This is a genomic window from Pigmentiphaga sp. NML080357 (genome assembly GCF_002188465.1).
In the GTDB taxonomy this organism is placed as follows: Bacteria; Pseudomonadota; Gammaproteobacteria; order Burkholderiales; family Burkholderiaceae_B; genus Pigmentiphaga.
In genome coordinates, this window is record NZ_NINW01000003.1 from 166774 (window position 1) to 222081 (window position 55308).

A 55308-nucleotide genomic window follows, 5' to 3' on the forward strand; every position below is an offset into this window, starting at 1 on the left:
TCCGAGAAGATCTCGCGCATTTCATCGGTGCTCCACAGGTGCTGGAGCGATTGAATATCGAATACGGATGACGGCATTGCTGTTGTCCTGGCGTCAGGTGGATGAGGAGGAGCGCGGCAGGAGGCGCCCTGGATTGAAGAGGGAAGCCGGATCCAGCGCATGCTTGATACGCTGCATCAGCGACACGGCCAAGGCCGGTTTGTATTGCAGGAAGGCGGCCTGCTTGAGCCGCCCTATGCCGTGCTCGGCGGAGATAGAACCCTGCAGCTCCGCGACGATGGCATGCACACGGGCATGCACCTCTTCCTCGACGGCGCGGAAGGCCTCGTCGCTCATGCCGGCCGGCCGGCTCTGGTTGTAGTGCAGGTTGCCGTCCCCCACGTGCCCGAAGCACACGAGGCGTATGCCCGGCACCGCCGCGGCGAGCGCCGCGTCGGCCCGGGCGATGAAGTCGGGAATGCGGGAGACGGATACCGAGATGTCGTGCTTGATCGAGTACCCCTGCAGGCGCTGCGCTTCCGGCACGTGGTCCCGCAGCGCCCACAGCTCCTCGGCCTGCCGGCCGGACGCGGCCAGGACGGCGTCGGTCACCAGACCGCCTTCCATCGCCGCCTCCAAGGCCGCCTCGACCGCGGAAGTCGGATCCATGGCGCTGGACGTCTCGGAGACTTCCATCAGGACCGCCCATGGATACCCGCCCGCCAACGGATCCCGCATCCCTTCAAGCGGGTGGGCCAGCACCTGGTCCAACGCCTCGCGGTTGATCAATTCAAACGCGGTCACGCGCTCCCCGACCGAGCCGGTCAGGCTCGCCAGCAGGCCGACGGCCGCCTGGGGATCCGGCACGCTGGCCCATGCGGTGACCACCTTGCGCGGCGGGGAAAAGAGCTTGAAAGTGGCCGCCGTGACGATACCCAGCGTGCCCTCTGCGCCGATGAACAACTGCTTGAGGTCGTAGCCGGTATTGTCCTTGCGCAGGGACGTCAGCAGGTCCAGCACGGAACCGTCCGCCAGCACGACCTCCAGGCCAAGGGTGAGATCGCGCGTGTTGCCGTAGCGCACGACCTGCTCTCCACCCGCGTTGGTCGACACCACGCCGCCGATAGTGGCCGTTCCCTGCGAGGCCAGCGCCAGCGGGAACAGCCTTCCCTGGGCGGCGGCGACCTCCTGGGCGGCCTGTACCGTGCAACCGGCCTCCAGCGTCATGCTGTTGTCCAGCGGGTCGACCCGGCGCACCCGGTTCATGCGGTCGAGGCTGAGCACGACCTCGGTTCCCGAGTCGTCGGGCGTCGATCCCCCGACCAACCCGGTGTTTCCGCCCTGCGGCACCACTGCCGCGCCATGCGCGGCGCAGGCGGCCACTACCCGTGCGACTTCCCGGGTATCGGCCGGCCGCACGACGGCGCGCGCGGCGCCAGGGTACCGGCCCCGCCAGTCGCCGCAATAGCGGGCGACGTCCCCGGCGGCGGTCAGCACATAGGGCTCGCCTACAATGGCCGCGAGCGCGGCGGCCAAGGAATCGGAATGCAGGGACATGAAAGCTGCCAAAGGATCGAGGTCCGAAACCACGAAGACGGGACGTCCGGATGGACGGAGAGGAAGAGTCGAGCCGTCTTTCGTTTTATTGAATAAAATAAATTTTATTGAACAAAACTCTAAGAGGCTTCGAGGCACGTGTCAAGCCAGTCTTCCCCTACTCCCCCCGCCGGCGTCCTGGAACGCGGCATCACCATCCTGGAAAGCTTCGACGCCGACCGGCTGCGGCTGTCGCTGCGCGAGCTGGCCGAACACACGGGACTGGACAAGGCCACGCTGCTCCGGCTGGCGGGCGTCCTGACCAAATCCCGCCTGCTGCACCGGTTCGACAACGGCGACTACGCGCTCGGCCCGGCCCTGTTGCACATGGGCATGCTCTATCGCAGCACCTTCGACCTGGGGGCGCGCATCCAGCCCGTGCTGCGCAACGTCATGCAGGAAACCGGCGAGACAGTCGCCCTCTACGTGCGCGTCGGCGACGACCGTATCTGCCTGTACCGCGAAAATTCATCGCGGGAGGTGCGCCACCATGTCGAAGTCGGCACCCGGCTGCCCCTGGACCAGGGGGGGTCGTCCTCGCATGTCCTGCGCGCCTATACCGGCGGGACGACGCCGCTGGCGGAGGAAATCCGCGCCCAGGGCTATGCCATGACCCGGGCCGAACGCGTTCCCGAGATGACCTCGGTGGCGCTGCCCGTTTTCGACGCGGACAGCAGCTTTATCGGCGCCGTCGTCGTACTGGGCCTAGCCTCCCGCTTCAATCCCAAGGCGCAGGCTGCGGCCGTGGAGGCAGTCAGGCGCGAGCTGGCCCTGCAAGGATTCGCCTGTCGCCCTCCGGAAGGCTGGAGACCCCCCGGCAACTGACGCCGCGCTGGAGCCGGCACCGCGCCGCAGGCGCTAGGCAGCCGCCTCCGCGCGAATCTGCGCGGCGCCGAACAAACACGGTGGCGGCAACGCCGGCTCGCCATCGCACGCGGGGTCGACAAAAGCTTCGCACCAGGCGGCGATCGACCTGGCCGCCTCGTCATCCATCGCGGGCGCGAACGCCCGCATGCGGGCCAACATCTGGTTCCAGTCGAACGGATCCTCCGGATCGCCACGGCGCAAGTCGCGCCGGGCGCATAGCCGGCTGCCGTCGGCCATGACCAACGTCACCGTACTGGGACGTCGATGGGGGAATTCGCGCTGGAAATCTTCGTCCGTCCTGATGCGGATGCGGCCAGCCAGGTCGCGCAACGCCGGATCATCCAACCGGGGCGCTTCCATGTCCTCGATGGTCAGCCGGCCTCTGAGCAGCAGCACCGCGAGCACATATCGCAGGCTGAAGCAGGTCTCGGCCGGCCGGGCGGGCCAATCGACGCCGGCGATCTTCAGCGCATGGGGAAAGATTGCGACCTCGACCTCGCGGATGGCGCCGATGTCGGGCCGGTTGGCTGCCAGCAGTTCCTGCGCGGCATCCAGGGGCGTGAACAATTGCGCGCAGCATGGCCAGGCCTTGATGGTGGCGGTATGCAAGCGCAACGGGCCGTCGAGCCCCGCATCCAGGGCGTCCAGCGGTCCATCGCCGGCCAGGTTGGCGTACAGCGCCCGCTTGCCCGTGACGAAAGACCGGGCTCCCGGCAGGCCCGCGCGCGCCGCCAAGGCGGCCGTCATGCCGTTGCGCACGGCAAATGCCGGGTGCAGGGACTTGGATTCCTGGGCATCGTCCTCCATCAGCTGCCACAGGCCCTGGGCTTGCGTCGCTCCCAGCCCCAGGGCATGGTGCAGCGCAGCCTCCGGCAAGCCCAGCGCCATGGCCGAGGCCGCGGCGGCCCCGAGCGTGCCGGCCGTAGCGGTGGCGTGAAAGTTTGCGGCGTGGCGGGTACCCAAGGCTTCCCCCACGCGCAGGGCAACCTCGTAACCGGCAAGAATGGCGTCGGCCATGCAGCGACGCGTGAGCTGCCCCTCCGAAGCAAGCGCCATGACCGGCGACACGGTCACCACGCCAGGATGCAGCATGGCCGCCCGGTGGGCGTCGTCGATCTCGCGGATATGCGCAATCGCCGCGTTGGCGAAAGCGGCTGCCGGAAGCGGCAGCATGACGCCTCCGAAAACCGGTGCTCCCCCCGCGCCAGGGTAGCAATCCCCGGCCAACGTCCTGAAGCATCCGGCCAGCGGCATCGGGGCCGCCGACCAGCCGGCGGTGAACCAGTCAAGCAGTGCCTGGGCCAGGCGCTCGCGGGTGGGCGCGTCCAGCGGGGATGCGCGAAGGCTGGCCACGCGGCGGACCAGCCGGGACTCGGGCAAGGCAGGCATATCTCGTCATTTTATTGAATGAAATGAATTTCATTTTAGACGAGAAAAACCCCGGCATCCATCCAGGACGCGCCCTCAGTGCAGCCGATCCCGCAACCGCTTGAATCCGAACGGCTTCACGCCATCCAGGTTCAGGATGGGCTCGGAGCTCGCGCGAACGCGGCGGCGTGTCGGGAGCTCCGGCAGGCCCTGCTCGACTTCGGCCGGCGCTTCGCCGCGCCATACGCCCACGGCGGCTCCGACCACCTCGGCGATATCCTGGCCCCGGTTGAACTGGGCGCGCAGCCACTTGCAGTCGCCGCCATGCTTGAAGGTCTCCTCGCGCAGCGCTTCAAGCATGTCGGCCGTGCCGAGTTCGCGGGCCGCGGGCTGCAGCTTGTCGAAGGTCATGCGCAGGTGGTCGCTGAGCCGGATGCGGCCATGTTCGGGATCGACGTAGTTGCCGTGCAGGCCGAACCGGGTGGCCTGGAAGCGGTTGGTCCGGTAGGCCATCCAGGCCTGCCGGCCAGGCATGGGCTCGTTGGCCAGCGCCACGCCCAGCGCCTGCGCGAAGGCCGCCAGCTGGCACGCCTTCTCGACGGTGAGCGGCGTGTCGCAGACGCGGATTTCGACGGTGCCGAATTCGGGCTTGGGCCGGACGTCCCAGTACAGGTCCTTGATGCTTTCGATCAGGCCGGAGGTCTGCAGCTGGGCGAAGTAGGCTTCGAAGCCGTGCCAGTCCACCACCTCCGGCGGCAGGTGGCCGCACATGGGGAAGGCGTTCAAGGCGTTGAGACGGCTGCATGCGAACTGGGTATCGACGCCTTCGAAGTAGGGCGACGAGGCGGCCAGCGCGATGAAGTGCGGCACGTAAGGCGACAGCTTCTGGGTCAGCGCGATGGCGGCATTGCCGCTGGGCACCCCCAGGTGGATGTGCTGGCCGAACACGGTGAACTGGCGGGCCAGGTAGCCGTACATCTCGGACAGGTACTGGAAGCGCGGCGAATCGAAAATGGTGCGATCGTGCCAGCGCATGAAGGGATGCGTCCCGCCCCCGGCCACGCGCACGCCCACGGCGTCGGCGGCCTCGACCAGCAGGTCGCGCATGCCTCGCATCTCTTCCAGGAGGCGGGCGGGCTCGGTGTGCACCGAGGAGTTGAGTTCGATCATGGACCGGGTGATCTCGGGTTTGACCCGGTCGGCATAGGGATGATTGGCGATTTGCGCCAGCAGCTCTTCGGCTGCGCCCTTCAAGTCGAAGGTCTGGGGATCGACGATTTGCAGTTCGAGCTCGATGCCCAGCGTGTTTGGCGGGGATGCCGTGAATGCGATGGACTGCATCGGGGTCTCCTTGGAAAGGTGGCCGGGGTGAGTCATCTACCCGGAAGGGGCGACGCCGGACGCACGGGGTGCGTCGTAGGCCAGCATCACGTAGTGGTTGGCCGAGTTTAGCCGCAAGTTTGTGGCGGATTCCCGAAAATTGACCGATTTTAAGTGTTTCCCCTAAGCAGACGCCGAATTTGGCGACGGCCAGAAGTAAGTATCCACCAACAAATCAGCAATGACGGGGGAAAGCGAGTGAAAACCGCCCGGGATGCCCGACAGGCCTGGAAGTCGGGCAATGGAAGCGTAGCAGGCCGGGATGACAGGATCGTGAGAGGATCCTGCGCCTGGCTAGCGCGATGACGGGGCATTATAGCCCCAGCCTTGGAGAGTGTGTGCTTACAATTGAAAACCGGCGCAAAGCGCCGGCACGAGACTAGTGCAAGGTCAGCGGATGGTGCATGTAGGCGTCGAACTGGCTCAGGAATTCGTCCACGTCCTCCATGGAGGGCTCGGTGGCGATCAGCTCCCTCACCTGGGTGCGGAATTGTTCGGCCGATTCGCCGGCGATATAAACCTCGCGGCGCGACTGCTTGTCGACGATTTCGAATCCCCCGCCCGCGCTGGAGGCCCCATCGAGCTGGGCGAACTCCACGACGACATAGTTGGGGCTGTTGTAGATCATTTCCATGGTCTGGCTCCTGAAGACAGGGGTCTGACCGACCACCTGGTCATTAAATTGGTGCCTGTTTTTGGAAATCAAGAGGGCCGACCGGATTGGTTCCGACTATCGGCTACTCGGTGCTCGATGCCCCGGGCTGGCCCTCGTACAGCTTCACCGCTCCTGCAAAACCTGGTCCGTTCAATTGCTTGCGCAGCTCGGCCAAGTGCCCGGCCGCGCTTACCTCTATCCACAGCCTTGCCGGCCGGATCTGCCTGAGCAACCGCGCCACGGTAACCCGCAGCGGCAATTGCCCTACGCAACAAACGCACCCGGGGGCAAGCTGTACCATTTCGACCCCCGGAGGGGCCGACAAAGTTCCCGGACCGCCTTCGACGATCACCGCCTGCACTCCTTCGTTGACGTGAGCTTGGGCTTCCTCCAACGCCAAGCTTACCCCTTTTCGTAAGTGAGTACCCACAATCAACATGACGGGGACAGGATTCATTTACGCCAGAATGCCCGGGTGAACAGGACCAGTACAGCAAACAACTCCAAACGGCCGATGAGCATGGCGACGGTGCAGATCCATGTCTGCGCGTCGGTGAGGACGGCGAAGGTTCCCGCCGGACCGACGACGCCCAATCCCGGGCCGGTGTTGCTCAGGCTGGCCAGCACCGCGGTGAACGCGGCGACGGGCTCGAGGCCGGTATAGAGCATGCCCATGGTCAGGGCCATGAGCGAGGCCCAATACAGCAGCATGAAGGCCATGACCGAGAACACGACCCGGTTGGGCACCGGCAGGCCGTTGATGTGGACAGGATTGATCGCGCGCGGATGCAGGATGTGGATGAACTCGCGCCGCGCCTGCTTGACCAGGATCACGACGCGGATCATCTTGATGCCGCCCCCGGTGGAGCCGGCGCACGTCACGAAGCACGACAGCACCAGCATCCACACCGGGGCGAAAATGGGCCAGGTCGAGTAATCGGTACTGACGAAGCCGGTAGTAGTGGCCACCGACACGGTATTGAACAGGGCATAGCGCAGTGCCGTCCAGACCGAATCGTAGGTGCCCCGCAAGACCAGCAGCGTGGTAACGAGCGCCACCGAAATCGCGAGCACGGCGAGATAGGCCTTCGCTTCGGTGCTGCGCGCATAGGGCGCGAGGCTCCGGCGCCGGAACGCCTGGAAATGCAGGGTGAAGCTGATGCCGGCGATGACCATGAACACGATCGCGACCAGCTCCACGGCCGGCGACTCGAAGGCGGAGAAGCTCGCGTCGCGCGTCGAGAAACCGCCCAGGCCGATGGTCGAGGCCATATGGCAATACGCTTCGTACCAGTCCAGCCCGGCGGCCCGGTAGGCCAGGGCGCACAGCAGCGACATCAACATGTAGATCGCGTACAGGCCCTTGGCGGTGCCGGTGATGCGCGGGGTGAGCTTCTCGTCCTTCATGGGCCCGGGCGTCTCGGCCCGGAAGATCTGGCTGCCGCCGGCTCCCAGCATGGGCAGGATGGCCACCGCCAGCACCAGGATGCCCATGCCGCCGATCCAGACCAGCGTGCAACGCCAGACGTTGATCGATGGCGGCAGCTTGTCGAGCCCGGCCAGGACGGTGGCGCCGGTGGTCGTCAGGCCGGACATGGCTTCGAAGTAGGCGTCGGTAATCGACAGCGGCATGCCGGCCTGGTGGTAATAGAAGAGGAGCGGCAGGGTGGCGATCATCGCCAGCACGCTCCACACCAGGGATACCAGCAGGAAGCCGTCGCGCGGCGTCAGCTCGCGCCGCTGGCTGCGCGTCGCGAGGCTCAGCGCCAGGCCGGCCACCAGGCCGGTGGCCATGGCGCGGATGAAGGCGTCCTTGGCGCCGTCGTCGAAAATGAACGAGGTGGCCAGGGGAATCGCCATCGTCATCGAGAACAGGGCGATGACGAGGCCGAGGACGTGCAAGACCGGGAGCAGTTTGCGCATGACGCGAAGGCCGGGATCAGAAGAAGGTCGCCGAGACCTGGAAAAGCTTTTCCACCTGCGCGATCAGCCGCTGGTGCGCCACGAACACGATGACGTGGTCGTCGGACTCGATGACGGTATCGTGGTGGGCCATCAATACTTCGTCCTGCCTGACGACGGCGCCTATGGTGGCCCCGGCCGGCAGGTTGATGTCCTCGATGCGGCGGCCGACTACCTGGGAAGACTTGGCATCGCCATGGGCAATGGCCTCCAGGGCCTCGGTGACGCCGTGGCGCAGGCGGTGGACGGCGACCACGTCGCCCCGGCGCACGTAGCGCAGCAGCTCGCCTATCGTGGCCTCCGACGGGGAAATGGCAATGTCGATCCGCCCGCCCTCCATCAGCTCGCCGTAGCTCTTGCGGCTGATCAGCGCGATGACGCGGCGCGCCCCCATCCGCTTGGCGAGCAGCGACGACATGATGTTGTCCTCGTCGTCGCTGGTCAGCGCCAGGAACAGGTCCATCTCGGCCACGTTCTCGTCCTCGAGCAGGTCTTCGTCGGTGGCGTCGGCGTTCAGGATCAGGGCGCGGCTGGGAAGCTGGGTGGCGAGGAATTCGCAGCGCTTGCGGTTGTGCTCGATGACCTTGACGTCGCAGTGATCGCTGATGCTGCGGGCCAGCCGCAGGCCGATGTTGCCGCCGCCGGCGATCATCACCCGCTTGACCCGCTTGTCGCTCTCGCGCAGCTCGCGGATGATGTGGCGCACGTGGCGGGTGTTGGCAAGGAACAGGACCTCGTCGCCCGGCTCGATGCGGGTATCGCCTTCGGGTACGACCAGCCGGTTGTTGCGGAATATCGCAATGATGCGAACATCGGCGCCGGGTAGGCGGTCGCGCAGGCTTTCGATGGGCTGCTCGGCCAGCGGGCTGCCGGCGGCGGCCCGCACGGTAACGGCGCACACACGGCCGTCGGCGAACTCGACCACCTGCAGGGCTTCGGGAATTTCGACCAGCTTCTCGATGTAGCTGGTCACGCTGCGCTCGGGACAGATCAGGTGATCGACGTCGAAACCGTCCTCGCCCATCAGTTCTTCGTGGTCCAGGAATTCCGACGAGCGCACCCGGGCGATGCAGCGCGGCACGTTGAAGACCTGCTTGGCCAGCTTGCATGCCACCAGGTTGCTTTCGTCGGCGGTGGCGCACGAGATAAACAAATCGGCGTCCGCTGCTCCGGCCTCCTGCAACGTGGAGATGTGCGTGCCGTTGCCCATCAGCCCCCTCAGGTCCAGGCGGTCCTGCAGCAGCGCCAGCCGGGCGCCATCGGTATCGATGACGGTGATGTCGTTGTGCTCCGACACCAGGTTCTCGGCGACGCTGGTCCCCACCTGCCCGGCGCCGAGTATCAGAATCTTCATGTCAGTTACCTAATAGAGGCCCACCCCTCGCGGCTTACGCCGCGCCCCTCAAGGGGCGGCGCTGGCGGACCGGCAAAGCCGGATCCGCGGCGCCCTGGGTCTGGCGAGGATTTCTCAAGTTGTCACACCGCTGCTACCGCTGGCAGCCAGCGAAGCACAGGCGCGGCAACCCAAGAAAGCGGTACTAGATCCAGGATGCGGTGGATCCGGCTCCGCCGGTCCACCCGCATCGCCCCCTTGAGGGGGCGCCCGAAGGGCGTAGGGGGTGGGCCTTCCTTCCGGTCCACCCGCATCGCCCACCGGGGGGCGCGCGTCAGCGCGTAGGGGGGGTCATACATTCCTTTTGCGCGACAGCTCTATCCCCAGTTGCTTGAGCTTGCGGTACAGGTGGGTACGCTCCAGCCCGGTCTTGTCCGCCACGCGGGTCATGCTTCCGCCTTCGCGCGCCAGGTGATGCTCGAAATAGACCCGCTCGAAGGCGTCGCGCGCTTCCCGCAACGGCAGGTCCAGCGACAGGGAAAGGAGCGGCGAACGGGGCTGGTTGTCGTGCACGGACAGCGCGCCGCCGGGGCCTCGCTCGGCGGCGGGCGCGAGGCCGGGTGTGGGCGCGCGCATGCCGTCGCCCGTCGCCAGGGGCGGCAGCGGGTAGCCAGGCGCGACCGGGCGGGCGGCCGCCGGAGGCGCCGAGGCCGGCTTGACGCCAGCGCGGCCGCGTTCGAGCGCGCCCGCGATGGTCTTGAGCAGGCGCGTCATGGTGATGGGCTTTTCCAGGAAATCGATCGCGCCTATGCGGGTCGCCTCGACCGCCGTATCGATGGTCGCGTGACCGCTCATCATGATGACGGGCATGTCGAGCAGGTCCTGCGACGCCCACTCCTTGAGCAGCGTCACGCCATCGGTGTCGGGCATCCAGATATCGAGCAGCACCACGTCGGGACGATGGGCGGCGCGCAGCGCGCGTGCCGCCGCGGCGTTTTCGGCCAGATCGACCGTGTGCCCTTCGTCATAAAGAATTTCCGACAGGAGTTCGCGGATGCCGACCTCGTCGTCAACCACCAAAATTCTGGCCATATCTTTAGAAACCTCTGTTACGCGGACTGCGCCCCCGCAGCCTCGGAAAAACGCGCGGCGTCATGTGCAGCGTCGGTACCCCCGGCGAGCCGAGTGAATAGTATAGAGACCATTGCCCCTCCTTCGGGCCGATTCGCAAGATCAATTCTGCCCCCATGCTCTTCGATGATCTTCTTGACGATGGCCAGGCCCAGCCCCGTGCCGCGCGCCTTGGTGGTGATGTAGGGCTCGAAGGCGCGCTGCAGGATGCGGGAAGCGAAACCGGTGCCGGTGTCTGTCACCATGAATTTGATCGACGCGTGCTCGCGGCCGTCCGGCAGGCGCGTATTGATCAACCGGGTGCTGACCGAGATGCGGTCGTCCGGTCCCGGTTCCACCGCCGCGCCCGATTGCCGTGCCGCTTCCTTGGCCTTTTCCTCGATGGCGTCGCGCGCGTTGGCGATCAGGTTGTGGATGACCTGGCGCAGCTGCGTCGCGTCGCCGCGCACGCGCGGCAGTTCCGCCTCGAGCTCGACCGCCAGCGCGATGCTGCCCGTGCCGGCTTTCAATACCCCGCCCGCAGGGTCCCATCCGTACAGGGTCAGGACCTCCGCCACCAAGTCATTCAGGTCGAGCAGCTGGTGCTGCGCCTGGGGCGTGCGGGCGTATTCGCGGAAATCGTCCACCATGCGCTGCATCGAGCTGACCTGGTTGATGATGGTGGTGGTCGAACGTTTCAGCATTTCGGCATCGACGGGGGCGAGCTTGTCGGCGAGCTTGATGGCGATGCGTTCGGCCGACAGCTGGATGGGCGTCAAGGGGTTCTTGATCTCGTGCGCCAGCCGCCGCGCCACCTCGCCCCACGCGACGGCGCGGTTGGCCGATATGACCTCGGTAATATCGTCGAACACCACCACGTAGCCCCCGCTCGCTCCCGCCACCGGCAGATGTGATCCCCGCGCCAGCAGGGTAATCGTATTGTCGTCGGCGGTGGGATCCGAATTGTTACCTTCGCCGCCGGCCGCGCCTGGCGCGGCATCGACAGGCTGCGGCCGGACGATCTCGAACTGCTGCTGCCAGTACTGGCGACCGGTGCCCGCGGCGGCATGCTCGGCAAAGGCCGTCCGTATGGTCTGAGCGAAAGCCGTCAGGCCGTCGACGGTTTCCAGGGGGCGGCCGGCCACCGCCCGCAGGTCGACCCGCAGGATCTGCTGGGCGCCGCGATTGACAGTCGCCACGCGAAACGCCTCGTCGAACACCAGCACGCCCGACGACAGGTTGGACAGGATGCTTTCCAGATAGACGTTGCTGCGTTCGAGCTGGCGCCGGTTGCTTTCGACCATGCGGCGCGCCTCGTCGAGCTGGCGCGTCATGGCGTTGAACGAGCGGGTCAGTTGCCCGAGTTCGTCGCTCTGCGGCGGCTCGGGAATAGGCCGGTAGTCGCCCACCCCCACGGCCTGGGTGCCCTCGGCCAACCGCAACAGCGGCCGCACCATCCGCGACGATAGCGAGAAAGCCGCCGCGATCGCCGCGAACACCGCCAGGAGCAGCGCCAGGGTGAGCGTGATGCCGTACAACTTGCGCAGGCCCACGCGCGACAGCGACAGCTCCTGGTAGTCGCGGTAGCCGCTCTGGACCTCCTCGGCGTTGCTGGCGATCTGTTCCGGAACCGACTGCAGCAATTGCAGGTAGCGCGATTCGGCGGGCAGCACGCCGGGCAGCTCGAAGCCTCCCATCGGGGCGATCGGAACGATGACGCGCAGCCGCAGCGCGCCGTCGTTGGGCGTATCGCGAGTCGTGCCCAGCGGGCCCTGCACACCTTCCACAGTGGTGGGACTGGCGGCGCTGTTGGCCTCGGCCGCGGCGTAGGAGCGCGATATCTTCAGCTGCCGCAGGACCTGCGGAGGTGGCGTCTCGGGCACCAGCGACCCGTAGGTATTGGTGGACCAGGCGATGACCCGGCCGCTGGCGGTGAAGACCATGGCATCCTGCACCCCCACCTGCTCGCGCAGCCGAGTCAGCGACAGGCCGACGTTCGACTCCTGGGTGTCGCCCAGTTCGATCGACATGGTGCGCGCCTTGGCGTTCATTTCCTGCAGTTGCGAGTCCAGGGCGGCCCGGCCCAGGCTCAGGCCCGATTCGAGCGCGGTATCGACCCGCACGTTGAACCAGGACTCGATGGAGCGCGACAGGAACTGCACCGACAGCATGTAGATCAGCACGCCCGGCACCACGCCCACCAGCGCGAACGCCAGCGCGAAACGCGACGTCAGCTTGGCGCCGAACTGCCCGCGCCGCAACTGGCTTCGCAGGCGGACGGTCAGGACGATTACCCAGACGAACAGCACCAGCGCGACGACGGCATTCAGCCCGAGCAGCAGGCCGTACTGCTGCTCCAGGCGCGACGAGTTGCCGGTGGACCAGGCCAGCAGGAACAGCAGCAGCAGCGCGCTGACGCCGGCCACGCCCAGCAGGACGCGCAGGAACCGGTTCATGAGCCGCACGCGACGGGTTCGCATCATTGAGACTCCGTGGGCGGTGTCAGGCCCAGTCCGGCGCGGTTCCCTTGGGACGCGCCCGGCAAGCTCAGGCCATGGCCGCCGTTGGCGCCGTTCGTGCCGTTGGCGCCGGCCCCGTTGATGCCGCCGGGATGGTTGCCATTGGCGCCATTGGACGGCGCCGGGACGGGCGCCGGCGCCGGCTGCGCGGGGAGAGGCGAGGAGGGCACGGCGGCGGGGAGGGGCACGGACGAGGCCGAGCCTGGCGGCGGCACGGGAGGCGGCGGCAGGCCGGGTTGTGCGGCGGACGGCGGCGCCGAGCTCGCCGGAGGGGGCGCATCCTTGCCGATGCGCACGTCGAACTCGGTCCACGGCGTGGCGAGGGACCACTCGCTGCTATTGAGCGCGTTGACCTGGAATGGCTTGGATAGCTGGGAAATGTCGAAGCGCACCCTGAGCCGGCCCTCGTAGCGGTCGTCGGCGCGCAGCGCGTCGCGCTCGCCGATGCGCCAGTTGCGCACATGGCGCACCACGGACAGGGCCTCGACCAGCGAGCCCACCGGCAGCGCCAGGTTGCCCGAGTGCACGCGCCATTGCCGGGTGAGGGGGTTGTAGACGATGCGCCAGGTCTGGGTCGAGGACAGCACGACCTCGTCGAACCAGTACCAGCGGGGGCGCCGGATCTCCACTTCCACCGAGAAATACAGCGGCAGCCCGCGCGAGACGGCGTCTTCGAGCTGGCTGTTCAGATCCAGGGACACGTCGGCGCTCAAGAGCAGGTCGCGGCCGCGCTCGGTCAGCGTCACCGACTGGACGGCGGGCTCGGATGCCGCGACCGTGCTGCCCCACAGCAGCACCAGGATGACGACCGGCAGGATGAGGACGCGATGAAGTCGAAGAATGATCAAACCTTGGCAAACAACGCGTAGAAAAAACCATCGTGCTGCTCGGCCGGCCGATCAGGCTCCGCCTGCGTTAGCAATTGCCCCGGTGCAGGCAGCCGCTTCGCGTCGGGGTGCCGCAACTGGAAAGCTTCGGCTTGCTTGACCCCCTCCGCGGGAAAAATCGAGCAGGTTGCGTAGAGCAATTTACCACCGGGCGCCACCACCTGCCACAGGGCATCGGCAATCCGCGCCTGCAAGGCCGCGGTATTGGCGATGTCGCCCTCGCGCCGCAGCCAGCGGATGTCCGGATGGCGCCGCACGATGCCCGAAGCCGTGCATGGCACGTCGGCCAGCACCGCGTCGAAGGGCCGGCCGTCCCACCAACCGGCGAGGTCGGCCACGTCGGCGGCCTGCGTGCGCGCCGACAGCCCCAGCCGCGCCAGGTTGGCGTCGACCCGCGCCAGCCGCCCGGCGTCGACGTCCAGCGCAAGCAGGTCGAGGTCGGCCAGTTCAAGCAGATGCGCGGTCTTGCCGCCCGGCGCGGCGCACGCGTCGAGCACCCGCATGCCGTCCCGCACCTGCAACAGCGGCGCGGCCAACTGCGCCGCGGCATCCTGCACCGACCACCAGCCCTCGGCAAAACCCGGCAGTTGCTGGACGGGGCGCGCCTGCGCCAGGGCCACGCCCGCCTCGCCCACCGGCCAGGCCTCGGCCCCGGAGGCGCGCAACGCCTGCAGCACCGCCTCCCGGCCGGCGCGCCGCCGATTCACGCGCAACACCATGGCGGCGGGCAGGTTGGCCGCGCGCAGCAGCGCCTGCCACTGGTCCGGGTAATCGATGCGCAGCCGGCGCACCCACCACTCGGGATGGTTCCAGACCGCTTCCGGCCGCCGGGCGGCGGCGCCCAGTACGCTGTCGCGCTCGCGCAGGAAACGTCTCAGGCTGCCGTTGACCAGGCCCTTGAAGGGCGCGAGCGAACGCTGTCCCGCCGCCGCCCGCACCGCCTGGTCCACCACCGTATGCGCGGCATAGCTCACTCCCGCCGCCGCGGCCTCGTCCTCGTCGGCCACCAGCAGCGAGAAAGCGGTCAGCAGCAGGGCGTCCAGCAGCGGATCGGCCGGCTTGCGCGGAATCAGGGCCTGCTTGGCCGCCCGCGCCCGGCCGAGTTGGCGCATGGCGTGGAACGACACCGCCTGGGCCGCGGGCCGCAACGGCGCGGGCAGGCGGGCCAGCGCCTCGGTAAGCGAGACTCCCGCCAGCACGCCCTGCACCGCGCCGGCGGCGGCGAGCAGTACCTCGGACAAAGGCGCCGACAACGGGGTGGATGCAGGTTGCGCCATCAGGCCGTCCCGGGGTTCCATCCCCGCACGAAGACATCCGCCGGCTGGCGCTTGCCGCCCGCCTTCTGCAGTTCGGTCAGGCGAAGGACGCCCCGGCCGGTGGCGACGTCGACGCCGGCCGCGCCGGCGCGGACCACGGTGCCCGGCGCGGCGGTCGCCGCTTCGTCCAGGGCCCGCGCGCGCCATGCCTTGACCGGATCGGCCAGCCCCGGCAGACGCACGGTGGCGCCCGGCACCGGGTTGAACGCCAGGACGCGCCGCGCCAGCTCGTCGGCGGGACGCGTGCAGTCGAGGGCGGCTTCGGCCTTGTCGAGCTTGGCGGCATAGGTGACGCCGTCCTCGGGTTGCGGCGAGGCGCGCAGGTCGCCCGTCTCCAGGCGCGCGAGCGCCTGCACGATCAATTCGCCGCCCAGGACGGCCAGCCGGTCGTGAAGCTCGCCGGCCGTCTGGTCCGGCTCGATGGGCAGGGCGCCCTTGAGCAGCATGTCGCCCGTGTCCAGGCCGGCGTCCATCTGCATGATGGTGATCCCGGTCTCGGCGTCTCCGGCCTCGATGGCGCGCTGGATCGGCGCCGCCCCGCGCCAGCGCGGCAACAGGCTGGCATGGATGTTCAGGCAGCCCAGGCGGGGGATGTCGAGCACCGACCGGGGCAGGATCAGCCCGTAGGCGGCGACGATCATCGCGTCGGCCTCCGCCGCGCGCAACGCCCCGTGCGCCTCGGCGGCTTCCTCCGGATATTTGCCGTCCAGCCGAAGGCTGCGCGGCTGCATCACCGGCACTCCCGCAGCCAGCGCCTCGGTCTTGACCGGACTGGGCGTGAGCTTGAGCCCCCGCCCCGCCGGCCGGTCGGGCTGGGTCAACACCAGGACGATTTCATGTCCCGCGGCAAGCAGCGCCTTCAAGGCGACTCTGGCGAATTCCGGCGTACCGGCAAAAACTAAACGCATCTGATGTCCAAGGGAAACCCATCTCCCGGACGGCCAGCGGACAGGCGAGCCGGATCCGCGCGCCCCGGGTAGACTGCCGCCTATGAGGAATAGACCCGTTCACAGACCGGTTGGCCGTGCCGCGGGGTTGGAAGTCTATGGGTTATTCGAGACGGGAATGATACCGTGCTCGAGAAGCGACTTTTCGGCGCACCGGCGCGCGCCCGGGATACCAGCAAACGCCGCCCTCCGCCAGCCTGGTAGTACCCCAGGATGCGGTGGATCCGGCTCCGCCGGTCCACCCGCATCGCCCCCTGGGGGCGCGCGTGAGCGCGTAGGGGGGGCCTCTATGCCGCCTGCAGCTTGCGCAGCTTGGTCTTGATCCGGCTCTGCTTGAGCGGGGAAAGGTATTCGACGAATACCTTGCCGTCCAGATGGTCGAGCTCGTGCTGTACGCAGACGGCCAGCAGGCCCTCGGCGTCGAATTCGTAGCGCTCGCCGTGCTCGTTCGTAGCTTCGACCTTGATGCGGGACGAGCGCTTGACCTCGTCGTAGATGCCGGGAACCGACAGGCAGCCTTCCTCGTAGACCTGGGTTTCTTCGCTCTTCCAGGTGATGACGGGATTGATGAGGACGAGCAGGTCGTCGCTCTGCTCGGAAACGTCGATCACCACGATGCGCTCGTGGATGTCGACCTGGGTGGCCGCCAGCCCGATACCCGGCGCCGCGTACATGGTTTCGGCCATGTCGCGGACGATGCGGCGGATGCGGTCGTCGACCACGGCCACCGGCTTGGCCTTCTTGTGCAGGCGCGCGTCGGGATAATGGAGGATGGGTAGCAATGCCATGATCGTGTTGCCGTGGCCCCGCGGATCGGGGCGTCTTCATTGGGTAGATGGGGCCGATGGGCCGGGATCCAAGGGGCAAGATACCACAGGTTCGAGCCCGGCCGCGGCGGCCGCAAAGGATGAGTCCGCCCGCTCCTGCGCTATATAAATAATAGGGCCGTGAAACGTGGTCGTCCATGTCCACCCCCCGCTCCCGGGCGGCCACCGGTCGTGGTTACATATGACGACGGCGCCTCCTCCGCGGCGCGGCATTCCTCTCTCGCCTGCATGCCTCTCGCCCACTCCCACGAAGAACTCTCCGCATGGCTGCGGCTAACGCTCGAGCCAGGCATCGGCCCGGCCACGGCCCGGGACCTGCTCGAAGTCTTCGGCCTGCCCCAGCAGCTCTATGCCCAGCCCCGCCAGGCGCTGGCGGAGCGGCTGCCCGCGCCGCTGGCCGACCAGCTGGCCCGCCCCCCATCGCACGAGCAGTGGGCGACCATCGAGCGAACCCTGCGCTGGTGCGAAGCGCCGGATCACCACGTGCTGACCCTGGCCGATGCCGGCTACCCCCCTCCGCTGCTCGACATCCACGATCCGCCCCCCGTGTTGTACGTGGTCGGCGAACCGGTCTGGCTGGCACATCCGGCCATAGCCATGGTCGGCGCACGCAACGCCACGGCCGACGGCCTGGCCAACGCGCGGGCTTTCGCCCGCCACCTGGCACGCCAAGGGTGGTGCATCGTCAGCGGAATGGCCCTGGGCATAGACACCGCCGCCCACGAAGGCGCGCTGGAAGCCGGGGGCGCCGGCACGGTGGCGATCGTCGGCACGGGCGCCGACGTGGTCTATCCCGCTCGCAACAGGAACCTGGCCGCCCGCATTGCCGCGGCCGGCGCCCTGGTGTCCGAGTTTCCGCTCGGCACCCTGGCGTTGCCGCACCAGTTTCCTCGCCGCAACCGGCTGGTGGCAGGGCTGGCCCGCGGAACCCTGGTGGCGGAAGCCGCGGCCCGTAGTGGCTCGCTGATTACCGCCCGGCTGGCGGCCGAGATCGGGCGCGAGGTCTTCGCGATACCGGGCTCCATCCATTCCCCGCTGTCGCGGGGGTGCCACGCGCTGATCCGGCAAGGCGCCAAGCTGGTTGAATCCGCCCAGGACATCCTGGATGAGCTGCATGGCATTCCCGCCGCCCACCGGCCCGAGGCCGGGTCCCCTCCCGATCCTCCCCGCGACGCCTTGGTCGCCGCCATGGGATACGGTCCCATCCCGCTGGACGCCTTGGCCCTGCGCACCGGACTCGCGATTCCCGACCTCCAGGCGAGGCTGCTCGACCTTGAACTGCAAGGCCGGGTTGCGCGACTCGACGGCGGCCGCTACCAGGTTCTGTACCGTCAGCACAACGCATGAGCGGCAAATGCTGCGCCATTTGCCTGGGGAGGCAATTCAGCGTACAGTGGATCCAGCCTCACACGCTGACTTATGTTTGAAATTCTCGTCTACCTCTTCGAGAACTACTACACGCCGGAAGCGTGCCCGGACCCGGAAACGCTGGCGCGCAAGCTTGCCGCCGCCGGCTTCGAAGACGATGAAATCGACGACGCCCTGACCTGGCTGTCCGGGCTTGCCGAATCCACTCATCGTTGCGTCGATCTCGCCCTCGTTCCCAGCAACGGCTGTCGTATCTACGCCGATGCCGAATATCGCCAGCTCGGATCGGAAGCCGTCGGCTTCATCGCCTTCCTGGAGTCGGCGGGCGTGCTGTCGTCCCCATTGCGCGAGATCGTGATCGATCGCGCCTTCGCGCTGGGCGAGTCGCCGGTTCCCCTGGACAAGCTCAAGATCATCGTGCTGATGGTGCTCTGGAGCCAGGAAACCGAGATCGACAACCTGATCCTGGAAGAGCTGCTTGAAGACGGCAGCGCCCGGCAACTGCATTGACCCCCCCCTACGCGCTGGTCCGCGCTCGCTGGCTGCAGCGGCAGTGACGGTGTGACAATTAAAGAGAATTCTTACTGAACGCGAGTGCTGTGGACTCGGCCTGTCCGTTTCCCCCGTCCCGCCGGGATCGGGACTTGCGCAATTTTTTCTGCTCCGGCCGTTCCCGCGGCAAAAAAATGCGCCGGCGGGGGGCGCTCCGAGGCGAAAAGCGCGTTTGAGGGGCTGCGCGGCGGCCGGCGCAAGGCGTTTTTTGCCCATCGCGGCGCAGGCTCGACTTGCATAGCACAAAAATCCCCCCGTATTATCCGGCGCTTTGACGCACTATTTATATGCGTCGGCTCCGTTCAACTGGAAGTCAATGGGCAAAACTCTGATCATCGCCGAGAAACCCTCGGTTGCGCTGGACATCTCCCGCGCGCTGGGCGGGTTCAAGCGCGAAGGCGACTATTTCGAAAGCGACGACTACGTGCTGGCGTCCAGCGTCGGGCACCTGCTCACCCTCGTGGCGCCCAACGACCCGGTCAAGGGCAAGTGGAGTTTCACGCACCTGCCCGTGATTCCGCCCGAGTTCGAGCTGGGACCCGCCGATAAGCGCTCCGAGGAGCGTCTGCGGCTGCTGGTGCGCCTGATCAAGCGCAAGGACGTGGATGCGCTCATCAACGCCTGTGACGCGGGGCGCGAGGGCGAGCTGATCTTCCGCTACATCGTCCAGTACGCCAAGACCAACAAGCCGATCCGGCGCCTCTGGCTGCAGTCCATGACCCAGCAGGCCATCCGCGAGGCCTTCGCCGACCTGCGCAGCGACACCGCCCTGCGTCCGCTGGAGGCCGCCGCGCGCTCGCGCGCCGAGGCCGACTGGCTGGTGGGTATCAACGGCACGCGCGCCATGACCGCCTTCAACAGCAAGGATGGCGGGTTCTTCAAGACCACCGTGGGCCGGGTCCAGACGCCGACCCTGGCCATCGTTTCCGAGCGCGAAGAGCGCATCCGCGAGTTCGTGCCGCGCGATTACTGGGAAGTGCGGGCGCAGTTCGTCGCGGCGGCCGGCCTGTACGAGGGCCGCTGGTTCGATCCCAAGCACGTCAAGGATCCGCTGGACCCGGAAAAGCGCGACTCGCGCCTCTGGACCAAGGCCGCGGCCGAATCGGTCGTGGCAGCCTGCCGCGACCGCCTGGGATCGGTCACCGAGGAATCCAAGCCCTCCACGCAGTTGTCGGGCCTGCTGTACGACCTGACCACGCTGCAGCGCGAAGCCAACTCGCGCTTCGGTTTCTCGGCCAAGACCACGCTGGCGCTGGCCCAGACCCTGTACGAACGCCACAAGGCGCTGACCTACCCGCGTACGGACTCGCGCTACCTGCCCGAAGACTACCTGGCCACGGTACGCCAGACCATGCAGACGCTGGCGAGCAACCGGCCGTCCTATGCCCCGTTCGCGACGCAGATCCTCAACAGCAACTGGGTCAAGCCCAATCGCCGGGTCTTCGACAACAAGAAGGTGTCGGACCACTTCGCCATCATCCCCACGCTGCAGGCCCCGCGCGAACTGAGCGAGGCCGAGGCCAAGCTGTACGACATGGTGGTCAAGCGCTTCCTGGCGGTGTTCTTCCCCGCTGCCGAGTTCCTCGTCACGACCCGCATCACCGAGGTCGCCGGCCATCATTTCAAGACCGAAGGCAAGGTCCTGGTGAACCCGGGCTGGATGGCCATCTATGGCCGCGACGCCCAGGGCGAGGATGCCAATCTCGTGCCGGTGGCTCCCGGCGAGCAGGTCCGTACGGAGGAAGTCGAAGCCGTGGGGCTGGTGACCAAGCCGCCTGCGCGCTATACGGAAGCGACGCTGCTCTCGGCCATGGAAGGCGCCGGCAAGCTGGTGGACGACGAGGAATTGCGCGAGGCCATGTCGGCCCGCGGCCTCGGCACGCCGGCCACCCGGGCCGGCATCATCGAAGGGCTGATCAACGAGGGCTATCTGCGCCGCGAAGGCCGCGAACTGGTCCCGACCGCCAAGGCGCGCCAGCTGATGACACTGCTGTCGGGCCTGGACGTGGACGAACTGACCTCGCCCGAACTGACCGGCGAATGGGAACACAAGCTGGCCCAGATCGAGCAAGGCCAGCTGGCGCGCGAGGCCTTCATGCGCGAGATCGCGCAAATGACGCAGGTCATCGTCAAGCGCGCCAAGGAATACGACCGGGACACGGTGCCGGGCGACTACGCCACGCTCACCACGCCCTGCCCCAAGTGCGGCAGCGTGGTCAAGGAAAACTACCGGCGCTATGCCTGCACGGCTTGCGACTTCTCCATCAGCAAGCATCCCGGCGGACGCACTTTCGAGCTGCAGGAAGTCGAGGAACTGCTGGCCAAGCGCGAGATCGGGCCGCTCAACGGCTTCATCAGCAAGATGGGCCGCCCCTTCTCGGCCATCCTGCGCATCACCGACGACTACAAGCTGGAATTCGACTTCGGCCAGGCCGACGACGAGAACGCCGAGGCCGTGGACTTTTCCGGGCAGACGCCGGTGGGGCCTTGCCCGAAATGCGGTGCCCATGTGTTCGAGCACGGCATGAGTTATGTGTGCGAGAAGGCGGTGGGCCCGCAGCGCACGTGCGACTTCCGTTCAGGCAAGGTCATCCTGCAGCAGGAGATCACCGCCGAGCAGATGGGCAAGCTGTTGGCCGAAGGCCGCACCGATCTCCTGCAGAACTTCGTGTCCAGCCGTACCAACCGCAAGTTCAAGGCCTTTCTCGTGCGGCAGGACGGCGGCAAGATCGGCTTCGAATTCGAACCGCGGCCGGCCAAGGCCGGCAAGGCGGGCGACGCTGCGCCGGCGCCCAGGAAAACGGCTGCCAAGACCGCGGCCGCGGATGGCGAGTCGGCCGTCCCGGCGAAGAAATCGCCCGCCAGGAAAGCGGCCAAGAAGGCTACGGCCAAGACCGCCGCCAAGAAAGCCCCCGCGAAAAAAGCCGCCAAGAAGGCAGCCGCGAAGACCTCCAGTTAAAGCCTTCCTCATGACCGCGAAAAAGAAATCGCCCACCCGGGCGCGCAAGACTCCTGTTGCCGAATCGTCCGCTCCCGAGCGGGTGGACGTCGATCCGGCTCCGGCCGGCAAGCCCTGGTACATCGTGCGGCGCTCGCGCGTCCACGGCACCGGCGTGTTCGCCGCCCGCAAGATCCCCGCCGGCACCCGCATCCTGGAATACGCCGGCGAGCGCATCACGGCGGCCGAGGCCGACCGGCGCCATCCGGTCAATCCGGAAGACCCGTATCACACCTTCTTCTTCTCGCTGGAAAGCGGCAAGGTCATCGACGGTGGCAGCCAAGGCAACGACGCCCGCTGGATCAACCATTGCTGCGAGCCCAACTGCGAAGCCGAGGAAACCGACGACGGCCACGTCTTCATCGTTTCCCTGCGGCCCATCGATCGCGGCGAAGAGCTCAACTACGACTATGGGCTGGTGATCGACGAACGGATCACGCCCACGCTCAAGAAGAACTACCGCTGCCTGTGCGGCGCGCCGTCGTGCCGCGGCACCATGCTGGCGCTCAAGCGGCGGCGCAAGGCGACCTGAGGGCCGCCCCCGCGGCGGGAAACCGGGCGGCGGCCGCGGTCCGGAATCAGTTGTAGTCGCCGACCCGCATCGCCTGCGGGCTCTCGCCGCCGCTGCGGGACACCACCGAACCGTTCACGACCCGCACCGGGTCGCCGCTGCGCCACGGATAGGGCGAAGCGCTGTGGAAAGTGCGCAGGCTGCCGTCGTCCATCCGCACCGTCATCTGGTACTGCGTCGTGGTGCGGGCGCGCTTCTCGATCTCGTTGCCGGCGAACGCACCGCCGATGGCGCCCAGCACGGTGAACGCGGTACGGCCGCTGCCGCCGCCGATCTGGTTGCCTACCACGCCGCCCACGACGCCGCCGCCTACCGCGCCCAGCCCGGTTCCCTGGCCCGCGACCTGCACGGCGCGCACGCTTTGCACCGTGCCGCAGTTGCCACAAGTGGCCGCGACGGGACGCGCGGGCTCGCGATAGACCGGCTCCGACTCGCGGACCGTACGGCTGGTCCGCCGCTCCGGGACGGCGCGTTCCGCGGAAGCCTGTTTGTCACGGACCGGCTCATGGGCCGAAGCCTTGCCGAAGTCGCGCCCGCCCGCCGAGGCCGGCCGGTCGGCGTCGGCCAGTTCCTGCGTCTGGGCGGGCTTGGCCAGCGGCGAGGGGAGCAATCCGGTCAGGACGCCCACGCCGACCGCCGACAGGACGATGATGCTGATCGCCGCCGCGGTCACCAGGGGATGCAGCGCAGCCGCACCCCGCATGGCGGGGAAGGCGCGCGCAAGCCTCTCGCGGGCGAGAGAAACGGGGCGGGAAGAAGTACCGGAAGGCATGGTGGTGCTCCATACGTAAGATTCACGTAAGGTACATCCAAGTCGCTTTCCAGGTTGTTTCGCGGCGGCGCGCGTCCTCGCGCTTTGTGTATCGGAATTGACCGAATGTTTCCGCCGCATGGGATCAAAGTCTGCCAGAATGAATCCATGGAGATCACCCTGACCGAACTCGAAGACGCCATCAATTTCTGGCGCGCGCACAAGCCGTCCACAGGGGAAGAACATACGCTCTGCAACGAGGCCGCCGCGCTGGCCGGCCCCTATGCCGCCATGATCATGAACCACCGGCGCGCGGTGGACGTGGCGGGCCTGCCCGAGCCGGCCCGGGCCGCCATCGAAGCCTGGCGGCAAGCGCGGCAGGCAGCCGATCCGGTCAAAGGCTGAGCCGGGCGGTCTCGGCGGCGCGGGCCGGCTCGGCCGGGAACGGTACCGGCAGCGCGAATGCGCCCAGGCTGGCGCGCATCGCCAGCGCCGCTTCCAGCGTGAACACGCCGTCGGCGATCATCTCCCGCACTTCCTGCGGCGTGGCCGTGCGCAGCGCCGCCACCTCGCCGTCCTGGTTCTCGGGCACGACCTCCGGCCCCAGCACGATGTCGACCACGGTCACGTGTTCGATCTGGTAGCCCTCGGGCAGTATCCGCCGGACCGAGAACTGCCCGCTGCGCCGCCCCTCCTGAAGATGGTGGGGCAGCAGGCCCGCTTCTTCCCAGCTTTCGCGGAGCAAGGCGCTCTCGGGCGTTTCGCCCGCGCTGATGAGCCCGCCCACGAGCGTATCCCACATGCCGGGATCGGTACTCTTGGAAAAGGAGCGCTGGGCGATCCACAACTGTCCGCTGTCGGTCCACGCATTCAGGTGGACGGCGTGGGTGGCAATGCCCAGCGGGCGAACCGCCGCGCGCTCGATCACGCCCAGGACGGTGCCATCGTCGGCGACCACGTCGAGCAATTCATTGCGCCAGCCGTTGAGCCGGCCGGCGTCGAACAAGGCGTGCGCAATGCGGGACAGCAGGTCGTTGACGGCCGCCGTGCGCCCGGCGGCATCCCCGGACGCGCCCAGGGCGGGCAGCAAGTGCACCACACCGGGGTCGATCCGGATTTCCCCGGCGAACGGGGCGAGCCATTGCAGCACGTCGTGCGCCACCCAGCCGCAATCGCGGCCGGCAATGCGCAGCCGAGGGGAATCGGGAGGCGGATCGACCTGTGCGCGGGCCAATATCGAGTCGAATACGTTCATCCAAGTGAATACCCAATACTGCAAGCCCCCATTGTGCCGGAAGTCCGGGCGGGGCGTTCGTCCGGGCCTGGTAAGAGAAGGTGAACCGGGCTACCTCGGGTAAGATGCGGGCGCTCGCATGTCCCAGCCATGAATAGGAAGACCATGTCGGACCATCCTCAAATATGTATCGTCGGCGCCGGCGCCATAGGCGGACTCTTCGCCGGGCGCCTGGCTCATGCGGGCCACGCCGTATCCGTACTGGCCCGCGGCCGCACCCTCGAAGCGCTGCGCCGGGAGGGCATGCGGCTCGAGTCGCAGGGCCGGACCGTCGCGCCGGCGGTCCGGGCGAGCGACGATGCGGCGGAGCTCGGCCGGCAGGACATTGTCGTCATCACCGTCAAGGCGCCCGCGCTGCCGGAGGTGGCGCGCGGCATTGCGCCGATGATCGGCTCCGACACCGTCATCATCCCGGCTCTCAACGGCATTCCGTGGTGGTTCTTCCTGGGCGGCGGCCAGCCCCTGGCGGGAACGCGGCTGCGCAGCGTCGATCCGGACGGCGCCATCGAAGCCCACTTGCCGGTGGAGCAGGTACTGGGCGCCGTGGTCTTCGCCTCGGCATCCACGCCCGAACCGGGATTGACCCGCCACGCCTCCGGCAACCGCGTCGTGTTCGGCGAACCGCGCGGCGGGACGACCGCGCGTGCGCAAGCCGTGGCGGCGCTGTTCGCCGGCGCGGGCTTCGATGCGTCGGCAAGCGCCAATGTGCGGGCCGACATCTGGACCAAGCTGCTGGGCAACGCCTGCTTCAATCCCGCAAGCCTGCTGACGGGCGCCCATACCGACACCATGATCGACGACCCGCGCCTGCACGCCACGTTCGTGGCCATGATGGACGAGGCGCTGGCGCTGGGTGCCCGCCTGGGACTGCCGGCGCAGGTGGAATCCCGCGAGCGCATTGCCTTCACCCGCGGCCTGGGCCACATCAAGACCTCGATGCTGCAGGACGTGGAAGCCGGGCGCCCGGTCGAGATCGACAGCATCCTGGGCGCGCTGGTGGAGGCGGCCGCCGCGGCGCAATATGCCGCGCCCACGCTGGGCACCGTATATGCCTTGGCGCGCATGCGTGCGCAAACGCTGGGCTTGTATCCCGGATGACCGGCTACTCTCCCCAAACTTTTCTATAGGCGAAAAACGCCAAAACTCCGCTTGAACCGCGGCCGCCCCCGCAGCATCCTGCCAGCCTTGCGTAAGCACGGAGAGCCGGCGGACGGCGGCATGCGATGTCCATTTCCAGCGAAATCATCAGGAGCGTCACCTCGTCGCTGTACGAGTGGTCCCTGAAAAAAGTCCCGGACGACACCAAGCGCGCGCTGGCGCAAGCGCAGCGCCGCGAAACGGTCCAGCTCGGCCGGCAGACCCTGCGCATCATGGTCGAGAGCGCCGAGGCGGCCGAAAGCGAGAACCACCTGGTCTGCTCGGACGTGGGCGTCCCGACCTACATGATCCGCGTGGGCACCGGCGTCACGTTCTCGGGCAACGTGCGCCAGGCCATCGTCGATGGCTTCGCCGACCTGGTCGCGCGCGCCGATCCGCCGATCCTGAAGATGGTCACCAACCCCTTGACGCTGCAACGCAGCTACGAGGGAAAGAACATGCCCCTGGTGACCTTCGACATGATCGACGGCGCCGATTACATGGAGATCGTCTGTGCGCCGAAGGCGATGGGCACGGGACGCTGGGAAGCCATCGAGACCTTCGTTTACCCATCGCTAGAGACCATCGAGAAGTACGTGCTCGACACCGTGCTCAAGGCCGGGTCGCAGCCCTGTCCGCCCATCGTGGTCGGGGTCGGCATAGGCGGCACCTTCGATTACGCTGCCAAGATGGCCAAGGAATGCGTGTTGCGCCCCTTCGGCCGGACCAACCCCGAACCGGTGCTGGCCGCCATGGAGCAGCGCCTGCTCAAGGCCATCAACGACACCGGCTTCGGCCCCATGGGTACCGGCGGAGACACCACCGCCATGGCCGTGCACATCGACTACTCGGCGAGCCACGGGTTCATGCCGGTCGCAGTGGCCTTCAACTGCTGGATCAACCGGCGTACCTGTGCCCGCATCTACCAGGACGGCACGGTCGAGCGCGTGGAATAGCCGCGCGCGAAGGAGTTATCGTGAACACCCATCGCCTGACCCTGCCCGCGAGCGCGGAGGACATCGCCGCCATCCAGGCCGGCGACCTCGTCTATCTGAGCGGCGACATCGTCGTCACCATCGGCCTGCCGACGCACCAGCGCATGATCGACTATGCCGAGCAAGGCAAGCCGCTGCCGGTGGACCTGCACGGGGGCGCCTTCCTGCACCTGAGCTCGTATAACCGCGAAAGCGACACGCCCTCGGGCTACGAGGCGCTGTACATGAATCCGACCACGAGCACGCGCTACGACGCCCTCATGCCCCCGTTGATCCGCGCCTATGGCTTGCGCATCGTCGGCGGCAAGGGCGGACTGGGCGAGGACAGCGTGGCGGCCATGCGCGAGACCGGCTGCATCTACCTCTCTTTCCTAGGCGGCGGCTGCACGCTGCTTGCACGGGCCATCCAGGAAGTGGTGTCCGTGCATTGGGAAGACTACATCTCTCAGTTTCGCCTGGTGACCTTGCGCGTCAAGGACCTGGGCCCCGCCACCGTCGGTATCGATGCCCACGGCAACAGCCTGTACCGCCAATTGCGCGACGACGTACAGCGACGCCTGCCGGGCATCCTCGACGAACTGGACCAACACCGCGAGCAGGCCATGCGCTGACCGCGGCATCTTTTTCGAATCAAAGATTGGAGACCCCATGAAGAAACATCCTCGCATCCTCGCCTGCGCCGCCGCCATCCTGGCGCTTTCGGCCACGGCCGCCTGCGCCAAGGACGATGCCTCGTCCTGGCCGAGCAAGCCCGTGCGTCTGATCGTGCCGTTCCCGGCGGGCGGCAGCACCGACGTCGTGGCGCGCCTGATCGCCGAGAGGCTCGGCCAAAAGCTCGGCCAGCAATTCGTCGTGGACAACCGTCCGGGCGCGGCGGGCAACATCGGCACCGACCAGGTCGCCAAGGCGGCGCCGGACGGCTACACGCTCACGCTGACCACCTCCGGCCCGCTGGCCAACAACAAGTACCTGTACAAGTCCATGCCGTACGACCCGGCCAAGGACCTCACGCCCATCGTGCTGGTGGGCGAGATCCCGCTGGTGGTCGTCTCGACCGACAAGACGCCCGCGAAAAACCTGAAGGAATTCATCGCGCTGGCCAAGGCCGCCCCCGGCAAGTACTCCATCGGCAATCCCGGCAACGGCACCATCGGCCACCTGGCCTATGAGCTGCTTCGCCACAACACCAAGACCGATTTCCTCGGCGTGCCGTACAAGGGCGACACCCCGGCCATGACCGACCTGCTGGGCGGCTCGATCCAGGCCATCGTCGCGCCCATCACGGCGTTCATCCCGCAGATCCAGGGCGGCAAGATGAACGGCCTGGCGGTCACGTCCAAGAAACGCTTCCCCGGCACGCCCGACGTTCCCACCGCCATCGAGCAGGGCTTCGACGTCGAGGCCTCGGTGTGGTTCGCCGTGGCGGGCCCGGCCGGCATGCCGCGTCCCATCGTGGACAAGCTCAATCGCGAGATCAACGTGGTGCTGAACTCGCCCGAAGGGCGCGCCAAGCTCGAGCAGTTCGGCGCGGTAGTGGGCGGCGGCACGCCGGAACAGCTCGATTCGCTGATGAAGGTGGAGAGCGCCAAGTGGAAGCGGATCATTGAGGAGGCGAATATTCGCCTGGATTAGGAGGGAGCCCCCCTACGCCCTTATGGGCGCCCTCTCAAGGGGGCGCGGCCACAGGCCGCGTGGGGTGGGCTTCCCCTCCAGCGCCGCCCCCTTGAGGGGGAGCGCGCAGCGCCAGGGGGTGGGCTTCCCTGGGATACATTTCGGAGTGACAGGATGAGTGGGTTTGTAACGTTGAAGACCGAGGGCATGAGCACCGAGGAGGCCTATCGGCTGATCGTGGGCTGCGTGGCGCCTCGGCCGGTGGCGTGGATTACGACGCAGGACGAATCGGGGCGGGTGAATGCGGCGCCGTTCAGTTCGTACAACTACGTCGCCCATAGTCCGCCGATGCTGGCGGTCAACATCGGGTCGCGCAAGGGCGAGTTGAAGGACACCGCCCGCAACATCAAGGAAACCGGCGAGTTCGTGGTCAACGTGGCGACCGAGGCGACGCTGGAGCTGATGCATGCGACGGGTGCCGACTACCCGCCGGAGATCGGCGAGCCGCAGGCGCTGGGCATCGAGCTGGCGCCCAGCACCATCGTGCGTCCGCCTCGCATCCCGGCCACGCCCATCCAGATGGAATGCCGGCTCGAGCACGTGCTGCCGCTGGGGCGCGGGCTGAACACGCTCTATATCGGCGAGGTCGTGGCCTTCCACCTGTCCGAGAGCATCTATAACGGCCGCCACGTCGATGCCATCGCCATGCGCCCGATTGCCCGGCTCGGCGGTCCGTATTACGCGGGGTTGGGCGAGATCTTCCACCGCCCCATGCTTCAGACCCCGCCGGGGGAGCCCACCCCCTAGCGGACGCAGGCCGCTCCCCCGAGGGGGCGGCGCTGGCGGGCCGCTTCTGCAAGGTTGTGGGATCTGTGTTTGTGATGAGGAATAACTGATGACACGCTCATCTTCTGATACGAGCCGGTCGATACAGGCCGGGACATTCATCAAGACCGTGTCGCCGCATGTGGTCGAGATACTTGGGACGACGGCGCTGGACTTCGGCGTGATCGATGCCGAGCACGCGCCGTTCGATCGCGCTTCGCTCGACCTGATGATGCTGGCGGGGCGGGCGGCGCGGCTGCCGTTGTACGTGCGGGTGGCCGACTATGAAGCGGCGACGATCCTGTCCACGCTGGACCTGGGCGCGGCGGGCATCGTGGTGCCGCACGTCGACACCGCCGAGCAGGCGGCGCTGATCGTTTCCCGCGCCCGCTACAAGGGCGGCGAGCGGGGTTTTTCCAGTTCGCCGCGCGCGGCGGGCTACGGCACCATGACCTATAAGCAGGCCCAGGAGTCGGGCGACCAGACGCTGGTCATGTGCCAGATCGAAAGCGTCGCGGGCCTGGCCAATGTCGAAAGCATCGCCGCCGTCCCGGGCGTGGGCGGCCTGTTCGTGGGCCGGGCCGACCTGGCGCTGTCGATGGGCGAGGAAGGTTCGCGCAGTCCGGCGGTGCTGGAGGCGACCGCGCGCATCGTGCGGGCCGCGCTGGACGCGGGCAAGATCGCCGCGATGTTCGTGGCCAATGCCGCCGAGCGCGACGAGTTCGCCACCCAGGGAGTGACCTGGTTCGTGATCGGGTCCGATCAATCCCTGCTGCGCCAAGGCGCGCAATCGGTCGCCGTGGCCGGCAACCAGGCGCACGGCTGAGGCCCCATTCAAGCACTCTTGCAAAGGTGAAGCCATGACAGCTCAACTACCGCGGCCGGCTACCTACGCCGCGCTCTATGAAACCGATCCGCAACAGCAAGCCCCCGGCGCACGCACGTGGCTGACGCGCGGCGCGAACTTCGTCATCGCCGTCTCGCAGGTCGAGCCCGGCGCCGTGCTCTCGCGCGACGGCAACCCCGACGAATACTTCGTTTTCGTGCATAAGGGAGGCGCCCGCATCGAGGCCGGCGCGGAACGCGTCGACGCCCGGGCCGAGACCGTGACCATCGTGCCGCCCGGCGCAAGCCGCGTCGAAGCCACCGCCGCCGGCACCATCGTGCGCGTGTTTTCCAACCGTGCCGCCGACCTGGTGGCGGCGTCGTCCAACAACGCCGTCTATGCCGACGGCGCGCCCGAGGTCGCGCCGCTGGTGCCGTGGCCCGATCCCCCCGCGGGCTTCAAGCTGCGCCACTACGTGTTGGCCGACTACGTGCGGCCCGATACCAACATGCGCATCTTCCGCAGCACCAACCTGATGGTGAACTTCCTCGCCAAGCGCCCCGTGCCGCGCGACGTGCACAAGCTCAGCCCGCATACGCACGCGGACTTCGAACAGGCCTCGCTGGCGGTAGAAGGCACTTACGTGCACCACCTGCGCTGGCCGTGGACGCCGGACATGGACATGTGGAAGGAAGACGAACACGTGGAAATCGGCAGCCCCTCGGTTACGGTCATTCCCGCCAAGGTCCTGCACACCAGCCGCAACGTCAGCCAAGGCGACTGCTGGCTGATCGACATCTTCGGCCCGCCGCGCATGGACTTCTCCAACAAGCCGGGACTGGTCTGCAACGCGGACGAATATCCGATGCCCGCGCCCGCCGCCGCGGCGGCATAACGCACGGACCGTCCCTGGAGCCCCGGCCGGCGCTTGGCGAGCCCGGCCGGCCGCCCGGGCCCTTCAGGACATCCCCCTAAAGCCTGGCCAGGTCCTCGGATATGCCCCGGGAGACTTCCTGCAGCTGGGCCAGGTAACGCTCGACCACCTGTTCGTTGGTCAAGGTCGAGGCAAACCACGTCATGCCGAACGAGGCCACCACGTGCTTGCCGTCGAATACCGGCACGGCCAGCGTGCCGGAAACCGGACGCACGGCGGGATCGCGCAGCGCGTAGCCCTGTGCCCGCGTCTGCGCGATCATTCGCTGGACGGCCTCGGTGTCCTTCGCCGGCTCATCCTCGGGATTCTTCGACTGCCGCAGCAACGCGAGAATGGTCTCGCGTTCGTCTTCCTCGCAAAACGCCAGGTAGGCGCGCCCGATGGCGCGGCTGACCAGGCTCAGCCGCATGTTGATGGTGGAATGCAGCAGCGACAGGGGCGAATGGGGAATGGTGCTGTAGCGCACCACCATGGCGTCGGTGTCGAACACGGCGATGGCCAAGGGCCATTTGATCGCTTCGGTCAACGCGTCCAGCCTGGGCCGGGCGGCCTCGACGATGCGCGGCTCGCTGTGATAGCCCGACGACAGCGTATTGACCAGCGAGGTGAGGTAGTAGGCCCCGTACTGCGGAGCATGCCGCACCAGGCCCTTGGAAGCCAGCGATTCGAGCAGCCGGATGAGGGAAGGCTTGGGAATGCCCGTCTGCTTGTGCAGCACGTTCAGCGTCGATACCGGCTGGCGGTTCAAGGCCTGCAGCAACTCGATGGTCCGGACCACCGCCTGGACGGGTGGAAAGGAAGGCACGTGGACCTCCGTACGGAAAGGGCGTCGGCGATTATCGCACCGCCCGGCGCGCGCATCTCGCCGGCCGGACAGGAACCGCCAGGCAGCCGCATACCGCCGCCTGGCCGGCTCCTTCCAGACCTTATCGCCGCGCGCCGCCCTTCACGAACACACGCTTGCCGGTATCGTGCCAGACCGCGCGCTTTTCGGCCTCGTTCAACAGCACCGACGCATCGATCATGCGCTGGACCATTTCCTTGTAGGTGCCCGACGACGTCCCGATGTCCGAGCCCCACATGATGTGGTCGGCGCCGAACATGTCGACTGCCCGCCGCAGCACCTTCTCGGCCGGCACGTTGGCTTCGCGGTATTCGTCCAGGTTGATCGAGGTGAACTTGAAGAAAATGTTCTTCTCGTGCGCCAGCTTCTCGAAGCGCTCATCCAGGCCGAAGTGCTCGCCCTCGGTGGCTTCGGGCTCGAGCAGGTGGTCCAGCACGATGCGCACGTTGGGATAGCGGCGCGCCAGCTCGATGATGGCGGGCACCGACGGGCCGCCGCCGCCCACCGCCAGCACTTCCAGGTCGATGACCAGCCCGAACTCCTCGGCCACCTCCCAGGTCTTGAGGGCCTGGGGAGAGTTCAACCACGGCATGCTGCCGTCGGCCTCGCGGCTGCCGAACAGGCGCACGCCGGCCAGGCCGTTCTTCTCGATGTAGCTGCGCACCAGGCCCGGCGTGGCGGCATCCTCGGCATCCAGGATCACCACCGCCGAGAAGATTTCGGGATAAGCGTCCGACGAATCCAGGATGTAGCTGTTGTCGTAGCGGTAAATCATGCGCTTTTGCACCGCCACCGCGCCGTCCACGTTCTCTTCTTTCATCCAGACCAGCATGCGGCTGACGTCGGGCACCTCGTTGATCGGGTTCGGCCCATGCTTGCCGCCGGGCTTGCCGATGACGCCGGGCGGGCGCGGAGGCGCGCTGGAAGGACGGGTCATGGGATTGCGCGGATAGCGCACCTGGTCGTCGGCCACCAGATGGGCATGCGAATCGAACAACAGAGGCCGGTTGCCGGCCGCCGACGGGGCTTGCTTGTCTTGGGTCATGGTCCAACTCTTCGTGTTAGCGGAGACGGCGACGGGGCCGGACGAGGCGGGCGCCCGGACGAGAAGCCGGCGGTAACCGGCGCCTCTTCGCTGTCTCCTGGGCTGCGGCGCGCCGTGCCCGCCGGCGGCAGGTGCCGGCGGAAAGCCAACGACGCGCGGGCGTTGCTTTTTGCAGCACGGACTTTATCGCCCCAGGCGGCTCGCCGCACTCGATATTCTCGAACTTTTCGCTAGTAGAAAACTAACCGGCAGGGAAAACCCGCGTGCGGCATGGTCGACAGCCACCGCTTGCGTGTCGTGAGAATATTATCGATAATTAATCTCATTACGACGACCAACGCGGCGCGACGCGCCGCCAGCGAGTCCTGCCATGTACGTTTGCGTTTGCAACGCCATTACCGAACGACAGATACGCAGCAGCGTGGAATCCGGTTCCACCACGCTCGCCGATCTGCAGTTCGACCTCGGCGTCGCCACCTGCTGCGGCTCGTGTGCCGAAACCGCCTGCCAATACCTGCCGGCCGGCGCCAGCGGCTGCGAACACGCCTACGAAGCCTCCATCGCCGCCAGCGGCCACCCCGCCGCCGGCTCCGCGTCTCCTCGCGCCACCACCCGCCGCTTCCCGGTCCACGTCATCGCCAAGGCGGCATAGGGGTCCCCCCTACGCGCTTACGCGCGCCCCCCCAGGGGGCGATGCGGGTGGACCGGCGGAGCCGGATCCACCGCATCCTGGGTCTAGTACCGTTATCTTGGGCTGGGCGCTGGTGCTTCGCTGGCTACGGCGGTAGCAGCGGCCAAAGGCCGCTTAGGGGTGAGCTTCCCTGACTGGCGTTCCGCTTCGTCTCTTCCCCTGCCTCTATCCCGCGAGCATTGCCCGACAGCCGATGCCGCGGGCGGAGCCCGTGGCGAAAACCGTTCTCATATCGGTTTCGCTTGTCACTTTTCTAGCCCATTACCAACAGACGTGCGGTCTGCTGACTATACGGCTAACAATGCTAACCTTGCCGAGTCCATGAATTCTGCAGGGGAAAAGCATGAAAGGCGACAAGACCGTCATCCAGTATCTCAACAAGCAGCTCACCAACGAGCTCACCGCCATCAACCAGTACTTCCTGCATGCCCGCATGCTCAAGCACTGGGGCCTCAACAAGATGGGCAAGCACGAGTACGACGAGTCCATCGAAGAAATGAAGCATGCCGACAGGCTCATCCAGCGCATCTTCATGCTCGACGGCCTGCCCAACCTGCAAGACCTGCACAAGCTGCTCATCGGCGAGAACGTCCCCGAGATCCTCGATTGCGACCTCAAGCTCGAACTCAGCTCGCAGGTCACCCTCAAGGAAGCCATCGCCCACTGTGAAAGCGTGCGCGACTACGTCTCGCGCGACCTGCTCCAGGACATCCTGGACGACACCGAAGAGCACATCGACCATCTCGAGACGCAAATCGGACTCGTCGACCAGGTCGGCATCCAGAACTACCTGCAATCGCAAATGGAAGAGCAGGGCGACTGACGTCCTGCCTGCCGGAAAGCTTCAAGCCCCGCGAGCCGGGGCTTTCTTTTTGCCCGCGGAATGAACGCTCCGGGTCCTTTCCCGTCGGCGGAACGCAATTTGCTGCGCCTGGCGTCCCACAGACGACATAGACAGGAGGCCGCCATGGCCATCGCCGGAGGCAGTAACCCCATTTCCAAGCACGTCGACGACATACTCAAGGACGAAAACCGCAAGATGCCCGCGGCGGAGCTGCCGCGCGAGGAGAAAGACGCGCCCGCCGCGGGCGGCGGCGACGAATTGAACGTGGATGAACTGGACGACGAAGCGGAGGGGGAGCGCACCGGCTCCGGGGACGACCGGGAATGAGGGCGCGGCGGAGCCGCCCGGTCAGTTATTGCCCGTGGCCGGGCATTCCGGTATCCGGCCCCACCGGTTATCGGTATTGCAGTACTTCCACCGGGCCTGTTCGTTGCACAGAACCCGGCTGACCATGCCCTGCGAGGCGCAGCGCGCCAGCTCCGTCCGCAGCGCCTGCACCCAGGGCTCCTGGGCGGGATTGCCCCGCGGGACCTCCGCGGTGCCATTGGCACCGGCCACCACGGTCGCCACTTGCGACGAAGGCTGCTGCACGATCATGCGGGGCGTCTCCGGCGCCTCCCCCGGCCCAGGAGGCGTCAACGCCTGCAAGTCGGGAGCGATGGTGGAAATCAACGTATCGGGCTGCGGCTCGCTGGCCGCCGACACCATCGGCACGGGATCGTTCGGCCGCACGGGGCGGGAGGGCACCCCGCGCGAGCCGTCCACGCGCGGCTGGGGTGGCTCGGGCAGGTAGGTCTGCTGGTCCACGGCGGCCACCGGCGCCTCGCCCGGCCGTCCTTGCGCCACGGGTACGGGCGCCTCGGCGGCGCGCTCGACCGGCGCGTTCCAGGACAGCCAGAGCCCGAACGACACCCCCACCAGAACGACCATCGCCACGACGGCCAGGCCCATCAGAATGCGGTTACGCATATGTACACCTCGTTCGATGTGGACCGGGCCGCTTCGGCCCGGTCCGCATGCTTCGTGGGAAGCCGATCAGGCAAAGGCCGAATCGCCTACCCGCGTCTGGAACACCTGCCCCCCGTGCTCGCGCAGCGCATGGAACTGCACGTTGGGATAGAGTTCCTGCGCCACCCGCAATTGCGCCGACGATCCGATCAGGAAGGCCGGGGCCTCCACCACGTCGTACGCGATATGCTGCATGTTGGCGTCCATGAATTTCTTCAGGTCCTTCGGGTTCTCGGCCGTGACCCAGCGCGCCATGGAATAGCGCGACGGCATCATGCGGGCGGTGACCCCGTATTCGGTCTTGAGCCGGTGCGCCACGACCTCGAACTGCAGCTGGCCGACGGCGCCCAGCAGCAGCGGCCCCCCGGCCACCGGACGGAAAACCTGGATGGCCCCTTCCTCGCCCAGTTGGGTCAGGCCCGTGCGCAACTGCTTCGTGCGCAGCGGATCGGCCACCTCCACCGCCTGGAACAGCTCGGGCGCGAAGAACGGCAAGCCCGTGAACTGCAGCACCTCGCCTTCGGTCAGCACGTCGCCCAGTTGCAGCACGCCGTGATTGGGAATGCCGATGACGTCGCCGGCATAGGCTTCGTCCAGCAATTCGCGCCGCTGCGACAGGAACGACACCACGTTGTTGGGCCGGGTCTCCTTGCCCGTGCGGCATACCTTCAGGCGCATGCCGCGCTCGAAGCGGCCCGAGCACACCCGCACGAAGGCCACGCGGTCGCGATGGGCCGGATCCATGTTGGCCTGTACCTTGAAGACCACGCCGGTGAACTTCGGTTCGTCCGGCTGCACTTCGCGCTCCAGCGCATGGCGCGCCCCCGGCGGAGGCGCCTGCTCGACCAGCGCATCGAGCACTTCCTGGACACCGAAGTTGTTGATGGCCGAGCCGAAAAACACCGGCGTCTGCCTGCCCGCCAGGAACTCGGCCTCGTCGAACGGAGGCGCCGCGCCGGCGATCAGGTCGATCTCGCCGCGCGCCTGCTCGAAGGCCGCGCCGAAACGGCGGGCGATCTCCGGATTGTCCAGGCCGTCGATGACCTCGTCATGCTGCTCGCTCAGACGGTCGCTGCCCGCCTTGAACACCCGCATGCGGTTGCGGCGGATGTCGAACACGCCGCCGAACGACTTGCCCATCCCGACCGGCCAGGCGAAGGGAACCGCATCCATGCCCAGATGCGACTCGATCTCGGAGAGGAGGTCGAGCGGCTCGCGTACTTCGCGGTCCATCTTGTTGACGAAGGTGATGATGGGCGTATTGCGGGCCCGGCAGACCTGCAGGAGGCGAATGGTCTGCGGCTCGACGCCGTTGGCCGCGTCGATCACCATCAGGGCGGCGTCGACGGCCGTCAGCACCCGGTAGGTGTCTTCGGAGAAGTCCTGGTGCCCCGGCGTGTCGAGCAGGTTGATGACCGTATCCCGGTATTCGACCTGCATGACCGACGAGGCCACCGAAATGCCGCGCTGCTTTTCGATCTCCATCCAGTCGGAGGAGGCATGGCGCGACGCCTTGCGCGCCTTGACGCTGCCGGCGATCTGGATCGCGCCGGCGAACAGCAGCAGCTTTTCGGTCAGCGTGGTCTTGCCCGCGTCAGGGTGGGAAATGATGGCGAAGGTGCGTCGCCGGGCGACTTCGGTGGATATGGTCATTATGCGGAATTTTAACCGGAGACGAGAGCGGCCGCTCGCAGCCCCGCGGCGGGACGCAACAATTTCCGTACCCGCGAGCGGTGGCGGCCCGCCGCGCCCGACCGTCCGGGGCGGCCGGCGCGGCGCTTAGTCTTATTTGATACGAATTCTTGAATTTAATCCCATATGGGATTAAGCTGGTTCCTGCATGCACGACACAGGAAAGCACCATGGCCATTGCTGCTTCCAAGACCCCTGAACTCACCAGCCAGGCGGCGACCGACGCCGCCCTGCGTACGTTTTTCCGCATCGCGCAGGCCTGGCAGCTGAGCGCCGACGAATCGGCCACGCTGCTGGGCGTGCCGCGCTCCACCATGTTCCGCTGGAAAAACGGGCGGGCGCCTGCGCCCCTGCCGCGCGACACGCTAGAGCGCCTGTCCCTGGTGTTCGGTATCTACAAGGCGCTGCAAGTGCTGCTGCCGGTGCCCGAGCGCGCCGACGCCTGGCTGCGCCGCCCGAACGACGCGCCGCTGTTCGGCGGCCGCCCGGCCCTGGAACGCATGCTTACCGGCATGACGAGCGATCTCTACGTGGTGCGCACCTATCTCGACGCCCAGCGAGGAGGCTGGACATGACGCTTGCGGCCGTCTCCGACGTGCACTGGACACCCTGCCACCGGCTGGTTCCGAGCCGCTTCCCGCCGGCCGGCCTGTACGACCGGGTGGCGGACCCGGCCGACCTGGAGGTGGTCTTCGCCATCGAGAACCTCACCAATCCCCGCGTCCGCGACGAAGCCGGCAACCTGCGCCTGGTGCCCTCTGAAGACCGCATCTCGGGCCCCGGAACCACGCCCATCATGGCCGCCTTCACGCACTTGAATCCGGCCGGCAGCCGCTTCTCTGACGGCACCTGGGGGGTCTATTACGCCGGCGAAAGCCTCGAGACCGCGGTGGCGGAAACCATGTACCACCGCTCGGTTTTCCTGGCCGCCACGCAGGAACCCGCCATCGAAATCGACATGCGGCACTACCTGGCCGACCTCGCGGCGCCGCTGCACGACTTGCGCGGCCTGCAGCCGGCCTTGCCCGACATCTACGATCCCGACGACTACGCCGCGGGCCAGGCCTTCGCCCGGCGGCTGCGCCAGGAAGGCAGCTGGGGGGTCGCCTACGACAGCGTGCGGCGGCCCGGGGGCCAATGCGCCGCGGTATTCCGTCCGCGGGCGCTCAGCCGCTGCCGCCAGTCGCAGCACATCGCTTTCGTGTGGGATGGCGCCCGCATGAGCGGCTGGTACTCCAAATCGGCATTGCGCCACGTCTGAGCCGCACGGGCGCCGACCCTCTCCCCGAAGCACGCATCCCCGACACGGGGATGTTTGCTTTCTCCATGCGCATGTTCTGAATCTGCATGCAGCGTTTCGCCCGCCGGTCTTAGGATGAAGGCGGCCTGCGCGCCTGCCGCCCCCATCCAAGCACCCATCATGGGTTTTCCCTAGGAGGATCGGCCGACTTATAGAGAAATCGATTATTGGCCCAATTTCGATTTTCGTATACGGTTACGTGAATCGCGGGGCGCTGATATCGTCACAATTGGTATCAGGCGCGGCACACCCATGGCCTGGGCCGCAACGCAGTACTGACATCGTGCCGGAGCCTTCGCTTCGGCGCCGCAGACCTCATTCCTATCGGAGGAATACGACAATGAAAATACGCATGTGGGGTTGTGTACTGGGAATGGCGCTGAGCGGCGTGGCCGCGGCGCAGACCCCGTTGAAGATAGGCTTCGTCGGCGAAATGTCCGGCCAGCAGGCCGAATACGGCCTGCAGATGAGCAACGGCGCCAAGCTCTTCCTGCACGAGCACGGCGACGTGGTGGCGGGGCGCAAGATCCAGCTCATCATCAAGGACGTCGGTGGCCCGAACCCCGAGGTGGCCAAGCGCGTGGCGCAGGAACTCATCACTCGCGACAAGGTGGAATTCCTGGCCGGCTTCGGCTTCACGCCCAACGCGCTGGCCGTGGCGCCGCTGGCCACCGAGGCCAAGATCCCCATGGTGGTCATGAACGCGGCCACCTCGTCCATCACCGAGCGCTCGCCCTACGTGGTGCGCACCTCGATGACGCTGCCGCAGAACGCCTACGCCATCGCCGACTGGGCGCTGAAGAACAATATCAAGACGGTGTATTCGCTGTACGCCGACTACGGCCCCGGCCAGGACGCCAACGCGCAGTTCCGCAAGACCTTCACCGGCGGCGGCGGCAAGATCGTGGCCGAAGTGGCGGTGCCCCTGAAGAACCCGGAGTTCGGCCCCTACATGCAGCGCATCAAGGACGCCAAGCCCGATGCCGCCTTCCTGTGGTTCCCCTCGGGCGAGCTGTCGGTGCTGATGCTGCGCGCCTACCGCGAACGCGGGCTGGAGCAGGCCGGCATCAAGGCGCTGGGCACGGGCGACGGCACGGACGACATGTTCCTGGACAGCATGGGCGACGTGGCGCTGGGGCTGACCACCTCGTTCCACTATTCCGCCGCCCACGACTCGGCCAAGAACAAGGCCTTCATCAAGGGCTACGAATCGCTGTTCGGCACGTCCATCCGCCCCAACTTCATGGCCGTGGGCGGCTATGACGGCATGGCGCTCATCTACGAGACCATCAAGAAGCTGAACGGCAAGATCGACGGCACGAAGGCGGTCGAGGCCATGAAGGGCGCCAAGTGGGAAAGCCCGCGCGGGCCCGTCATGATCGATCCGGAAACGCGCGACATCGTGCAGAACATCTACATCCGCAAGGTGGAACGCCGCGGCAACCACCTCTACAACGTCGAGTTCTCGCACCTGGCCAACGTGAAGGATCCCGGCAAGGCCAAGTAAGCCACGGGGCGCTCCGCGCGGCGCCCGTGCCCGGCCTGGCCGGGCCGGGCGGCGCGCATAAGTTTTTTAGGCCGGAGAAAAAGCATCCCATGCTGGTCCGGCCGGACCGGGGCGCCGAAAATAGCACCACAGTCGTCACCTGGAAGGATACATGGGCATCGTAATCTTCGACGGCCTGGCCTACGGTATGTTGCTGTTTCTGATTGGGGTCGGCTTGTCGATCACGCTGGGTCTGATGAATTTCGTCAACCTCGCGCACGGCGCCTTCGCCATGGTGGGCGGCTACGTTGCCGCCCTGGCCATGAGCCGTCTCCAAGTACCGTTCGTCGCCAGCCTGGCATTGGCGTTCATCGCGGCAGCCCTCGTGGGCGCGCTGCTGGAATTTGCTTTCTTCCGCAGGCTGTACCGGGCGCACCCGCTCGACCACGTCCTGCTCTCCATCGGCATCGTGTTCGTCTTCGTCGCCGGCGGCACCTATCTGTTCGGCCCCACCATGCAGCCCTTCACCGCGCCCGAGTGGCTGCGCGGCCAGGTCTCGCTGCTGGGCATGGACGTGGGCGCATACCGGCTCTTCCTCATCCTGGTCGGCTTTGCCGTGCTGGCGGGCCTCTTGCTGCTGATCAATAAGACGCGCTACGGCGCCATGGTGCGCGCCGCGGTGGACAACCAGCGCGTGGCCGCGGGCCTGGGCGTGCGGGTCGACCGGCTGTTCTTCCTGACCTTTTCGTTCGGCTGCGGCCTGGCCGGGCTGGGCGGCGCGCTGGGGCTGGGCATGCTGGGCCTGGATCCGTCCTTCCCGCTCAAGTACATGATCTATTTCCTGATCGTGGTCTGCGTGGGCGGCGCCGGCACCATCGTCGGCCCCTTCGTGGCCGCCGTGCTGGTGGGCATCGTCGACGTGGGCGGGAAATACTACATGCCCGAGCTCGGCGCCTTCCTGATCTATGTGTTCATGGTGGTGGTGCTCCTGGTTCGCCCCCACGGCCTGATCCCCAAGCGGGGTTTGACATGACGAAAATCAATCTGAATCCGCGGCAGGTCGTGGCGCTGGAGGTGGTGTTCTGGCTGCTGCTGGCCTCGACCTACTTCCTGCTGCCCGAGAAGCTGGTGCTCATCACGCAGATCCTGATCACGGGATTGTTCGCGATCGCGCTCGACATCGCGCTGGGCTACGCGGGCATCCTCACGGTGGGCCATGCCGCCTTCTTCGGCATCGGGGCGTACCTGGCCGGCCTGCTGTCCAAGTACGGCTGGGGGGAACCCTTCTCCGGCCTGCTGCTGGCGCTGGCGGCATGCGCCGTGCTGGGTTATTTGCTCAGTTTCCTCATCGTGCGCGGCAGCGACCTCACCCGGCTGATGATCACCATCGGCGTGTGCGTGCTGTTCTTCGAGCTGGCCAACCGGCTCACGCCCATCACCGGCGGCGCCGACGGCCTGCAAGGGGTCGACATGTGGCCGGTGTTCGGACAGTTCCGCTTCGACCTGTGGGGCAAGACGGCCTTCCTCTATACCCTGGGCATCGTGCTGCTGCTGTTCCTGGCGGTACGGCTGATGCTGCGCTCGCCGTTCGGGCTGGTGCTGCGCGGCATCCACGACAACCGGCGGCGCATGCTGGCCATCGGCTCGCCCGTGGACTCGCGACTGCGGCTGGCCTATTGCTTCTCGGCCGCCATCGCCGGCGTGGCCGGCGCGCTGCTGGCGCAGACCACGCAATTCGTCGGTCTCGAAATGCTGAGTTTCAACCGCTCGGCCGAAATCCTCATCATCCTCATCCTCGGCGGCACCGGGCGCCTGTATGGCGGGTTGATCGGCGCGCTGCTGTACATGACCGTGCACGACTTCTTCTCCGATTTCGATCCCAAGTTCTGGATGTTCTGGCTGGGCATCTTCCTCATCGTGGTCGTGATGATCGGCCGCGGCGGCGTGCTGGGCGTGCTCTCCAAGGTCTTCAAGATCCGGGAGCACCAGCAATGAGCACGGCCACCCTCGTCACGCCCGCGCTGCGCACGCAGAAACTGACCAAGCGCTTCGGCGCGTTCACCGCCGTCAACGACGTCACGCTCGACATCGCGCCCGGCTCGCGGCAGGCCTTGATCGGCCCCAACGGCGCCGGCAAGACCACGCTGATCAACCTGCTCACGGGCATCCTGCGTCCGTCCGAAGGCCGCATTGCCCTGGACGACGACGACATCACCCACTTGTCCGCCGACAAGCGGGTGCATCGCGGACTGGTTCGCACCTTTCAGATCAACACGCTGTTCCCGCGGCTCACGCCGCTGCAGGCCGCCTCGCTGGCCATTGCCGAGCGCGAGGCGATGGGCAAGGTTTGGTGGCGCACCCTGCGCAGCTGCTCGTGGGTGGCGGACGAAGCCCATGCGCTGCTCAAGCAGTTCAATCTCGGCCAGTACGTCCACGTCGATACGGCCGAGCTGCCCTACGGCAAGCAGCGTCTGCTCGAGATCGTGCTCGCGCTGGCGGCCAAGCCCAGCATTCTCCTGCTGGACGAGCCGGCCGCCGGCGTGCCCGAGGACGAAAGCGGCGAACTGTTCGAAGTCATCGCCGGGCTGCCCCGCGAAATGACGGTGCTCTTCATCGAGCACGACATGGACCTGGTGTTCCGCTTCGCACAGCGCATCTCGGTACTGGTGGCCGGCGCCGTGCTGGTCGAGGGCACGCCCGCCGAAATCGCCGCCGATCCGCAGGTGCGGGCGGCCTACTTGGGGAATTCGCGTGTCTGATTTCCTGCAAATCGAGAACCTCACGGCCGGCTACAACGACGCGGTCGTGCTGAACAACCTGACGGTCGCCGTCGAACGCGGCCAGAGCCTGGCCATCCTGGGCCGCAATGGCGTGGGCAAGACCACCTTGCTCGAAACCCTGATGGGCAACACCACGGTCAAGCGCGGCAGCATCCGCTGGCTGGGCGAGGACATCACGCGCCTGCGCTCGGCCGACCGCGCGCGCCGCGGCATAGGCTGGGTACCCCAGGAACGCGAGGTATTTCCCTCGTTGACGGTGCGCGAAAACCTGGAAGTCATCGCCCGCGGCACGCACTGGACGCTGGACCGGGTCTATGGCCTGTTCCCTCGCTTGCGCGAGCGCGCAGGCAACTACGGCGGGCAGCTGTCGGGCGGCGAACAGCAGATGCTGGCCATCGGCCGCGCGTTGATGACCAATCCGCAATTGCTGCTCCTGGACGAACCCATGGAAGGGCTGGCCCCCATCATCGTCGAGGAATTGTCCGAGGCGGTGCGGCGCATGTGCGCCGAGGAAGGGCTGACGGCGATCATCGTCGAACAGCACCCGGTCCTGGCCCTGTCGATGTCGCAGCACGCCATCGTGCTCGAGCGCGGCGTGGTGAGCTACGCGGGCGCCAGCGCCGAGCTCGCCGCCGACGCCGAGCGGCTGGACCAGTTGCTGGGAGTGGGGCAGAGGCCCCCCCCTACGCGCTGACGCGCGCCCCCCAGGGGGCGATGCGGGCGGACCGGCAAAGCCGGATCCGCTGGGCCCTGGAGGGGACGACGAAGCCCTCGGGAAGGAGTGGCCGCAGGCGACTCGAGGGCTCACCCAGCCTGTCTTTTACTTTTAGGAGTGGCATCATGAAGGTCGAGAAACTGGGTTTGCGCTTCGGGCTGGCCGCGGGCGCGCTGGTGGCGGCTGCGGGCGCGCAGGCACAAGGGGTCGTCAAGGTGGGCTTCATCGGCGAGATGTCGGGGCCGTTCGCGGAGTTCGGCAAGCAGATGGAGACGGGCATCCAGATCTACCAGAAGGAGCACGGCGATACGGTGGCCGGCAAGAAGGTCGTCGTGATCGTCAAGGACGTCGGCGGGCCCAACCCGGAGCTGTCCAAGCGCCATGCCCAGGAACTGGTGGTGCGCGACAAGGTGGACTTCATTGCCGGGTTCGCGTTCTCGCCCAACGCCTTCGCGGTCGCGCCCATCGCCACCGAGGCCAAGAAGCCGATGGTGATCATGAACGCGGCGTCGGGCACCTTGCCTTCCGCCTCGCCCTATATCGTGCGCACCTCGTTCTCGCTGCCGGCCATCGTGCCGCCCATCTCGCAATGGATGATCAAGCAGGGGTACAAGACCACCTATTCGATGGTGGCCGACTATTCTCCCGGCCACGAGGTCGAGGCAGCTTTCCTGGACTCGTACAAGAAGGCCGGCGGCACCGTGGTCGGATCGGTGCGCACGCCGCTCAGCACGATGGACTTCTCGGCCTACATGCAGAAGATCAAGGACACCAAGCCCGCCGCGGTCTTCGCTTTCGTCAACGGCGCGGACGTGGCCCAGGCCTTCATGCGCGAATACCGGGCCCGCAACCTGGCGGACGGAGGCACCGCCATGGTGGGCACGGGCGACATCACGGACGAACCGACCATCGACTCGATGGGCGACACGCCGCTGGGCGCCGTCACGGGCTATCCGTACTCCATGGACCACGATTCGCCGATGAACAAGAAGTTCGTCCAGGCGTTCAAGGCCGCGCGCGGCCAGCAGGCCCGTCCCAACATCATGGCGGTGGCCGGCTACGACGGCATGGCGCTGATCTACGAAGCGCTGCGCAAGACCCAGGGCAAGACCGACGGCGACGCGCTGATCGCCGCGATGAAGGGCGTGAAACTGGAAAGCCCCCGCGGCCCGATCGAGATCGACGCGGCCACGCGCGACGTCAAGCAGCGCGTCTACATGCGCAAGGTCCAGCGCGTCGACGGCCGGCTGGCCAACGTCGAGTTCGAGACCATCGAACCGAAATAGGAGGCCGCCCATGTCCGCACCGGCTCACGCCTGGCTGTCGAAATCCGCGGCCGAACTGCACGAGGCCTACCGCAGCCGCGCGCTTTCGCCGCTGGACCTGGCCACGGCGCTGATGGACGCCGTGGCCGAGGACACCGCCACGCTGAACGCCTTCTGCCTGCTGGATCGCGAGGCCGCGCTGGGCGCCGCCGAAGCTTCGGCAAAGCGCTGGCGGGCCGGTACGCCCATCGGCCCGCTCGACGGCATCCCGGTGTCGATCAAGGACCTGGTCGACGTGGCGGGCTGGCCGACCCGGCGCGGCTCCAGGCTGACGGCGGGCGCGCCCCCCGCCGCGGCGGACGCGCCCAGCGTGGCCTTGCTGCGCCAGGCGGGCGCCGTGCTGTTCGGCAAGACCACGACCGCCGAGTTCGGCTGGCTCGCCGATTCCGAATCGCCGCACACCGGCATCACGGCCAATCCGCGCGCACCCGGCCGCAGCGCGGGCGGCTCCAGCATCGGCGCGGCGGCCCACGTGGCGCAAGGCTGGGGGCCGCTGGCCCTGGGCAGCGACGCCGGCGGCTCCATCCGCATCCCCGCTTCGTATTGCGGCTTGGTGGGCCTCAAGCCCACCTACGGCGCCATACCGTCCGGCCCCAAGCTGAGCGCCTTCTCCGAATTCGCGCACCTCGGCCCCATCGCCCGATCGGTCGCCGACTGCCGGCTCGCGCTGCAAGTCATGGGCAAGCCCCATCCGCTGGATCCGCACTCGCTATACGGCCGCGCGCACGACCTTCCGCCGCGCCGTCCCGTCATCGCCTACATGACCGACGCCGGCCCCGACACCGGACTGGACCCCGCGGTCGAAGCGGCCATCGAAGGCCTGGCCGAAAGACTGGGGCGCAAAGGCCATGCCGTCACCCGGCTGCGCATGGACTGGATGTCGCTGGCCGAAGATTCGTGGACGCTCTGGCAGAGCCGGCTCTACGAGTCCTTCGTCGACGCGACGCCGGTCCAGCGTGCGGAACTGGATCCGCGCCTGCAGGAACTTTGCGAACAAGGTGCGGCCCTGGATAGCGCGCGGCTCGCCCGGGCGCGAGCCAGGCTGCGCGATGCCGCCGCCGAGATCACCATGGCCTTCGCCGGAATCGACCTGCTGCTGACGCCGGCCAGCCCGGCCGGCCCGCCCGCCGTCGGTGCTCTGTGCGCCGACGGCCACCCCTTGCGCGACCGCATCCGGCGGACCTACAACTGGCAATTGGCCAATCCCTATACCTTCCCGTTCAACCTGACCCAGCAGCCGGCCCTTTCCATGCCGCTGACCGCCGACACCGACGGCCTGCCGGTCGGGCTGCAGATCGTCGGCCGCAAATATCACGACGACGACGTGCTCGATTTCGCGCAGGCGCTGGAATCCACCCGTCTTTTCCAGGAGTCCGATCATGCCTAAGATACTCGTGCAATCCGCGCAGGCCCCCGTCACCGGGTTTACCGACAAGAGCACGCCTTCGCCGCTGGCGCAAGGCATCCGGGCGGGCGACTTCCTCTACGTCTCGGGCCAGGGTCCGCTCGACCCTGTGACCAAGGAAGTCGTGTCCGACGACATCCGCGTGCAGACACGGCGCACCCTGCAGAACCTGATGTCGGTGCTGGAGGCCGGCGGCGCCACCGCGGCCAATATCGTCAACATGCGGGTGTGCCTGCGCGACGTGGCCGACTTCCCGGCATTCAACGAGGAATTCCGCGAATTCATGGCCGGCGAGAAGGTCACCCGCACCTGCATAGGCGGCACGCCGCACCGCCCGGGCGTGCGCGTCGAGATCGACTGCGTCGCCTATTTCGGCTGAGGAGGTCCAGATGTTCAAGATGCCCATCGTCGACCTGATGAAGCAGGGAGACGAACTCGCCGCCAGCGGCAAGCGGGTCGCCGTGCTCTGGCAGGAACCCGAGTCCCTCGTGTTCCTGGCCCGCGGACGCGAGTACCGCAGCGAATTCCACATCAACCCCAGCGACGAAATGATGTACATGGTCAAGGGGCAGATGAACCTGCACTACCGCACGCCCGAAGGCAAGGAAGAGATCGCCGTGCTGCCGCAGGGCTCGGTCATCTACACGCCGGCGGGCATCCCGCATTCGCCGCGCTTTCCGCCCGACGCCTACCTGCTCGTGCAGGAGCGCAAGCGCAAGCCGGACGAGATCGACCGCTTCCAATGGTTCTGCCCCAGCTGCGACACGCTGCTGCACGAGGAATCCTGCCACGTCGCGGACTACAAGGCCGATCCCGTGTCCAAGGCCTACCAGCGCTTCTTCGACAGCGAGGAATTCCGCACCTGCAAGTCCTGCGGGACGGTGATGCCCCGGCCCTGAACGGTCCGCCGCCGCAATCGGACGGTGCTACCGGCAGTGGGACCTGGAGCGATAGCGGGACTACGTCAGCAGTCCCGCTGCCAACGGGTCAGCCTCGAACAGGCGTCTTGGGCGTGAAGAGAGCGGGACGGCGGGCACCGCCATTGCGCGGCTCTCCTGCCGAGTGTGCCGCGCCCTGAGAAGCACCGGAACGCGGCTGGGAAGCCGGGCGATTGCTGCCCGCGCCTTGCCCACGCGCAGCGCCCTGTCCACGGGCATTGCCGGATGGCTGGCGGCTGCCCGAACCATGGCCGGACTGCCCGCGCCCCTCGCCGCGGGGCGCGCCAGGCCGCCCCTGGCGGGGCGCATGCGAACGAGGCGGCCGTTCGGCCCGCTCATCGCGATCCGGCGCCGAAACGGTGAAGGCCGGCAACGGCTCGCGATCGATCTTGCGCTTGATCAGCTTCTCGATGTCGGCAAGCAGCTTGCCTTCCTCGCCGTCCACCAGCGAGACGGCCGCCCCGGTCGCGCCGGCACGGCCGGTCCGGCCGATGCGGTGCACGTAGTCCTCGGGCACGTTGGGCAGCTCGAAATTCACCACCTGCGGCAGCTGGTCGATGTCCAGCCCGCGCGCGGCGATGTCCGTGGCCACCAGCACTTCCACCGAACCGTCCTTGAATCCCGCGAGCGCTTTGGTACGCGCCGACTGGCTCTTGTTTCCGTGGATCGCGGCGGCGGGAACGCCGTCCTTGACCAGCTTCTCGGCCAGGCGGTTGGCGCCATGCTTGGTCCGCGTGAACACCAGCACCTGCTTCCAGCCGTTGCTGCGCACCAGGTGGCTGAGGAGATCGCGCTTCTGTTCCTTGGGCACCAGCAGCACCGACTGGCGCACCAGCTCGGACGCAGTATTGCGCCGCGCGACCGAGACTTCGCCCGGATCGTTCAGCACGCCCTTGGCCAGCGCGCGGATGTCGTCGGAGAACGTGGCCGAGAACAGCAGGTTTTGCCGCTTGGGCGGCAGCAGCGCGAGGATCTTGCGGATGTCGCGGATGAAGCCCATGTCCAGCATGCGGTCCGCTTCGTCCAGGACGAGGATCTCCACGCCCGACAGGTCCAGCGTTTTCTGGCCCACGTGATCGAGCAGGCGGCCGGGAGTCGCCACCAGGATGTCGAGCGGCTTCTTCAGGGCGGCGATCTGCGGGTTGATATTGACGCCGCCGAACATGACCATGGACTTGAGCGGCAGGTATTTGCCGTAGGTCTGCACCGACTCTTCGACTTGCGCGGTCAGTTCGCGCGTGGGCGTGAGGATGAGGCAGCGCGGCCGGCCGGGCCGGACCTGGGCGGGGCGGTTGCGAGACAGCAGGTGCAGCAGCGGCAGGGTGAAACCCGCCGTCTTGCCCGTGCCGGTCTGCGCCGCGGCGAGCAGGTCGCCGCCCTTGAGCACCTGCGGAATGGCCTGGGCCTGGATGGGCGTGGGATGGGTGTAGCCGGCATCGGCAATGGCGCGCAGCAGCGGCTCGGCCAGGCCAAGGTCGGCAAACGAGATTTCGGAAGTAATCAAGACAACTCCAGCGACGGCCCGTCGCTCAAGCTGAGTGACTCCAATCGAGGCTGACGTGCGAAAAAACTAGGGAAGAGGAGCCGGTTTCGAGATACGGCGCACAGGCCGGACCGGATGCATGCCCGGATTGGAGCCGGACACAGGACGCCATTGTACCTGTTAACGACGACCTAGTGTTTACCCTAGTGACGATTGCCCCCAGTAGGCGTATATTTAGCCTTGTTTCACCATTAAATCCACGTTTTATATATAAAACGTCTGGTAGTGACAGCGAACACACCATGGCGGGCGCACTCCGGGCCCGCCTTCACCCGCTTTAGCGGCGCGTAGCCGCCCATGCAGGAGTACACCATGACGGATATGTCCGAACAACAGCAAGTCGCCCGCAGCTGGGACCGCCCGGAAGGCGCCGATTTCGAAACCTGGATGAACTCGCGCATCGCGCGTTTCTCGACCCGCAAGTACGACTGGGACGCCCTGAAGTTCCAGGCCGATTTCGACCCCAAGTACCGCCGTGCGCAAATGCGCTACGTCGGCACGGGCGGCACCGGCGTAGCCGCCGACTCCAACACCGTGCCGTCGGAGCACTTCACGTTCTCGACCATGGTGATTCCGGCCGGCCATGAAGGCCCCCCGCACCTGCACATCGACGTCGAGGAAGTCTTCTTCCTGATCCGCGGCAAGCTGAAGGTCATCCTGGAAAAGGACGGCGAACGCTTCGAGACCATCCTGACCGATCGCGACCTGATCTCGGTGCCCCCCGGCGTATACCGCGAGGAAATCAACATCGGCGATGAAGACGCGCTGATGTGCGTGATGCTGGGCGCCAAGAAGCCCATCACCCCGACCTACCCGCCTGAGCATCCGCTGGCGAAGATCAAGCGGTAATAGGTCCCCCCCCTACGCGCTTACGCGCGCCCCCCAGGGGGCGGCACTGGCGGACCGGCAAAGCCGGATCCGCTGTGCCCTGGAAACCAACAGGCTGGTGAAAGGGCGGCGTGTTTGCCGCTTTTTTGCCATCTGCAAGCTGCCCCTCTTCGATGCGGCGGGATCGCAGGGTACGGATACAATGCCGCGCTTTCGTGTTCGTGGCCGAAGGGTTCGCGGGCGCAAGAAGGACTACAGGACGATGCAGACCGATACGTTGGCGCCGGAACCGTCGCCGGAAACGCTGGAGTTGCTCAATAGCCGTTTCGCCGAGAAGTCGGTGCAGACGGCCGGGGGCGTGCAGTGTTATCGCGAGGCGGGCGCGCCGGGCGCGGACGGCACGGCTATCGTGCTGTTGCATGGCATCGGCTCGGGCGCGGGCTCGTGGCTGCATGCGGCCGTGAAGCTCGCCGCGCGTGCGCGCGTGATCGCCTGGGACGCCCCGGGCTACGGCAATTCGGCGCGGCTCGCGCCGGCCTCGCCGGGCGCCGAAGACTACGCGGCCCGGCTGCACCAGATGCTCGATGCGCTGGGCATCGGACGCTGCGTGCTGGTCGGCCATTCGCTCGGCACGCTGATGGCCACGGCCTATGCGCACGACCTGGGCAAACAGCGCGTCGCGCGCCTGGTGCTGCTGAGCCCCACGCGCGGCTACGGCAATCCGGCACTGGCCGAGCGCCAGGAAGCGGTGCGCGCCGAGCGGCTGCGCACGCTGGAACAAGTCGGCATCGCCGGCATGGCGCGCACGCGTCCGGCCAAGATGCTGTCGTCCGAACCCAGCGCCGAGGCCCTGGCCTGGGTGCGCTGGAACATGGAGCGTCTGGATACCGCCGGCTATCGCCAGGCGATCGAGATGCTGTGCAACGCCGACATGGCCGGCTACGCGCCGGCCCCGGTGCCGGTCGAGGTCCATTCCGGGGACCAGGACACCGTCACGATCCCTGCCAACTGCCGCGCCATCGCCGAGATGTTCGGCGCGCCCTACGGCTCCATCGCCGTGGCCGGCCACGCCTGCCATATCGAGCGGCCGGAAGCGGTCGCGGCCATCCTGGAAGGCGCGCACGCCGCGGCCACCGCCGGCGCCACGCCCCGCTGACCATGAACGACGCCGTCATCAGCGAAGATATTCCCGAGCGCTACATCGTCCCGGGCCTGGAACGCGGCCTGCGGCTGCTCAGCCACTTCAGCCGGCAGGACCGCACCCTCTCCGCGCCCGAGTTCGCGCGCCGGATGGGGTTGCCGCGCTCCACGGTGTTCCGGCTGCTGACCACGCTCGAGGCGCTCGGTTTCATCGAACGCACCGAAGGCGGCCGCAGCTATCGCCTGGGCATGGCCGTGCTGAGCCTGGGCTTCGAATACCTCGCCTCGCTGGAGCTGACCGAGCTCGGTTCGCCGCTGCTGCAGCGCCTGCGCGACGAGATCGGCTATTCCTGCAACCTCGTGGTAAGGGATGGCCGTTCCATCGTCTACGTCGCCAAGGTTTCCGCGCCCACGCTGTTTCCCAGCGCCGTCAACCTGGGGACGCGCCTGCCCGCGCACGCCACGGTGCTGGGACGCGTCATGCTGACCGACCTCGGCGACGACGAACTGGACGAGCTCTATCCCGACGAAGCGCTCGAGGTCTATTCGCCCAGTACGCCGCCTACGCTGTCGGCGCTGCGCGAAATCCTCGCGCAGGACCGGGCGCAAGGCTATGCCATGGGCGCAGGTTTCTACGAACCCAGCATCACCAGCATCGCGGCCCCGGTGCGCGATCACACGGGCCGCGTGGTCGCCGCGATGGGCGCGGCGCTGCCCTCGTCGCGCGTCGAGCAGTCGCGCGTCGCGGAATTGATCGGACAAGTGCGCGCCACTGCCGACGAGCTGTCGCGCCTGCTCAATTACTCACCCTCTCGTTGACCGGGCGGCACGCCGCCCAGGAGCCATTCATGCTACGAATTTCGATGATCGGATCGGGCGCCATCGGCGCCAGCGTCCTGTCGCTGCTGAAGAACGACCCGGACGTGTCGATCGACAGCGTCATCGTCGCGGAGGAAACGCTCGCGCAAGCGCGCGAGCAGATCGCCGCGATCGCCCCCAAGGCCCAGGTCGTCACGCGCCTGGCCGACGTCGGCCAGCGTCCCGACCTGCTGGTCGAGTGCGCCGGCCACGGCGCGCTGCGCGCCCATGTGCTGCCGGCCCTGGAACAAGGTATACCGTGCGTAGTGGTGTCCATCGGCGCGCTCTCCGACGTCGAGCTGGCGCGCCAGCTCGAGGAAGCTGCGGCCCGCGGCAAGACCCAGATCCAGCTCCTGTCCGGCGCCATCGGCGGCATCGACGCGCTGGCGGCCGCCAAGATCGGCGGCCTCGATTCGGTGGTCTACACCGGCCGCAAGCCGGCGCTGGCCTGGAAGGACACGCCGGCCGACGGGCCTTTCAAGCTCGAAGCCCTGACCGAACCGACCGTCATTTTCGAAGGCCCGGCCGGCGAAGCGGCCCGGCTCTTTCCCAAGAATGCCAACGTCGCCGCGACCCTCTCGCTGGCCGGCCTCGGCCTGGACCGCACCCAGGTGCGTCTGATCGCCGACCCGACCAGCAAGGAAAACGTGCACCACGTGGAAGCCAGCGGCGCTTTCGGCAGCTTCGAGATCACGATGCGGGGCAAGCCGCTCGCGGCCAACCCCAAGACGTCTGCCCTGACTGTCTATAGCGTCGTGCGCGCGATCGGCAACCAGGCCCATGCTGTGGCCATATAACTTCCCTGCGCGCTTACGCGCCAGAATGGTAAGCCCCCGGCCGCTACGCGGCAGCCCCCCAAGGGGCCAGGAGGGAAGCCCACCCCCAAGCGGCCTTAAGCCGCGCCCCCTCGATGGGGCGGCGCTGACGGACCGGCAAAGCCGGATCCGCGGCGCCCTGGAGTAACAACAATAGGCTGGCCGAAAGCAGCGTTCTTCCGGTCGAGGCCTGTGCGAGAGGGTCGGAGGAGCAGATCCATCTCGCCCTGTCTGAAGCTCATTACTCGGCGTACAGGTTGAGCTCGGTCAGGTTATTCAAGGCGGGAAAAACGCCATTTTCCGCCAGCCCGGTTTTATCCCAAGGCGCCGCGGATCCGGCTTTGCCGGTCCGCCAGCGCCGCCCCCTCGAGGGGGCGCCCGTCAGGGCGCAGGGGTGGGCACTTATTGTCATGGAGTAAGTAGTTCATCATGTTCAAATCTAGCACCCGCCTGGTTGCCGGCGCCTTGTTCGCGGCGGTCGCCACGGCTTCTTTCGCCCAGGCTCCCGCGGCTGACGATGCCGCCGCCAAGGCCGCGCTCAAGCAGGGCCAGTTCCGCATCATCGCCCCGTTCCCGCCGGGCGGGCCGGTCGACGTGCTGGCGCGCTTGCTGGGCACCGGCCTGCAGCACGAGTACGGCCAGAGCGCGGTCGTGGACAATCGTCCCGGCGCCAACGGCAACATCGGCATCGACCTGGTCAAGCGCGCCACGGGTGACGGGCACACGCTGCTGGTCGTTCCGGCCGGCAACATGACCATCAACCCGACGCTGATGGCCAACCTGCCGTACAACGTCGAGAAGGACTTCACCGCGGTTGCGATGATGGCCAAGGCACCCAACGTGGTCGCCGTGTTCCCCTCGGTTCCCGCCAAGAACATCCAGGAACTGATCGCGCTGACCAAGTCCAAGCCCGGCACCATGGCCTACGGCTCGCCCGGCGTGGGCAGCGGCCTGCACCTGGCCGGCGAACTGTTCAAGGAGGCCACCGGCGCCGACCTGCTGCACGTTCCGTACAAGGGCACGACCCAGGCGCTGAACGACGCGCTGGGCGGCCAGATCCAGGTCATCTTCGGCGCGCTGCCGACCCTGATGCCCCAGATCAAGTCCGGCAAGCTGCGCGCGCTGGCCCTGACCGGCTCCGAGCGTTCGCCCATCATGCCCGAGATCCCCACCCTGGCCGAGACCGGCGTGAAGGGCGTGAACGTGGTGTCGTGGTATGGCCTGTACGTGCCCAGCTCGACGCCGGCCAACATCTCGGGCCAGCTCGCGCGCGACGTGACCAAGATCCTGAACGAGCCCGCCACGCTGGAGACGCTGAAGGCCCAGGGCCTGGAGCTGTCGCCGCTACGCCTGGAAGCCTTCCGCAAGTTCCAGGCCGACGAAACCAAGACCTGGGAAAAGGTGATCAAGTCGCAAGGCATCACCGCCGGCTGACGAGCGCTTCGGGGCTTGCGCCCCGCGCATCCATCACCGACGACCCCTCGCCCCGGCGAGGGGTTTTGTTTTTGCGCCGCGGCCCGGCCTCGCCGGCCTCGGGCGGGGGCCCGACATAGCGGGCCCGCGGCCGGATCAGGTGGCCGGACCCGGCCTGCTCCAGCGCGTGGGCCAGCCATCCCACGCAACGTCCCATGGCGAACAACGCCAGGGGCGCGTGCGGCGGCAGGTCGTGCACGTCGGCCAGCACCGCCAGCGCGAAATCGATATTGGGCGATTCGCCCACCAGCCGCTCGACCTGGCGCGCAAGATGCCGGTAGGCGGCCGGCACGGCCAGGCTATCGAGCAGCGCGGCCGCGCGGGGATCGCCTTCGGGATACAGCGGATGCCCGAAGGCCGGGAATCCCTGTCCCAGCCGCAGTCGCTCGCGCACCTCGGTCTCCATGTCGGCGCCGGCCGCCGCATCCATCCACGCCTTCAGGGCCATGGGCGCGCGGCCATGCAAGGGGCCGGTCAGGGTGGCCAGTCCAGACAGCACGCCGGCCGCCAGGCTCGCGCCGGTCGAGATCGCGACGCGCGCGGCGAAGGTGGAAGCATTGAGTTCATGGTCCGCCATCAGGCACAGCGCCTGGCGGATGACGGGCTCGGCGCGCGGCCGCTCCCACGCCGCGGCCACCTGCTCGCTGATGGTGCCGCCCGCGCGCAGTACCCGCGTGCCGAACATCGCCCCGGCCAGCGTTGCCAGCACGGCCCGCGCCTCGTCCTTCAAGGCCGCGGCCGCCCGGCCATGCGTAGGCAGGTCGGCGGCGGCGCGCGTGGCCATGGCAACCAGCCCCAGGTGCACGGCGCCGGCTTCGTCCCGTGCCGGCGCCGCGCGCGCACGCGTTCCGGCCATGCCAGGCGCCGCATCGGCGTCCCACAGCAACCTGGCCACGTCTTCGAGCTGGCTGCCCCGCGCAAGCTCGACGGCGTCCAGGCCGCGATACCACAACCGGCCATCCTGGACGGTGGAAACGGCGGAGGGCAGCACCGGCGCTCCCCATTCCAGCGTCTCGCCCGCGATGGCTTGCGCATTGCGCTGGCCACGCGGCCGGCCCGCCATGCGCACCACGTCGTCGCGATGATAGAGGCTGCGGCGCGGGTCCTTGCCGTCGCGCTTGCAGCGGACCTTGCCCCGGCTGACATAGGCATAGAGCGTCTGCGCTCGCACCCCGGTCAGTTCGATCGCTTCCTGCGCCGTCATCCAGGCCATCGCTTGCCTTTATATTGACAAAATAAATCAAGATTGACGTCAATACTATTGCATACCAACATTCAGCCCGCAACAAGGAGAGCATGATGACGATTGGTCTGGATGATGTGATTGCGGCGGAAACGGTGCTGTCGGACGTGGACGGCCTACAGGGCAGGCTGGTCATGCGGGGCCGCTCGCTGGACGACCTTGCCGGGCACGTAGGCTATGAGGCAGTGATGGCGCTGCTGTTCGACGGATTCTTCGAGCACGCCCCGGCCTCGTGGCAGGCAGCGCTGGGCGCGGCGCGCCAGGAAGTGTTCGAACATCTGTCCTTCGCCGATCCGGCGTTGGTCGCTCAGGAGCCCATCGACGCGATGCGCGCCCTGACCGCCAGGATCGCCGATGGCGACGAATCCGCGACCGCGCTGCGGCTGGTGGCGGCGCCGGCGGTGTTCACGGCCGGCCTGGTCCGGCTGCGCAAGGGCCTGCGTCCCATTCCTCCGGATGCCAGCCTCGGCCACGCCGCCGACATCCTGCGCATGGCCGGACTTCCCGCGGAGCCTCTGCAGGCCCGCGCACTGGACACGTACCTGGTCACCGTGGCCGATCATGGCCTGAACGCATCCACGTTCGCGAGCCGGGTCGTCGCATCCACCCGCGCCGGGCTGGTGTCGTCGGTGCTGGCGGCCATCAGCGCCCTGAAGGGCCCCCTGCACGGCGGCGCGCCCGGACCCGTGCTGGACATGCTCGATGCCATCGAACGAGCGGACCATGC

At 67.4% G+C, this 55308-nt stretch carries 55 protein-coding genes (2 of these 55 cut by a window edge); 33 read left to right on the forward strand and 22 right to left on the reverse strand.

Annotated features, from left to right (window positions below):
• Together purB and CDO44_RS00960 are read right to left on the reverse strand one after the other, a co-directional pair.
• On the reverse strand, nt 1-77 hold the start of the coding sequence (gene purB, locus CDO44_RS00955) for an adenylosuccinate lyase (RefSeq protein ID WP_087778256.1). The gene continues 1288 nt to the left of window position 1, outside the view; the window shows 77 of its 1365 coding nt (coding positions 1-77); its start codon is at nt 75-77; its stop codon lies beyond the left edge, outside the window.
• Between the two features lie 16 nt (nt 78-93).
• Nucleotides 94-1536, reverse strand: a complete 1443-nt coding sequence (locus CDO44_RS00960) for an FAD-binding oxidoreductase (protein ID WP_087778257.1) — start codon at nt 1534-1536, stop codon at nt 94-96.
• Between the two features lie 138 nt (nt 1537-1674).
• On the opposite strand from CDO44_RS00960, the gene CDO44_RS00965 reads away from it, so the two are divergent.
• Nucleotides 1675-2400 (forward strand): IclR family transcriptional regulator, encoded by a 726-nt coding sequence (locus tag CDO44_RS00965; protein ID WP_087778258.1) that lies wholly within the window; start codon nt 1675-1677, stop codon nt 2398-2400.
• Between the two features lie 33 nt (nt 2401-2433).
• On the opposite strand, the gene CDO44_RS00970 is transcribed toward CDO44_RS00965, so the two are convergent.
• The 12 genes from CDO44_RS00970 to def all read right to left on the reverse strand — a co-directional run bounded on the left by CDO44_RS00970 (nt 2434) and on the right by def (nt 16707).
• Nucleotides 2434-3831, reverse strand: a complete 1398-nt coding sequence (locus CDO44_RS00970; RefSeq protein WP_087778259.1) for an MmgE/PrpD family protein — start codon at nt 3829-3831, stop codon at nt 2434-2436.
• A 75-nt stretch (nt 3832-3906) separates the two neighbouring features.
• Nucleotides 3907-5151 (reverse strand): YbdK family carboxylate-amine ligase, encoded by a 1245-nt coding sequence (locus CDO44_RS00975; protein ID WP_087778260.1) that lies wholly within the window; start codon nt 5149-5151, stop codon nt 3907-3909.
• A 418-nt stretch (nt 5152-5569) separates the two neighbouring features.
• A complete protein-coding gene (locus CDO44_RS00980) occupies nt 5570-5824 on the reverse strand; it encodes a DUF3567 domain-containing protein (protein WP_087778261.1) in 255 nt (84 codons plus the stop codon).
• A 103-nt stretch (nt 5825-5927) separates the two neighbouring features.
• Nucleotides 5928-6146, reverse strand: coding sequence for a GTP-binding protein (locus tag CDO44_RS00985; protein ID WP_144389445.1), 219 nt, complete (start codon nt 6144-6146; stop codon nt 5928-5930).
• A 152-nt stretch (nt 6147-6298) separates the two neighbouring features.
• Nucleotides 6299-7768 carry a TrkH family potassium uptake protein gene (locus CDO44_RS00990; RefSeq protein WP_087778263.1) on the reverse strand — a complete coding sequence of 490 codons (1470 nt, stop codon included), beginning with the start codon at nt 7766-7768 and terminating at the stop codon, nt 6299-6301.
• Between the two features lie 16 nt (nt 7769-7784).
• On the reverse strand, nt 7785-9161 hold the full coding sequence (trkA, locus tag CDO44_RS00995) for a Trk system potassium transporter TrkA (RefSeq protein WP_087778264.1): 1377 nt from the start codon (nt 9159-9161) through the stop codon (nt 7785-7787).
• A gap of 330 nt (nt 9162-9491) precedes the next feature.
• Nucleotides 9492-10232, reverse strand: coding sequence for a response regulator (locus CDO44_RS01000; RefSeq protein WP_087778265.1), 741 nt, complete (start codon nt 10230-10232; stop codon nt 9492-9494).
• A 17-nt stretch (nt 10233-10249) separates the two neighbouring features.
• Nucleotides 10250-12706: a PAS domain-containing sensor histidine kinase gene (locus CDO44_RS01005; protein WP_087778419.1), complete on the reverse strand. Its 2457-nt coding sequence runs from the start codon at nt 12704-12706 to the stop codon at nt 10250-10252.
• Between the two features lie 23 nt (nt 12707-12729).
• A complete protein-coding gene (locus tag CDO44_RS01010; protein ID WP_087778266.1) occupies nt 12730-13617 on the reverse strand; it encodes a DUF4390 domain-containing protein in 888 nt (295 codons plus the stop codon).
• The gene (gene rsmB / locus CDO44_RS01015; protein WP_087778420.1) at nt 13614-14933 is read right to left on the reverse strand and encodes a 16S rRNA (cytosine(967)-C(5))-methyltransferase RsmB; all 1320 of its coding nucleotides are present in this window, start codon (nt 14931-14933) and stop codon (nt 13614-13616) included. The genes CDO44_RS01010 and rsmB overlap by 4 nt, the downstream gene beginning before the upstream one ends.
• Nucleotides 14933-15880, reverse strand: a complete 948-nt coding sequence (gene fmt / locus CDO44_RS01020) for a methionyl-tRNA formyltransferase (RefSeq protein ID WP_087778267.1) — start codon at nt 15878-15880, stop codon at nt 14933-14935. Before fmt ends, rsmB begins: the two co-directional genes overlap by 1 nt.
• 326 nt (nt 15881-16206) lie before the next feature.
• Nucleotides 16207-16707, reverse strand: a complete 501-nt coding sequence (gene def, locus CDO44_RS01025) for a peptide deformylase (RefSeq protein WP_087778268.1) — start codon at nt 16705-16707, stop codon at nt 16207-16209.
• 267 nt (nt 16708-16974) lie between these two features.
• On the opposite strand from def, the gene dprA reads away from it, so the two are divergent.
• From dprA to CDO44_RS01045, 4 genes are all read left to right on the forward strand, one after another.
• On the forward strand, nt 16975-18093 hold the full coding sequence (dprA, locus tag CDO44_RS01030) for a DNA-processing protein DprA (protein ID WP_087778269.1): 1119 nt from the start codon (nt 16975-16977) through the stop codon (nt 18091-18093).
• A gap of 72 nt (nt 18094-18165) precedes the next feature.
• Nucleotides 18166-18624, forward strand: coding sequence for a DUF494 family protein (locus CDO44_RS01035; RefSeq protein WP_087778270.1), 459 nt, complete (start codon nt 18166-18168; stop codon nt 18622-18624).
• Nucleotides 18625-18982: 358 nt separating this feature from the next.
• The gene (locus tag CDO44_RS01040) at nt 18983-21625 is read left to right on the forward strand and encodes a DNA topoisomerase III (RefSeq protein ID WP_087778271.1); all 2643 of its coding nucleotides are present in this window, start codon (nt 18983-18985) and stop codon (nt 21623-21625) included.
• A 10-nt stretch (nt 21626-21635) separates the two neighbouring features.
• The gene (locus CDO44_RS01045) at nt 21636-22196 is read left to right on the forward strand and encodes an SET domain-containing protein (protein WP_087778272.1); all 561 of its coding nucleotides are present in this window, start codon (nt 21636-21638) and stop codon (nt 22194-22196) included.
• A 46-nt stretch (nt 22197-22242) separates the two neighbouring features.
• Here the strand turns inward: CDO44_RS01045 and CDO44_RS01050 are convergent, their stop codons facing one another.
• Complete coding sequence (locus tag CDO44_RS01050) at nt 22243-23007, reverse strand: glycine zipper 2TM domain-containing protein (protein WP_233145984.1); 765 nt, start codon at nt 23005-23007, stop codon at nt 22243-22245.
• Nucleotides 23008-23154: 147 nt separating this feature from the next.
• Here CDO44_RS01050 and CDO44_RS01055 point away from each other — a divergent pair, with 147 nt between their 5' ends.
• On the forward strand, nt 23155-23391 hold the full coding sequence (locus CDO44_RS01055) for a DUF3717 domain-containing protein (RefSeq protein WP_087778421.1): 237 nt from the start codon (nt 23155-23157) through the stop codon (nt 23389-23391).
• Here CDO44_RS01055 and CDO44_RS01060 read toward each other — a convergent pair.
• A complete protein-coding gene (locus tag CDO44_RS01060; protein WP_087778274.1) occupies nt 23381-24241 on the reverse strand; it encodes an NUDIX hydrolase family protein in 861 nt (286 codons plus the stop codon). The two genes, CDO44_RS01055 and CDO44_RS01060, sit on opposite strands and share 11 nt — an antisense overlap.
• Nucleotides 24242-24385: 144 nt before the next feature.
• Here CDO44_RS01060 and CDO44_RS01065 point away from each other — a divergent pair, with 144 nt between their 5' ends.
• The 7 genes from CDO44_RS01065 to CDO44_RS01095 all read left to right on the forward strand — a co-directional run bounded on the left by CDO44_RS01065 (nt 24386) and on the right by CDO44_RS01095 (nt 30569).
• Complete coding sequence (locus tag CDO44_RS01065; protein ID WP_087778275.1) at nt 24386-25378, forward strand: 2-dehydropantoate 2-reductase; 993 nt, start codon at nt 24386-24388, stop codon at nt 25376-25378.
• Between the two features lie 125 nt (nt 25379-25503).
• Entirely contained in the window at nt 25504-26373 is an 870-nt protein-coding gene (locus CDO44_RS01070) for a fumarate hydratase (RefSeq protein WP_087778276.1), read from the forward strand.
• Nucleotides 26374-26393: 20 nt separating this feature from the next.
• The gene (locus tag CDO44_RS01075) at nt 26394-27023 is read left to right on the forward strand and encodes a fumarate hydratase C-terminal domain-containing protein (RefSeq protein WP_233145985.1); all 630 of its coding nucleotides are present in this window, start codon (nt 26394-26396) and stop codon (nt 27021-27023) included.
• A gap of 37 nt (nt 27024-27060) precedes the next feature.
• The gene (locus CDO44_RS01080; protein ID WP_158213181.1) at nt 27061-28044 is read left to right on the forward strand and encodes a tripartite tricarboxylate transporter substrate binding protein; all 984 of its coding nucleotides are present in this window, start codon (nt 27061-27063) and stop codon (nt 28042-28044) included.
• 153 nt (nt 28045-28197) lie between these two features.
• A complete protein-coding gene (locus tag CDO44_RS01085; RefSeq protein ID WP_087778278.1) occupies nt 28198-28830 on the forward strand; it encodes a flavin reductase family protein in 633 nt (210 codons plus the stop codon).
• Nucleotides 28831-28918: 88 nt separating this feature from the next.
• Nucleotides 28919-29674, forward strand: coding sequence for an HpcH/HpaI aldolase/citrate lyase family protein (locus CDO44_RS01090; protein ID WP_087778279.1), 756 nt, complete (start codon nt 28919-28921; stop codon nt 29672-29674).
• 34 nt (nt 29675-29708) lie between these two features.
• Nucleotides 29709-30569, forward strand: a complete 861-nt coding sequence (locus tag CDO44_RS01095; RefSeq protein WP_087778280.1) for a hypothetical protein — start codon at nt 29709-29711, stop codon at nt 30567-30569.
• Nucleotides 30570-30645: 76 nt separating this feature from the next.
• On the opposite strand, the gene CDO44_RS01100 is transcribed toward CDO44_RS01095, so the two are convergent.
• The gene (locus tag CDO44_RS01100; protein WP_087778281.1) at nt 30646-31413 is read right to left on the reverse strand and encodes a DNA-binding transcriptional regulator; all 768 of its coding nucleotides are present in this window, start codon (nt 31411-31413) and stop codon (nt 30646-30648) included.
• Nucleotides 31414-31534: 121 nt separating this feature from the next.
• Nucleotides 31535-32497, reverse strand: coding sequence for an amidohydrolase (locus CDO44_RS01105; protein ID WP_087778282.1), 963 nt, complete (start codon nt 32495-32497; stop codon nt 31535-31537).
• Nucleotides 32498-32867: 370 nt separating this feature from the next.
• On the opposite strand from CDO44_RS01105, the gene CDO44_RS01110 reads away from it, so the two are divergent.
• The 3 genes from CDO44_RS01110 to CDO44_RS01120 all read left to right on the forward strand — a co-directional run bounded on the left by CDO44_RS01110 (nt 32868) and on the right by CDO44_RS01120 (nt 34359).
• A complete protein-coding gene (locus tag CDO44_RS01110; RefSeq protein ID WP_087778283.1) occupies nt 32868-33149 on the forward strand; it encodes a (2Fe-2S)-binding protein in 282 nt (93 codons plus the stop codon).
• Between the two features lie 382 nt (nt 33150-33531).
• The gene (bfr, locus tag CDO44_RS01115) at nt 33532-34011 is read left to right on the forward strand and encodes a bacterioferritin (RefSeq protein WP_087778284.1); all 480 of its coding nucleotides are present in this window, start codon (nt 33532-33534) and stop codon (nt 34009-34011) included.
• Between the two features lie 144 nt (nt 34012-34155).
• Complete coding sequence (locus CDO44_RS01120; RefSeq protein WP_087778285.1) at nt 34156-34359, forward strand: hypothetical protein; 204 nt, start codon at nt 34156-34158, stop codon at nt 34357-34359.
• 21 nt (nt 34360-34380) lie between these two features.
• Here CDO44_RS01120 and CDO44_RS01125 read toward each other — a convergent pair whose 3' ends face one another.
• Together CDO44_RS01125 and CDO44_RS01130 are read right to left on the reverse strand one after the other, a co-directional pair.
• The gene (locus CDO44_RS01125; protein WP_087778286.1) at nt 34381-35001 is read right to left on the reverse strand and encodes a hypothetical protein; all 621 of its coding nucleotides are present in this window, start codon (nt 34999-35001) and stop codon (nt 34381-34383) included.
• A 66-nt stretch (nt 35002-35067) separates the two neighbouring features.
• Nucleotides 35068-36693, reverse strand: coding sequence for a peptide chain release factor 3 (locus CDO44_RS01130; protein WP_087778287.1), 1626 nt, complete (start codon nt 36691-36693; stop codon nt 35068-35070).
• Between the two features lie 209 nt (nt 36694-36902).
• Between CDO44_RS01130 and CDO44_RS01135 the strand changes: the two genes are divergently transcribed.
• From CDO44_RS01135 to CDO44_RS01185, 11 genes are all read left to right on the forward strand, one after another.
• Nucleotides 36903-37307, forward strand: coding sequence for an antitoxin Xre-like helix-turn-helix domain-containing protein (locus tag CDO44_RS01135; RefSeq protein WP_087778288.1), 405 nt, complete (start codon nt 36903-36905; stop codon nt 37305-37307).
• On the forward strand, nt 37304-37993 hold the full coding sequence (locus CDO44_RS01140) for an RES family NAD+ phosphorylase (RefSeq protein ID WP_087778289.1): 690 nt from the start codon (nt 37304-37306) through the stop codon (nt 37991-37993). Before CDO44_RS01135 ends, CDO44_RS01140 begins: the two co-directional genes overlap by 4 nt.
• Before the next feature lie 379 nt (nt 37994-38372).
• Nucleotides 38373-39539, forward strand: a complete 1167-nt coding sequence (locus CDO44_RS01145) for an ABC transporter substrate-binding protein (protein ID WP_087778290.1) — start codon at nt 38373-38375, stop codon at nt 39537-39539.
• 151 nt (nt 39540-39690) lie between these two features.
• Nucleotides 39691-40551 (forward strand): branched-chain amino acid ABC transporter permease, encoded by an 861-nt coding sequence (locus CDO44_RS01150; RefSeq protein ID WP_087778291.1) that lies wholly within the window; start codon nt 39691-39693, stop codon nt 40549-40551.
• Nucleotides 40548-41513, forward strand: a complete 966-nt coding sequence (locus CDO44_RS01155) for a branched-chain amino acid ABC transporter permease (RefSeq protein ID WP_087778292.1) — start codon at nt 40548-40550, stop codon at nt 41511-41513. Before CDO44_RS01150 ends, CDO44_RS01155 begins: the two co-directional genes overlap by 4 nt.
• Nucleotides 41510-42277 (forward strand): ABC transporter ATP-binding protein, encoded by a 768-nt coding sequence (locus tag CDO44_RS01160; protein ID WP_087778293.1) that lies wholly within the window; start codon nt 41510-41512, stop codon nt 42275-42277. The genes CDO44_RS01155 and CDO44_RS01160 overlap by 4 nt, the downstream gene beginning before the upstream one ends.
• The gene (locus CDO44_RS01165) at nt 42270-42992 is read left to right on the forward strand and encodes an ABC transporter ATP-binding protein (protein WP_087778294.1); all 723 of its coding nucleotides are present in this window, start codon (nt 42270-42272) and stop codon (nt 42990-42992) included. The genes CDO44_RS01160 and CDO44_RS01165 overlap by 8 nt, the downstream gene beginning before the upstream one ends.
• Nucleotides 42993-43138: 146 nt before the next feature.
• Nucleotides 43139-44299 (forward strand): ABC transporter substrate-binding protein, encoded by a 1161-nt coding sequence (locus CDO44_RS01170; RefSeq protein ID WP_087778295.1) that lies wholly within the window; start codon nt 43139-43141, stop codon nt 44297-44299.
• A gap of 10 nt (nt 44300-44309) precedes the next feature.
• Nucleotides 44310-45725 (forward strand): amidase, encoded by a 1416-nt coding sequence (locus tag CDO44_RS01175; RefSeq protein WP_087778296.1) that lies wholly within the window; start codon nt 44310-44312, stop codon nt 45723-45725.
• Entirely contained in the window at nt 45718-46122 is a 405-nt protein-coding gene (locus CDO44_RS01180) for a RidA family protein (protein ID WP_087778297.1), read from the forward strand. The genes CDO44_RS01175 and CDO44_RS01180 overlap by 8 nt, the downstream gene beginning before the upstream one ends.
• Nucleotides 46123-46132: 10 nt before the next feature.
• On the forward strand, nt 46133-46642 hold the full coding sequence (locus CDO44_RS01185; protein ID WP_087778298.1) for a cupin domain-containing protein: 510 nt from the start codon (nt 46133-46135) through the stop codon (nt 46640-46642).
• Nucleotides 46643-46730: 88 nt separating this feature from the next.
• Here CDO44_RS01185 and CDO44_RS01190 read toward each other — a convergent pair whose 3' ends face one another.
• Nucleotides 46731-48182: a DEAD/DEAH box helicase gene (locus CDO44_RS01190; RefSeq protein ID WP_087778423.1), complete on the reverse strand. Its 1452-nt coding sequence runs from the start codon at nt 48180-48182 to the stop codon at nt 46731-46733.
• A 354-nt stretch (nt 48183-48536) separates the two neighbouring features.
• On the opposite strand from CDO44_RS01190, the gene CDO44_RS01195 reads away from it, so the two are divergent.
• The 5 genes from CDO44_RS01195 to CDO44_RS01215 all read left to right on the forward strand — a co-directional run bounded on the left by CDO44_RS01195 (nt 48537) and on the right by CDO44_RS01215 (nt 53299).
• Complete coding sequence (locus CDO44_RS01195; RefSeq protein ID WP_087778299.1) at nt 48537-49073, forward strand: cupin domain-containing protein; 537 nt, start codon at nt 48537-48539, stop codon at nt 49071-49073.
• A gap of 241 nt (nt 49074-49314) precedes the next feature.
• Entirely contained in the window at nt 49315-50208 is an 894-nt protein-coding gene (locus CDO44_RS01200; RefSeq protein ID WP_087778300.1) for an alpha/beta fold hydrolase, read from the forward strand.
• A 2-nt stretch (nt 50209-50210) separates the two neighbouring features.
• Nucleotides 50211-51011 (forward strand): IclR family transcriptional regulator, encoded by an 801-nt coding sequence (locus tag CDO44_RS01205; protein ID WP_087778301.1) that lies wholly within the window; start codon nt 50211-50213, stop codon nt 51009-51011.
• Between the two features lie 29 nt (nt 51012-51040).
• On the forward strand, nt 51041-51847 hold the full coding sequence (locus CDO44_RS01210) for an aspartate dehydrogenase (RefSeq protein WP_087778302.1): 807 nt from the start codon (nt 51041-51043) through the stop codon (nt 51845-51847).
• A gap of 447 nt (nt 51848-52294) precedes the next feature.
• A complete protein-coding gene (locus tag CDO44_RS01215) occupies nt 52295-53299 on the forward strand; it encodes a tripartite tricarboxylate transporter substrate binding protein (RefSeq protein ID WP_087778303.1) in 1005 nt (334 codons plus the stop codon).
• Here the strand turns inward: CDO44_RS01215 and CDO44_RS01220 are convergent.
• The gene (locus CDO44_RS01220) at nt 53286-54551 is read right to left on the reverse strand and encodes a citrate synthase family protein (protein WP_087778304.1); all 1266 of its coding nucleotides are present in this window, start codon (nt 54549-54551) and stop codon (nt 53286-53288) included. The two genes, CDO44_RS01215 and CDO44_RS01220, sit on opposite strands and share 14 nt — an antisense overlap.
• A gap of 83 nt (nt 54552-54634) precedes the next feature.
• Between CDO44_RS01220 and CDO44_RS01225 the strand changes: the two genes are divergently transcribed.
• Nucleotides 54635-55308: the 5' portion of a citrate synthase/methylcitrate synthase gene (locus CDO44_RS01225; RefSeq protein ID WP_198951263.1), read on the forward strand. 418 nt of this gene lie beyond the right edge of the window; only the first 674 of its 1092 coding nucleotides appear in the window; its start codon is at nt 54635-54637; the stop codon falls past the right edge of the window.

Excerpts from the sequence above, each read along its gene's own strand:
- CDO44_RS00960 (WP_087778257.1), bottom strand. The coding sequence starts at position 1,536 with ATGTCCCTGCATTCCGATTCCTTGGCCGCCGCGCTCGCGGCCATTGTA.
- CDO44_RS00970 (WP_087778259.1), bottom strand. The coding sequence starts at position 3,831 with ATGCCTGCCTTGCCCGAGTCCCGGCTGGTCCGCCGCGTGGCCAGCCTT.
- CDO44_RS00975 (WP_087778260.1), bottom strand. The coding sequence starts at position 5,151 with ATGCAGTCCATCGCATTCACGGCATCCCCGCCAAACACGCTGGGCATC.
- CDO44_RS00980 (WP_087778261.1), bottom strand. The coding sequence starts at position 5,824 with ATGGAAATGATCTACAACAGCCCCAACTATGTCGTCGTGGAGTTCGCC.
- CDO44_RS00985 (WP_144389445.1), bottom strand. The coding sequence starts at position 6,146 with ATGGTACAGCTTGCCCCCGGGTGCGTTTGTTGCGTAGGGCAATTGCCG.
- CDO44_RS00990 (WP_087778263.1), bottom strand. The coding sequence starts at position 7,768 with ATGCGCAAACTGCTCCCGGTCTTGCACGTCCTCGGCCTCGTCATCGCC.
- trkA (WP_087778264.1), bottom strand. The coding sequence starts at position 9,161 with ATGAAGATTCTGATACTCGGCGCCGGGCAGGTGGGGACCAGCGTCGCC.
- CDO44_RS01000 (WP_087778265.1), bottom strand. The coding sequence starts at position 10,232 with ATGGCCAGAATTTTGGTGGTTGACGACGAGGTCGGCATCCGCGAACTC.
- CDO44_RS01005 (WP_087778419.1), bottom strand. The coding sequence starts at position 12,706 with ATGAACCGGTTCCTGCGCGTCCTGCTGGGCGTGGCCGGCGTCAGCGCG.
- rsmB (WP_087778420.1), bottom strand. The coding sequence starts at position 14,933 with ATGGCGCAACCTGCATCCACCCCGTTGTCGGCGCCTTTGTCCGAGGTA.
- fmt (WP_087778267.1), bottom strand. The coding sequence starts at position 15,880 with ATGCGTTTAGTTTTTGCCGGTACGCCGGAATTCGCCAGAGTCGCCTTG.
- def (WP_087778268.1), bottom strand. The coding sequence starts at position 16,707 with ATGGCATTGCTACCCATCCTCCATTATCCCGACGCGCGCCTGCACAAG.
- dprA (WP_087778269.1), top strand. The coding sequence starts at position 16,975 with ATGCCTCTCGCCCACTCCCACGAAGAACTCTCCGCATGGCTGCGGCTA.
- CDO44_RS01035 (WP_087778270.1), top strand. The coding sequence starts at position 18,166 with ATGTTTGAAATTCTCGTCTACCTCTTCGAGAACTACTACACGCCGGAA.
- CDO44_RS01040 (WP_087778271.1), top strand. The coding sequence starts at position 18,983 with ATGGGCAAAACTCTGATCATCGCCGAGAAACCCTCGGTTGCGCTGGAC.
- CDO44_RS01045 (WP_087778272.1), top strand. The coding sequence starts at position 21,636 with ATGACCGCGAAAAAGAAATCGCCCACCCGGGCGCGCAAGACTCCTGTT.
- CDO44_RS01050 (WP_233145984.1), bottom strand. The coding sequence starts at position 23,007 with ATGCCTTCCGGTACTTCTTCCCGCCCCGTTTCTCTCGCCCGCGAGAGG.
- CDO44_RS01055 (WP_087778421.1), top strand. The coding sequence starts at position 23,155 with ATGGAGATCACCCTGACCGAACTCGAAGACGCCATCAATTTCTGGCGC.
- CDO44_RS01060 (WP_087778274.1), bottom strand. The coding sequence starts at position 24,241 with ATGAACGTATTCGACTCGATATTGGCCCGCGCACAGGTCGATCCGCCT.
- CDO44_RS01065 (WP_087778275.1), top strand. The coding sequence starts at position 24,386 with ATGTCGGACCATCCTCAAATATGTATCGTCGGCGCCGGCGCCATAGGC.
- CDO44_RS01070 (WP_087778276.1), top strand. The coding sequence starts at position 25,504 with ATGTCCATTTCCAGCGAAATCATCAGGAGCGTCACCTCGTCGCTGTAC.
- CDO44_RS01080 (WP_158213181.1), top strand. The coding sequence starts at position 27,061 with ATGAAGAAACATCCTCGCATCCTCGCCTGCGCCGCCGCCATCCTGGCG.
- CDO44_RS01085 (WP_087778278.1), top strand. The coding sequence starts at position 28,198 with ATGAGTGGGTTTGTAACGTTGAAGACCGAGGGCATGAGCACCGAGGAG.
- CDO44_RS01090 (WP_087778279.1), top strand. The coding sequence starts at position 28,919 with ATGACACGCTCATCTTCTGATACGAGCCGGTCGATACAGGCCGGGACA.
- CDO44_RS01095 (WP_087778280.1), top strand. The coding sequence starts at position 29,709 with ATGACAGCTCAACTACCGCGGCCGGCTACCTACGCCGCGCTCTATGAA.
- CDO44_RS01105 (WP_087778282.1), bottom strand. The coding sequence starts at position 32,497 with ATGACCCAAGACAAGCAAGCCCCGTCGGCGGCCGGCAACCGGCCTCTG.
- CDO44_RS01110 (WP_087778283.1), top strand. The coding sequence starts at position 32,868 with ATGTACGTTTGCGTTTGCAACGCCATTACCGAACGACAGATACGCAGC.
- bfr (WP_087778284.1), top strand. The coding sequence starts at position 33,532 with ATGAAAGGCGACAAGACCGTCATCCAGTATCTCAACAAGCAGCTCACC.
- CDO44_RS01120 (WP_087778285.1), top strand. The coding sequence starts at position 34,156 with ATGGCCATCGCCGGAGGCAGTAACCCCATTTCCAAGCACGTCGACGAC.
- CDO44_RS01125 (WP_087778286.1), bottom strand. The coding sequence starts at position 35,001 with ATGCGTAACCGCATTCTGATGGGCCTGGCCGTCGTGGCGATGGTCGTT.
- CDO44_RS01130 (WP_087778287.1), bottom strand. The coding sequence starts at position 36,693 with ATGACCATATCCACCGAAGTCGCCCGGCGACGCACCTTCGCCATCATT.
- CDO44_RS01135 (WP_087778288.1), top strand. The coding sequence starts at position 36,903 with ATGGCCATTGCTGCTTCCAAGACCCCTGAACTCACCAGCCAGGCGGCG.
- CDO44_RS01140 (WP_087778289.1), top strand. The coding sequence starts at position 37,304 with ATGACGCTTGCGGCCGTCTCCGACGTGCACTGGACACCCTGCCACCGG.
- CDO44_RS01145 (WP_087778290.1), top strand. The coding sequence starts at position 38,373 with ATGAAAATACGCATGTGGGGTTGTGTACTGGGAATGGCGCTGAGCGGC.
- CDO44_RS01150 (WP_087778291.1), top strand. The coding sequence starts at position 39,691 with ATGGGCATCGTAATCTTCGACGGCCTGGCCTACGGTATGTTGCTGTTT.
- CDO44_RS01155 (WP_087778292.1), top strand. The coding sequence starts at position 40,548 with ATGACGAAAATCAATCTGAATCCGCGGCAGGTCGTGGCGCTGGAGGTG.
- CDO44_RS01160 (WP_087778293.1), top strand. The coding sequence starts at position 41,510 with ATGAGCACGGCCACCCTCGTCACGCCCGCGCTGCGCACGCAGAAACTG.
- CDO44_RS01170 (WP_087778295.1), top strand. The coding sequence starts at position 43,139 with ATGAAGGTCGAGAAACTGGGTTTGCGCTTCGGGCTGGCCGCGGGCGCG.
- CDO44_RS01175 (WP_087778296.1), top strand. The coding sequence starts at position 44,310 with ATGTCCGCACCGGCTCACGCCTGGCTGTCGAAATCCGCGGCCGAACTG.
- CDO44_RS01180 (WP_087778297.1), top strand. The coding sequence starts at position 45,718 with ATGCCTAAGATACTCGTGCAATCCGCGCAGGCCCCCGTCACCGGGTTT.
- CDO44_RS01185 (WP_087778298.1), top strand. The coding sequence starts at position 46,133 with ATGTTCAAGATGCCCATCGTCGACCTGATGAAGCAGGGAGACGAACTC.
- CDO44_RS01195 (WP_087778299.1), top strand. The coding sequence starts at position 48,537 with ATGACGGATATGTCCGAACAACAGCAAGTCGCCCGCAGCTGGGACCGC.
- CDO44_RS01200 (WP_087778300.1), top strand. The coding sequence starts at position 49,315 with ATGCAGACCGATACGTTGGCGCCGGAACCGTCGCCGGAAACGCTGGAG.
- CDO44_RS01205 (WP_087778301.1), top strand. The coding sequence starts at position 50,211 with ATGAACGACGCCGTCATCAGCGAAGATATTCCCGAGCGCTACATCGTC.
- CDO44_RS01210 (WP_087778302.1), top strand. The coding sequence starts at position 51,041 with ATGCTACGAATTTCGATGATCGGATCGGGCGCCATCGGCGCCAGCGTC.
- CDO44_RS01215 (WP_087778303.1), top strand. The coding sequence starts at position 52,295 with ATGTTCAAATCTAGCACCCGCCTGGTTGCCGGCGCCTTGTTCGCGGCG.
- CDO44_RS01220 (WP_087778304.1), bottom strand. The coding sequence starts at position 54,551 with ATGGCCTGGATGACGGCGCAGGAAGCGATCGAACTGACCGGGGTGCGA.